We start from the raw sequence: 40,960 nt of genomic DNA on the forward strand, positions 1-40,960 counted from the left end.
TCAGCCGGGAGCCGGCGGGCCCGGCGTCGCCGGCGCGGCCTGCGTCCGATCTCTCCACCGCGGAAACGCATCCCGTCGCGCTCACTGCCATGAACACGCCGACATGACCACGCTGACGCTCGAGAACATCCACGTCCGTTATCCAGGCGCTGACGCCGAGGTCCTGAACGGCCTGTCGCTGACGCTGCCGCTGGGCGGTATCGCCTGTCTGCTCGGACCGTCGGGTTGCGGCAAGAGCACGGCGCTGCGCGCCATCGCCGGCTTCGAGCCGTTGAGGGAGGGTCGGGTCTTGCTCGACGACCGCGTGTTGTCCGGCCCTGGCGTCCACCTCGAGCCGGAGCACCGCGGCGTCGGTCTGCTGTTCCAGGAGATCGCCTTGTTCCCGCATCTGACGGCGGCCGCCAATGTCGGTTTCGGCCTGCGTCGCCGGACAGGTGCCGAGCGCGATCGCCGCGTGCGCGAGTTGCTGGCGCTGGTCGGCCTCGATGACCTGGGATCGCGCATGCCACACGAGCTGTCCGGCGGGCAGCAGCAGCGGGTGGCGCTCGCCCGCGCGCTGGCGCCGTCGCCGCGGTTGCTGATGCTCGACGAGCCGTTCTCCAACCTCGACGCGGCCACGCGGGACCGGCTCGTCGTCGAGGTGCGCGACATCCTGCGCTCGGCCGGCCAGACCGCGCTGATGGTCACGCACGATCCCGGAGAAGCCGAGGCCATGGGCGACTGGATCGGCGTGATGGCGGGCGGAAGGCTCGTGGAATGGCGACCGACACGGGTAGTGTCCTAGCGCATTCCAGTCATTGAAAGATCCGCTGGGAAGCGGAGCATCGCGGGCTTCTTCATGACGGAGCCTGTATGCGACGCGGAATTGCTGGTTGCCATGAATATTCGGTTGCCGGGGGCGAGGTGTGCCAGGCCTTTGTGCCCACGCCACTGCCGCCACGACCCTCCTTGATCCTCGACATCGATCTCGAGAGCCGTCTGGACGAGGCGAACCTCGCATTGGGCCGGCTGGACGGGATGTCGGTGCTGATGCCGGATACCTCCGTCCTGTTGTACAGCTACATCCGCAAGGAAGCGGTGCTGTCGTCGCGGATCGAGGGTACCCAGTCTTCGCTGGCGGACCTGATGTTGTACGAGGCGGATGGCGCGCCGGGCGTGCCCGTGGACGACGCGCGGGAGGTGTCCTGCTACGTGTCCGCTCTGGAGCATGGGATCGATCAACTGCGCCGAGGCATGCCGATCTGCACGCGACTGATGAACGAGATGCACCAGCGTCTGATGACGCACGGACGAGGCATGGGAAAGGCGCCGGGCGAGATCCGCCGCACGCAGAACTGGATCGGCGCACGATCGGCGCAGGAAGCCACCTTCGTGCCGCCGCCTGCTCACCGCGTCGCGCAGTGTCTGTCCGACCTGGAACGCTTCATCAACGACCAGCCTGAGCGCTATCCGGCGCTCAGGAAGGCCGCGTTGACGCATCTCCAATTCGAGACCATCCACCCCTACCTCGACGGCAATGGCCGGCTCGGTCGACTCCTCATTCCACTGATGTTCGTCGCCGACGGCGTCCTGCGCGAGCCCTTGCTGTTCCTGTCGCTCTACTTCAAGGCGAACCGGGGCGACTACTACGAGCTGCTCCAGCAGGTGCGCGAGCATGGCGACTGGGAGGAGTGGCTGTGGTTCTTTGCCGGTGGCGTGCAGGTTGCTTCGACGGAGGCGGTCAATCTGGCCGTGTCGATCATGCAGCTCTACACCGCAGACGGCGCGCGCATCCGGCGAGAGGCCAGTCGCAACGAGGACGCGCTGCGCGTGCACCACGCGCTGTTCAACCGGCCGGTCGCACGACGCGCGGACATCACCGCGTTTAACGAGCAGGATGCGGCATCGATCGATCGCGGCGTCGCGGTGCTGGTGGATCTCGGAATGATCCGCCGGCTATGCGGAACGGCCGGCGAGCCGATCTTCGTGTACACCGCCTATCTCGACCTGCTGAACCGCGAAGACCCATGAGCTTCTTCATCCGCCCCGCCGATCCTGCCGACATCGCCGCCTGCATCGAGCTGCGCGGCCGAACGCGCGAGAACGCCGTGCCTGCCGCCCGTCTGGCGGAGCTCGGCATCACCGAGGCGTCCTGGTCCGGCCAGGTCCGCGACGGCGAACTGCCGGGCTTCGTCGCCGAGTCCGGCGGCGTGCTGGCCGGCTACTGCTTCGGCGACGCCGGCAGCGGCGAGATCGTCGTGCTCGCGCTGCTGCCCGAGCACGAGGGCCACGGCCTCGGCCGTGCGCTGCTGGAGCGCACCGTCGCGCATCTGCGCGGGCTGGGGCATCGGCGCCTGTTCCTCGGCTGTTCGGACAATCCGGCGCATCGCTCGCACGGCTTCTACCGGCGGCTCGGCTGGCGCGCCACCGGCGAGCGCGACGGCCTCGGCGACGAGGTGTTGGAACTGCTGCCTGACTGAGCCCTCGAACCCAGCCCCGACGTCAGCCCCCGAACTGGGCGGCTTTCCCCTCGGTTTCTCTTGATGCGACCTTGATGCCGAACGGGCTACGCTTGGGCATCTCTGCCTGGGCGTTCCGGCATTCAAGAACAAGCGAGACATCCCATGCTCATCAACTGCGTCGCCTACCGCGACGGCCGCCGGCTGGCCGATATCCGGCCGGAAGACATCAGCGAGTACATCAAGCTGCCCGACTGCTTCGTCTGGGTCGCGTTGCGCGATGCGTCGACGGAAGAAGTCCTCGCGATGAAGGAGGAGTTCGACCTGCACGAACTCGCCGTCGAGGACGCGCTGCACGGGCAGCAGCGGCCCAAGGTCGAGGAGTACGGCGACACGCTGTTCGCCGTGATGCAGACGGTGCAGTTCACGCCGACCGACGAGCTCTGCACCGGCGAGGTGTCCATCTTCGTCGGCAACAACTTCGTGCTGTCGATCCGAAACCGCGTCGCGCAGAGCCTGCTGGGCGTACGCGCCCGCGCGGAGAAGGAGCCGCACATGCTCAAGCGCGGTCCCGGCTTCGTGATGTACGCGATCATGGACGCGGTGGTGGACCGCTACTTCCCGGTCATCGAGGCGCTGGAGACGGAGCTCGAGGCGATCGAGTCGCAGATCTTCGAGCCGGGCGTGACGCGCGAGAACATCCGGCGCGTGTACGAGCTCAAGCAGCGCGTGACGGTGGTCAAGCATGCGGTGTCGCCGTTGCTCGATGCCGTGGGCAAGCTGGTGCGTGGCCGCGTGCCGCCGGTCTGCGAGGACACCCGCGAGTACTTCCGCGATGTCTACGACCACCTGGAGCGCATGCAGTCCGCGCTGGACTCGCTTCGCGATACGGCGACCACCGTCATCCAGGTCCACCTGTCGATGGCGGCCATCGAGGACTCGGAGACGACCAAGCGTCTCGCGGCCTGGGCCGGGATCTTCGCGGCCGCGACGGCCTTCGCGGGCATCTGGGGCATGAACTTCGAAGTCATGCCAGAACTGAAGTGGCGCTTCGGGTATCCCGTGGCGCTCGGCGTCATCGCCGCGACGTGCGGCGTGCTGTTCTGGCGCTTCCGCAAGGCCGGTTGGCTATAGCCCCTCGCGCTACTGCGCTCGGTCTCTCTTACTCCCTCTCCCGCTTGCGGGAGAGGGCAGGGGTGAGGGCCAGCGGCGGTGGAAGTGAAGCGGACCTCTTGCGACTCAGATCAGTTCGGCGATCGCCTTGCCCATCTCCGTCGTGTTGGCCGTGCCGCCGAGGTCACCCGTGCGCGGCCCTGACGCCAGCGTCTTCTCGATCGCCTTCAGGATCGCGTCATGCGCGGCCTGCTCGCCGAGGAACTGCAGCATCAGTGCGCCCGACCAGATCATGGCGACCGGGTTGGCGATGTTCTTGCCGTAGATGTCCGGTGCCGAGCCGTGCACCGGCTCGAACAGCGACGGGAAGTTGCGCTCCGGATTCAGGTTGGCCGACGGCGCCAGGCCGATGGTGCCGGTCGTCGCCGGCCCCAGGTCCGACAGGATGTCGCCGAACAGGTTGGACGCGACCACCACGTCGAAGCGCCCCGGCTGCAGCACGAAGCGCGCGCTGAGGATGTCGATGTGCTGCTTGTCCACCGTGACCGACGGATACCCGGCGCCGACCGCGTCCGCGCGGCCGTCCCACCATGGCATCGAGATCGCGATCCCGTTGCTCTTGGTCGCCACCGTGAGGTGCTTGCGATCGCGGCTCTGCGCCAGCTCGAACGCGTACTTCAGCACCCGGTCCGCACCGAAGCGCGAGTACACCGACTCCTGGATCACGATTTCGCGATCCGTGCCCGCATACATCACACCGCCGAGGTTGGTGTACTCGCCCTCGGTGTTCTCGCGCACGACGAAGTAGTCGATCTCACCCGGCTTGCGGTTGGCCAGGGGGCAGGGCACGCCTTCGAAGAGCCGCACCGGACGCAGGTTGATGTACTGGTCGAATTCGCGGCGGAACTTCAGCAGCGAGCCCCACAGCGAGATGTGGTCCGGCACCGTCGCCGGCCAGCCGACCGCGCCGAAGAAGATCGCGTCCTGGTCTTCCAGCTGCGCCTTCCAGTCGTCCGGCATCATCTGGCCGGTCTCGGCGTAGTAGTCGCAGCTGGCCCACTCGATGTGGGTGAACTCGAACTGGATGCCGAAGCGCCTCGCGGCGGCGTCCAGCACGCGCAGCCCTTCGGGCATCACTTCCTTGCCGATGCCGTCGCCGGGGATGACGGCGATCTTGTACGTCTTGCTCATGGTCGTGCTTTCGATCGTGAATTCAACTGGAGTTCAGTAGGGCGAGCCGGTCGGCGCCGGTTGCGGCGGGGCCAGGTCGAAGTCTGCCGCAAGGCGCCGCGTGGCCTGTGCGAGCAGCGTGACGTCGATGCCCACGGCGACGAAGCTCGCGCCCAGCGACAGGTAGTGGCGGGCGAGCTTCGCGTCGCCGGTCAGCGTGCCGGCGGCCTTGCCGCTGGCGACGATGGTGCGGATCGCGTCGTCGATCGCCGCCTGGACTTCGGGATGCGTCGGGTTGCCGCGATGGCCCATCGACGCCGCCAGGTCCGCCGGCCCGATGAACACGCCGTCGACGCCGTCCACGGCGCAGATCGCCGCGAGGTTCTTCAGCGCCGTCGCGGTCTCTGCCTGGACGAGCACACACGCCTCGTCATCAGCCTCGTCGAGGTACTGGCGCCGCAGTCCCCAGCGCGACGCACGCGCCACTGCGGCGCCCACGCCGCGCACGCCCAGCGGCGGATACCGCGTCGCGGCGACCACCGCCGCCGCCTGCTCGGCGGTGTCGATCATCGGCACCAGCAACGTCTGCACGCCGATGTCCAGAAGCTTCTTGATTCCGTCCTTGTCCGCGTTGACCGCGCGCACCACCGGATGCGCCGGGTAGGGCGCCACCGCCTGCAGCTGCTGCAGCGTGCTGGTCAGCTCGTTGGGCGCATGTTCGCCGTCGATCAGCAGCCACTGGAAGCCGGCAGTCGCGCAGACCTCGGCGCTGTAGGCCTGGGCCATCGACAGCCACAAGCCGACCTGTGGCCGGCGTGCGGCCAGGCCCTGCTTGAAGGTGTTGGAGAAGTTCATGGACGTGCTCACGACAAGCCTCCCTGGCAAACGTACTTGATGTGGAGGTAGTCGTCGAGCCCGTGCGTGGAACCCTCGCGGCCGTAGCCGGATTCCTTGACGCCGCCGAAGGGCGCGGACTCGGCCGCGATCGCACCTTCGTTGAGGCCGACGATGCCGCTCTCCAGCGCGTCGGCGACGCGCCAGGCGCGGGCGATGTCCCGCGTGTAGAAGTAGGCCGCCAGACCGAAGGGCGTGTCGTTCGCGGCGACGACGACCTCGTCCTCGGACTCGAAGCGGAACACCGGCACGACGGGGCCGAAGGTTTCTTCGTGCCAGAGCAGCATCTCGGTCGTCGCGCCGGTCAGCACGGTCGGAGCGAAGTAGTTAGGGCCGGTCGCGATGTCGTTGCGCACGCGCTCGCCGCCGGTGATGACCAGGGCGCCGTGCTCGACGGCGTCGTCGACGTGGCGTTCGATCTTGTCGAGCGCGCGGGCGTTGATCATCGGACCGATCTGGGAGTCGGCGCGGCTGGCCGGCCCGACCTTCAAGGCGCCGACGCGCGCCGCGAGCTTCTCGACGAACAGGTCGTGGATGCCGGCCTGCGCGAACACGCGGTTGGGGCACACGCAGGTCTGGCCGCCGTTGCGGAACTTGGCCGCCATCAACCCTTCGACGGCCGCGTCGACATCGGCGTCGTCGAAGACGATGAAGGGCGCGTTGCCGCCGAGTTCCAGCGACAGCTTCTTCAGCGTCGAGGCCGATTCGCGCGCGAGGTGCTTGCCGACCGGCGTCGAGCCGGTGAAAGTGATCTTGCGGACCCGCGCATCGGCCAGCCAGACGTCGACGACCTCCGGCGTGCGCTCGCGCGAGGCGCACACGATGTTGAGCACGCCCGGCGGCAGGCCGGCTTCGACGGCCAGTTCCACCAGCGCGAGCGAGGTCAGCGGCGTGTCCTCGGCCGGCTTGGCGACGACGGTGCAGCCGGCGGCCAGCGCCGGCGCGATCTTGCGGGCGATCATCGCGGCGGGGAAGTTCCACGGCGTGATTGCGGCGACGACGCCGACCGGCTCGCGCAACGCCAGCATGCGTCGGCCCTGCACGGGCGCGGGGATCACCTCGCCGTTGGAACGCGTGGCCTCTTCGGCGAACCATTCGACGTAGCTGGCGGCATAGGCGACTTCGGCGCGGCCTTCCGCCAGCGGCTTGCCCTGCTCCTGCGAGATCAACGCGCCGAGGCGCTCCTGGTCGCGCAGGATCAGGTCGTTCCAGCGCTTGAGGATCGTCGCGCGCTGCTTGGCCGGCACCGTGCGCCAGCTGGCAAAGGCCGCGTGCGCGGCGTCGACCGCGGCAAGCGCGTCGTCCGCGCGGCTGTCCGGGACTTCGGTGATGAGGCTGTCGTCGGCGGGATCGACGACCGGGAAACGGTCGCGCGCGGCCGCGTCGCACCAGCGACCGGCGATGTGGTTCTGCGTCTGCATGGAGACCTCGGAATCAGGAAGGAGGGAAGGGCCTGGACGGCGATGCGTCGAGCAGGCGTCGCTCAGCTCACGATGCCCAGATGCCAGGGCACGAACTCGTGGTCGCCGAGGCCGAGGAGCTCGCTCTTCGTGAGCTCGCCCGAGGCTGAGCGCAGGATGTGCTCGAAGATCTGCTGTCCCATCTGCTCGATGGTCAGCGCGCCGTCGATGACCAGCCCGCAGTTGATGTCCATGTCCTCTTCGAGGCGCGTGAACATCGGCGTGTTGCTGGCCAGCTTGATCGTCGGCGCCGGCTTGGAGCCGAACATCGAGCCGCGCCCGGTGGTGAAGCAGATGAGGTTCGCGCCGCTGGCGATCTGGCCGGTGACCGCGACCGGGTCGTAGCCCGGCGAGTCCATGAACACGAAGCCCGACTGCTCGATGGGCTCGGCGTATTCGTAGACTTGCTGCAGCGGCGTCGTGCCGCCCTTCATCGCGGAGCCCAGCGACTTCTCGAAGATGTTGGCGAGCCCGCCGGCCTGGTTGCCGGGGCCGACGACGCCGTTGAACTGGCCGTTCTGGCCGCGGGTGTACTCCTCCCACCAGGCCAGGCGGTCGAGCAGCTTCTGGCCGACCTCGGGCGTGACCGCGCGGCGGGTGAGCATGTATTCGACGCCGTGGATCTCCGGCGTCTCAGACAGGATGGCGGTGCCGCCGTGGCGCACGAGGATGTCCATCGCCGCGCCCAGCGCCGGGTTGGCGCCGATGCCGGAGAACCCGTCCGAGCCGCCGCACTCCAGCCCGATCTTCAGGTGCGCTGCGCTGACCGGCTGCCGCGTCACGCGGTTGGCGATCGGCAGCATGGCCTCGACGGCGCGGATGCCGGCCTCGATGGTGGCGCGCGTGCCGCCGGTGTCCTGCATCACCAGCGTCTTCAGCGTTTCGCCGGGGACCAGGTGTTGCGATTCCATCAGGCCGGCGACCTGGTTGCGCTCGCAGCCGAGGCCGACGATCAGCGCGCCGCCCAGGTTGGGATGCTTCGCATACCCGGCGATCGTGCGGCGCAGCAGGTCGAAGTGGGGACTCGGCGACGACATGCCGCAGCCGGTCGTCTGCGCGAAGGCGACCACGCCGTCGACGTTGGGGAAGTCCTTCAGCCGCTCCGGCGTGAAGTGCTCGGCGATGCGGTTGATCGCCGTCGACGAACAGTTCACCGACGCGAGGATGCCGATGAAGTTGCGCGTCGCCACGCGGCCGTCGGCGCGCACGATGCCCATGAAGGTCGCGCGCTCGGACTCGGGCAGGTAGTCGACGGGTTTCACGTCGGCGCCGAAGGCCGGATCGCGGTCGAACTCGACCAGCGCGATGTTGTGCGCGTGGACGTAGTCGCCGGGCTCGATGTCGCGCGCGGCGACGCCGATCACGGCGTTGTACTTGCGGATCGGCTCACCCGCCGCGATGCGGCGCGCCGCGATCTTGTGGCCGGCCGGAACCTGCGCCTTCAGGCGCAGACCGAATTCCGGCAGCTCCTGGCCCAGCGTCAGCACCTGGCGTGCGATCAGCACGTTGTCGTCGCGATGCAGGCGCAGCAGCGGCGACGAGGTCGCCATCGCGGCCGACGCGGCGGCGACCGCGTCGGAGGTGGTGGCGCCTGCCGACGTCACCGGCTCGGTGGCGGTCCCGACGACGGTCCCAGTCGCGGTCATGCTCAGCCCTTCGCCAGCAGTTCGCGCAGCTTCAGGCGTTCGATCAGCTGCGTGTCCTTGCGGTAGGTGGCGGCGATGTACTTCTCGTAGTCGGGCTGGTCGAGGTACATCACCGGCGAGTCGATGCGGTCGCAGGTGGCGATGAAATCGGGATCCGCGGCCGCCTTGCGGAAGGCGTCGCGCAGCTTGGCGACGACCGCCGGGTCCATGCCCTTGGGCGCGCCGATGCCGTTGGGCGCGTCGACGACCAGGTCGTAGCCGGCTTCCTTGAGCGTGGGCACGTTGGCAAAGTCCTTGGTGCGCGTCGCGCCCCAGGTGACCAGCAGCCGCAGCTTGCCGGACTTGACGTGCGGCGCCCACGAGGTGGAGTCCGCCACCGCGTCCACCTGGCCGCCCAGCAGGTCCTGCAGCGCCGGGGCGCCGCCCTTGTACGGGATGTGGTTGAGCTGGATGCCGGCGAGCAGGTTGAACTCCTCCATGCCGACGTGGGTGGCGCCGCCGATGCCGGCGCTACCGTAATTGATCATCCCGGGCTTGGCCTTCGCGGCGGCGACGAACTCCGCCAGCGTCTTCCACGGCGAGTCGGCGCGCACCACCAGCCCGAAGGTCTGGCCGTTGACGCGGGCAAGGTAGGTGAAGTCCTTGAGCGGATCCAGCTGCACGGTGCGCAGCTGCGCGAAGCGGGTCACCGAGATCGGCACCTGGCCGATCGTGTAGCCGTCGGGCTTGGAGGTCGACAGCACCTTGGTGCCCAGCATGCCCGAGGCGCCGGCGCGGTTCTCGATGATGATGGTCTGGCCCAGGACCTTGCCCGCGGCCATGCACAGCGAGCGCATCGTCACGTCGGCGGTGCCGCCGGCGGGCCAGGGGCAGATGAAGGTGATGGCGCGCTCGGACGGATAGGCGGCGGCGTTGGCCATGCGCGGCAGCGCGAGGGCGCTGGCGCCGAGGCCGGCGGCGCCGGCGAGCAGGACGCGGCGGCGGTCCATGCGGATGGTCATGTCTTGTCTCCTGGCTCAGGATCGATGCTCGCACCGATCGGGATCGTGGGCTGGGGCCTCGTTGGGCTCTGGGCGCTTGGCCCGTCGCCGCGAGGTCTCTGTGCGATGCATTGTGGTCATCCGCTCCATGCGACTCAATTGAAGAACCGGACTGTCTTCATGTCATGAGCGGAATGAAGCGTCGCCAAGCTCCTAAGATCGACCCATGAGCCAGATCGATCGCGTCCTCCGTTCCAACCTGAAGCTGCGGCATCTGCAGATGCTGGTGGCGCTCGACCAGTTCCGCCATCTTGGCCGGGCCTCGGAGTTCCTGTCGCAGACGCAGCCGGCGGTGTCCAAGTCGCTGGCCGAGGTCGAGCGCATGTTCGGCCTGGACCTGTTCACGCGCTCCACGCGCGGCACCGAGCCCACGCCCTTCGGCGAGGCGGTGGTGCGTTTCGCGCGCTCGGTGCTGTCGGACTTCGCGCGCACGCGCGACGAGATCGATGCCGTAGCCAGCGGCGCGGCGGGGCGGGTGAGCGTGGGCGCGATGGTGGTGGCGACGCCGGGCCTGGTGGCCGGCGCGGTCGAGCGGCTCAAGCGCCATTCGTCGCTGACGACGGTCCACATCGAGGAGGGCGACCTGACGCGCCTGCTGCCGCGGCTGCGGGTGGGCGAGCTCGACGTGATCGTGGCGCGGCTGGAGCCGGGCTACGCGGCGCCGGACCTGGCGACCGAGCCCCTGGTCGAGGAGGCGATGCGCATCGTCGTGCGGCCGGACCATCCGCTGGCGACGGCCCGCAAGTCGAAGCGGGCGCCGTGGGCCGAGCTGGCCCGCATGCCGTGGGTGATGCCGCCGCCGTGGGCCTCGTCGCGGATCAAGCTGAACCAGATGTTCTATTCACAGCAGCTGGATCCGCCGAGCGACATCGTCGAGAGCGCGTCCTTCCTGGTCACGCTGACCTTCCTGCGTCAGCGCGGCGCGGCAGCCTTCGTGGCCGACAACGTGGCGCGTTACCTCGCGAAGGAAGGGCTGGCGAAGGCGCTGCCGATCGAGGTGCCGATCGAGCTGCCGCCCGTGGGCCTGCTGACGATGCGCGCCCGCCGCCAGTCGCCGGCGGCGGAACAGTTCATGGCCTGCTGCCGGGAGGCGGCCGGCGCTCACCAGCCTCAGCGCCTGTCTCATCGCCAGCCTCAACGCCAGCCCAAGGCGGCGTCGCGGAAGCTGTCCAGGGCCAGTTCGTAGTTCATCTCGCCGAGCAGGCCGACCAGCCGGTCGCGGTCATTGTTCCAGGCGTCGACGACATGGCGCCAGGCCGGCGCGAGGGAGCGCGGCTCCGCCTCGTCGTCGGGGATCTCGGCCTCGATGGAAGCCGGCGGCAGGTCCGAGGGCAGCATCAGCCGCGACGGCATGGCGGGCCGGTCGGCGTCCTCGTCGTACAGCGTGTCGGCGTCGCCGGCGTCGGTGCCGGGATCGATGCGCCAGCGGCCGTCGTCCTGCACGCTGATGCGCGGCCGCAGCCACGGTTCATGGGCGCGCGGGTTGAGCAGGTGGCAGGTCCGGTGCCGCGCGTCGACCACCAGCAGGCTCAGCACCGAGCCCCGGCCGTTGGCGAGCTCCTCGACGTAGTCGGGATGCTCCGTCGGACCGTCGACGTCGACGACGAAGTAGCGGTCGTCGATCCATTCGCCCGAACCGTTGATCGAGCAGCCGAAGTTCAGCTCCTGCGGATAGGGCAGCAGACGGCCGTCCAGCCAGAGCGCCGCGCCATAGGGCATCTCGAAGACGCGGTCGGCGTCAGGGTACTCAGGCGCTCGTCCGTCCTCCCACCAGACGACGGCCCGGTGCAGCCGACCGGGCGCGTCCGCAATGCGAAAGCCGGCGGTCCGCCATTCGGGCCAGGAACTCCAGACGCGGGACTCGACGCGCTCGTCCAGTCCCATCGCGCGCAGGTCGCGGGTGCTGGCGTGCTGCAACAGATGCTGTGCGAAGTGCCGCCACATGGCCGGGCCCAGCGCCCGGGCGATGGGCTCGGCGTCGCGCAGCCAGTCCAGCAGCAGCGGCACGACGGGCGCCTGCCGGGACCACAGCGCATGCGTGGCGATGGACCGCGCCCAGCGACGCTCGAGCGCGCGTTCGCCCGGTGCGTCGGGCGTGGAGGACGCGTTCGACGCGGTCGGAGGGGAGGCGGGGTCGAGGCTTCCGTCGGACGAGGTCAGTCCGAAAGGCGTGGGAGGCATCCCGACCGGCGACGGCGGGATGGGGGAAGGCGGCAGGTGGTACAGCGGCATCAGGTGGGGCGCACCGGGGTGAGGGAGGCGGTGGCGCCCCATCGGGGCAGATGGGAGTCCCGGGGTCGGGTGAGTCCGTCGCCGTCGTCGGGGACGCTCGAACGCGGGGTGCGGGGCCGGGTCTTGCTCGGGGGTGCCGGCATCGGGAAAAGCTGCCGTGCCGTGAGGGAACGGCGTCGGCACAAGGAGCGACGGGTGTCCCTCTCTTGGGGGAAAGGCGTGACGAGCGCCGTGCCCCGGTGTCACGATGCTGGGAATCGTGGGGAGGGAACCACCATGGCTGATACCGCGCCGGACGAGCGCGATCCACTCGGCGCACGCCGTGCACGCGTGCGGACGTGGGAGCGGAAAAGCCTTCCTGCCCAGGCGCCGTCGCGACCGCGCCAGCGAACCGCCGTCGTCACGGTGCACGGCGTCGCCGATCAGGCGCCGGGGGACACCGTCCGCACGCTGGCCGCGCTCCTGACCACGAGACCCCCGGACGGCGTGCGCTACAGCGAAGCGGCCTCGGACTGCCTGATGCTGCAGGTGCCGCCGCTGGAGGGCAGCGTGCCGGCGACGCCCGATCCCCACGAGACCCCGCCCGCCATGAAGGCGCTGCGCCAGTCGCTGCGCTCCGACTTCCAGCGGCCGGGGTGGCTGGACAAGGCCGCGCGAGGCGAGCATCACGGCGAACTCCGGGCGCAGGTGGCCACCTATGAAGCCTCGGTCCGGACGACGCCGGCGGTGCCGGCGCGACGCGAGGAGCAGCCGGCGGGCCGCTCGGAGGATCGGTCGGAGGTCCGCTCGAAGGTCCGCTCGGATGATCGGCCCGACCAGGGGATCGCCTTCACCGACTACCTGCTGTTCAAGGCGCAGCGGGGCGGCACGCCGGCGGAACCCTATGAGTGCCGGCGCATCTGGCTGACCCGCACCGACGCGAACGCGGCGGACGAACCGGCGCGGCGCATCGACTTCCACGAGATGTACTGGGCCGACCTGTCGCGCCTGTCCAGCGCGCTGCCGCCCATCCTCACGGAGCTGTTCACCATCCTGTTCCGGCTGTCCAAGCTCGCCCGTGACACGATCGACCAGGCGCGCAAGGGCGCCGAGGTCGCGCGGGCGCCGGCGGCGGCGCAGCGGGGCTGGAGACGCCTGTCGCGTCTGCAGACGGCGCTGGACTGGTCCTTCGCGCACCTGCTGTCCAACCTGTTCCTGCAATCGGTGCTGACCGGGCTCTTCATCGTGCTGATGTCGGTGCTCAACGGCGGTGCGCCCGCGGGATCGGGCGGCGGTGGATCGACGGCGAACTCCGCCAAGCTGGTGCTGGCCGTTGCGGGGCCGGTGCTGGCCGCGTGGTGGCTGGCCTATCGATGGGTGAGGTCCTGGCCCGCGCGGGTCGTGCTGGTGCTGGAGGCGGCGCTGGCCGGCGCCGTCCTGTACCTCGGTTACGCCACGCCGTGGGTGCTCGGACTGGCGGTGCTGGTCCTGCTCGCCGTGCTCTGCGATGCCGGGCTGCGCCTGGCCGACCGGCGCTTCGTGTCGACGCGCCAGGTGGGGCTGGTGTTCCTCGCCGCGAGCTACGCCATCATCGCCGCGACCATGTGGGACGCGCCGTCGGTGTTCCCGCCGGCGCAGGATCCGCCGGGCTACGCCGCGGTGCCGTCCGGGCCGCTCGCGCCGGAGGACGACGTCTGGGTCTGGTGGACCAAGGCCGCGCTGCGCGCCTTCGAGGTGTCGCTGCTGGGCAGCTACGTCTGGTGGGGCGTCGCCGCCTTCCTGCTGCTGTTCTGGATCTTCCGGGGTGTGCGGCAGGCCGGGCTGGGGCCCGAGGCCCGCGCCAGCGTCACGACCGCCCGGCTCGGGCTGTTCGTGTCGATGACCTCGTTCACCGCGGTCGGCATGGTGATCTGGGCGACCTCGCACCAGGTGCTCGAGAACGCGGCCGGCAAATGGGGCTACCACCCCTGGCTGTTCGAGCTCCAGCAGGAGGTGGCGGCCGACTTCTGGGGCTTCCAGCTCTTGCTGGAACCGCTGAGCGCTCGCGTGCTGCCGGCGGAGAGCTTCCTGACGCTGCGCTACGTCTACAGCACGGCGAGCTTCTGCGCCGTGGCGGTGCTGCTGTTCGCGCTGATCCTCTACATCCTGTCGATGCTCGTGCCCAGCGTGATGGCGGAACTGAAGCGGGATGTGGGCAGCGCGAGCGACCTGGGCCGCTGGTTGACCGGCGGCTACGAGCGGCTGGAGGACTTCGTGTCGCTGGTGGCGCTGGTCAGCGCCGTGATCGGCATCGTCATCGGGCTGCTGCTGCTGGCGGAGGCGACGCAGCTGATCGCGCCGTTCTTCATCGCGGAACTGAAGCTGCTGCTGATCATCGGCGGCCTGCAGTCGCAGACGATGCTCGCGCCCTTCGTCACCGGGTCGGTGTCGGCGCTGGGGGCGCTGTCGCTGTTGGGGCGCACGCTGTCCAAGTACGCGCCGTGGCTGCGCGCGCCGCTGGACGCGATGCTGGACATCGACAACTACCTGCGCGAGTTTCCGCGCGGCGCGATCCCGCGCGCGCGCATCTTCGCCCGCTACGTCGCGCTGCTGGAGCACCTGAAGGAGGAAGGGGCGACGCGCGTGGTCATCGTCTCGCACAGCCAGGGCACGGTCATCACGGCCGATCTGCTGCGTTACCTGGCCTACCGCGGCCGGCGCGATGACGCCAGCCGCGCGGCGGTGCTCGGCCGATGGCTGGAGGAGATCGAAGTCCACCTGTTCACCGCCGGCAGCCCGCTGCGCCAGCTCTATGCGGCGCGCTTCCCCGACCTGTATCGCTGGGTGCTGGACGGACCGGAGATCCGTGACCTCGGCGTCGACCGGTGGACCAACGTGTTCACGGCAGGCGACTACGTGGGGCGGTGGATCTGGCAGCCGGCGCCGGAGGGCGTGCAACGCGGGGCGGCCTTCTACGAACCGGGCGCCGTCGCGCTCGATGACCCGCCGCGCAAGGAACTCTGCATCGGCGGCGGTGCGCACACGCACTATTTCGATGCGGACCCCGACAACGACGAGGTTGCGCGCTGCATCGACGAGCTGATCGGGCGGCTCAACGCCGCCGACGCCACCACAACCACGCCCCGGTGACGCCCATGCCGAACAATGCCAGCCCGAGCACCCCGGTGATCACGCGGTTGGGCAGGCCGAACAGCTCGCCCGCGTGCAGCGGATAGATCCACGCGGTGGACCGTACCGCGAGGTCGAGATCGTCCCAGCGCTGCTGGCCGAGCACGCGGCCGTCGACCGGATGCGCCCAGATCGAGGACAGCCCGTTCGGATGCGGATCGCCCGCGAGCTTGAAGCGCAGGCGCACCGGCCGCGTGTCCGCGGCACCCAGCTGGACGAAGCCGAGCATCGCGCCCGGCCAGCGCATGCGGGCCTCGGCGACGACGAGGTCCAGCGGCACGCGCTCGCCCGTCGTCTTCTCGATCTTGGGCGGCTTGGGCGCGACGTCGCCGACCAGCGTGTTGAGCCAGCCGCCGATGGGCCGGTAGGCCATCCACGCGCCGCTCGCGACTGTCACGGCGATCATCAGGCCCAGTACCGCACCCGCGAAGCGGTGCAGGTCGAACAGGCTGCGCGTCGTTCCCTTGTCCAGCTTCAGCTTGAAGGCGTGTTTCCACTGCGCCGCATTCATCGGCCACCACAGGATCAGGCCGGTGAGCAGGAGCAGCAGATACGCCAGCGCCGTGAAGGCGAGCGTCGCCTTGCCGGTGTCGCCGAGCAGCAGCTCGCTGTGCAGCTCGAAGATGAAGTTGGCGACCCCTTCCGTCTCGCCGCGCCGGCCGAGCTCGACGACGCTGACCGGGTCCAGATAGACCGTGCCCGCCCAGCCCGGCGAGCGGACGGCCACGCGCAGCGATTCGCCGTCCTCGCGCGGCGGACGGATCGTCATCGTCGCCTTGGGGCCGAATTCATCGGCCACGCGGCGGCGCAGCGTCTCGAACGGCGTGCTCGACGCGACGACCGCCTGCGCCGCATCGTGCGCGGGCGCGCGGAAGAGTTCCGGATGCATCGCCTCGTCGAGCGGGCGCAGCACCGTCATCAGCGAGCCGAGCAGCGCCGCCGCGGCGAGCAGCATCCCCAGCGTCAGTCCCAACCAGCGGTGCAACCACATCCACACGCGGCGCGCGGTCATCAGAGCCATGGCTCGTTGCTCCCCGGGGCCGGCGATCAGAAATCGATCTTCGCGGTCAGGCGCACCGTGCGCGGCGCACCGACACCCAGCAGGTTGTTGCCGGCGGTGCTCCAGTAGTCCTTGTCGGTCAGGTTGTCGACGTTGGCCTGCAGGTTGACCGTCTTGTCCATGACGCGGAACTGGTAGCGCGCGCCGATCGAGAGCGTCTCATACGCATCGACCCAGCCCTGGTTGAGGTTGTTCACCGCGCGCTTGCCGAAGTGGTACACACCGGCGTTCAGCGACAGGCCCGGCACCATCGGCAGACGGTATTCGCCGAACAGGCTCAGCGTGTTCTTCGGCGTGTTCTCCGGCGACTGGCCCAGCTCGCCCGCGTTGGTGGTGCCGACCTTGGTGATCTCGGCGTCCAGCAGCAGCGCCGAGGCCACGATCGCGAAGTCGCGGCCGATCTCGCCGCTGGCGGAGAACTCCAGGCCGCGGTAACGCGCCTCGCCGCCGATCTGGTAGACGCGGTTGATGGTCGTCGTCAGCGCGCGGTCCGTCTGGAACACCGCGGTCTGCAGCAGCACCTCGCCCACGCGCGCCTTCACGCCCAGCTCGCGCTGCTTGCTGACGGCCGGGGACAGCACCTGGCCGGCGTTGTCCGCGGTCAGCGGCGCGGTGCCGGTCTCTTCCAGGCCGCGCAGCACGCTGCCGTAGACGCTCAGGTTCTTCATCGGCTTCCACATCACCGAGAAGTTGGGCGTCACCTTGTCGGCGCGGTACACGCTGACCGGCGCGGTGGGGCTGGTCGCTTCGCTGCGGTAGACGGTCTTGCGCACGCCGGCCAGGAACTGCCACTGCTCGCCGACGGAGACGCGGTCGAAGGCGTACAGGCCGCGGTCGTTGATCTCGGACGGGAAGCCGGCCTGGCGCAGCGTCGGGTTCAGCTGCGCGATGTCGACCGGCGCGTACAGGTTCTGCGGCGCGGTCGCCGTGCCGCTGGTCCAGCCGGCGGATTCGCGCTGGTTGTAGGTCGTGCCCAGGGTCAGTTCATGCCCCACGCCGAAGGTGTCGAAGCGGCCGATGGCCTCGACGCGGTGGTTGGTGTTGGTGTACTTCTGGCCCTTCAGCGTGTTGACGCTGGCCGTGCCCGCGCCGGTCTGCGGGTTGTAGTTGATGAAGGTCGTGTTGTTGCGGTCGCGTTCGGTCTGGGCACGGCCGGTCTCGACGCTCAGCACCCAGTCCTCGCTCAGCGCGAAGTCGCCGCGCAGCAGCACGTTGTTGGCCTGCGCGTCGTAGCGGGCCCATTCGGGCGCGAGGTTGGTCTTGTTGTCCGGCACGCGCGGCAGCGTGATCACGCCGTTCACCGCGGCGGGCAGCTGGATGCCGGCCTGTTCGCTGGTGTTCTTGCGGTAGTGCTCGACGTCGAGCTTGAAGTTGGCCCAGGAGGTCGCGCGCCAGTCGGCGGCCAGGGTCAGCACGTCGCGGTCGCCCTTGTAGCGGTCGATCCCAGTCTCTTCCTTGCTGGTCGCGGCGTTGACGCGGAGGCCCACGCTCTGCTCTTCACCGAAGCGCCGGCCGATGTCCATGTGGACCTTGGCGCCGCCGTGGTCGTTGACGGTGGTCGTCAGCGAGGTCACCGGCGTCGGGCCGGCGCGCTTGGTCACGAAGTTGACGATGCCCGACGGCGGCACCATGCCGTAGTACATCGACGACGCGCCCTTGAGCACCTCGACCTGCTCCTTGTTCTCGAGCGGGATGTCGATCAGGTTGACGACGGGCAGGTTGCCGTTGAGGCGGTAGTTGCTGCGGTTCTCGACAATGATCCCGCGGATGGAGAGGTTGTCGTAGGTGGAGCCGCTGACCTGTGAGCGGGTCACGCCGGCGGTGTTCTTCAGCGCGTCGAAGAGACCTTGCGCGGCCTGCGCGTCCAGCAGGTCGCGCGACATGACGTTGTTGGTCAGCGGCACGTCCAGCGGGTCCTGGTCGCGGAAGGCGCCGACACGCACGGTCGTCGGCGCGAAGGTCTTCTTGCGCACGCCGGTCACGACGACTTCGTCCAGCAGCCGCTTCTGGGTGCCGTCGCCAGCGGCGGTCGACGCACCCATCGAGGACTTCGCGTCGGCGGGCGCGGTCTGCGCCTGGACCGCAAGCGGCACCAGCAGCGCCAGGATGGACAGGGAAATCGGAGACAGGCGCGGCGCGGCGGCGCGGGAAGCGGTGTTGGACATGGTGTGGACCGGGACGGGGAGAAACAGGGAGACGGGGGAGAAACAGGGAGACGGGGAGATCAGAAATTCGGCGTAACGCGATACGTTATCAAATGCGAATGGTTCGCAATATTGTGGATGGGGCCTAGGGTGCGCAGGCCGCGCGAACCGCCCCGTTCGTAGGGGGATCGCGCAAAAACCGTGGCGAGGTCGCCACCCTTTTGGAGGTAGGCGGAGGTCGCGACCGGCGGAGGAACAGGTCCGATTGCTGCCAGACGGCGGCAGCAGCGCGGCCTAGGATCCGGCGTGTACCCACCGAGGAGGCCCGTCATGAGCACCCCGTCCACGACCGCCGATCACACCCCCGAGACCTTGGCCGAATCCCTGGCTGAGAAAGCCGCCGCGCTGCGCGCGTTGCATGAGCGCCCCGGTACCTTCGTGATCGCCAACGCGTGGGACATCGCCTCGGCGCGCATGCTGCAGGAGGCGGGCTTCGCCGCGCTGGCGACATCGAGCGCTGCGGCGGCCGAGGCCGTGGGTCGCCGCGACGGTCAACTCACGCGTGAAGAGACGCTGGCCCACGTCCGGCTGCTCGCGGGCGCCACGCCGCTGCCCTTGAGCGCCGACCTGGGCAACGGCTTCGGCCATCGGCCCGAGGACTGCGCGCTGACGATCCGCCTCGCGGCGGAGGCGGGCGCGGTCGGCGGCTCCATCGAGGATTCATCGAGCGAGGGCGGGGCACCGATCCTGGACTTCGATCTCGCCGTCGATCGTGTCGCCGCCGCGGTCGAGGCGGCGCGCGCGCTGCCGTTCCCGTTCCTGGTCACGGCGCGCTCGGAGAACTTCCTCCACGGCGTCAACGACCTCGACGACACGATCCGCCGTCTGCAGGCCTTCGAGCGCGCAGGCGCCGACGTGCTGTTCGCGCCGCTGCTGCCGGACCTCGACGCGGTGCGCCGGGTCTGCGCATCGGTGACGAAGCCGGTGAACTTCATGGCCGGCATCCCGGGGCGCTCGTTCACGGTGCGCGAACTCGGCGAGGCCGGCGTGAAGCGCGTCAGCCTGGCGATGTCGCTGTTCCGGCACGCGATGAAGGCCGCGCGCCTGGCCGCCGAAGAGATCCGGGACCACGGCAGCTTCGGCTATCTCGATCAGCGCTGAAGTCCCCGGGACACGCACGGGACCAGAGAGGGAACGACACTTGCTCGCTGCGGCGCGCCGTTCCCCTTTTCTCCTGGAGTTCCCCGTGAAGAAGACCTTGCTCGCCACCGCGCTCGCGGTGCTCGCCCTGTCCGTCCATGCGCAGAGCGCCCCCGGCTCGGCACCTGTCTCCGCACCTGCCTACGGCGCGCGCCTGGAAGGCTTCGACTACCCGCATTCGCAGCAGCGCTTCAAGCTGACCACGCAGCGGCAGGCGCTGGAGATGGTCTACATGGACGTCGCGCCGACGGGCCAGCCCAACGGCCGGACCGCGGTGCTGCTGCACGGCAAGAACTTCTGCGGCGCGACCTGGGAGCAGACGATCAGCGTGCTCACCAGCGCGGGCTACCGCGTCATCGCGCCGGACCAGATCGGCTTCTGCGCCTCGAGCAAGCCGACCGGCTACCAGTTCAGCCTCAACCAGCTCGCGGCCAACACGCAGGCGCTGCTGCAGTCGCTGGGCATCGCGAAGGCGACGGTCATCGGCCACTCGATGGGCGGCATGCTCGCGATGCGCTTCGCGCTCGCGTATCCAACGCAGGTGGAGCAACTGGTCGTCGTCAATCCGCTCGGCCTCGAGGACTGGCAAGCCGCCGGCGTGCCGTATGCGTCGATCGACCAGCTCTACGCTCAGGAACTCAAGACGACCGCGGAGACCATCAAGGCCTACCAGCTGCGCTTCTATTACAACGGCCAGTGGAAGCCGGAATACGACCGCTGGGTGCGCATGTCCGCCGGCCAGTACGCGGGACCCGGCCGCGAGCAGGTCGCGTGGAACCAGGCACAGACGTCCGAGATGATCTTCACGCAGCCGGTGGTGCAGGAGCTGCCGCGGCTGCAGGTGCGCACGCTGCTGATGATCGGCGGCAAGGACCGCACCGCGCCCGGCGCGGTCCGTGCGCCCAAGGAGATCGCGGAGAAGCTCGGCGATTACGCGACGCTGGGCCGCTCGACGGCGAAGATGATTCCCGGCGCGTCGCTGATCGAGTTCCCGGCGCTCGGTCATTCGCCGCAGGTCGAGTCGCCGAAGGAATTCCACGAGGCGCTGCTCAAGGGCTTGAGCGCGCGGTGAGCACGACGAAGGGGACGAGAGATCGGCGCGTCGATTGTCTTCGACGTTCAGCCTACCGGTAGATTGCTTTGCACCGTCTTCAACGCCGGCGCATGCGCCTTCTTCCGGAACAGCTGCGCCGGCCGGTGGCTGCCGCCGCTGGTGAAGGCGCCGGGGATCTCCTCGATCACGTCGAGCTCGTCGATGCGACGGCGGAAGCCGCGCTTGTCGAGCTCGGCGCCCAGCACCTGCTCATAGGTGCGCTGCAGCTCGCCGAGCGTGAACTCGGCCGGCATCAGGTGCACCGGCAGCGACGAGTACAGCGTCTTCGATCGCACGCGCTCGACCGCCGTCTTCAGGATCTGCGCATGGTCGAAAGGCAGGGAGCGCAGACTGTCGACGGCCGCCCAGCGGAAGCGCTCGCCCTGCGCAGCGCCGGATCCGGCGGAGACTTCCACGTCCGTCGGCACCACCGCGTAATAGCTGACCGACAGTGACCATCCGCGCGAATCGCGATGCATCCCCGAGAAGGTCCTGAGCTGCTCCAGATACGGCGACACCAGTCCGGCTTTCTCGCGCAGGATGCGGGCGGCCGCGTCGTCGGCGTCCTGGTCGGTATCCGTGTGCACCCAGCCGCCCGGCAGCGTCCACGCGCCGAGCGCCGGCGCCTTGTCCCGCTGCGCAAGACCGGCATGCAGTGCGCCCTCGCGCAGCGTCAGCAGGACGATGTCGACGGTGACGATGGGGCGTTCGAAGTCCACGGGCTTGTTCTTCTTAGTGCGGAAAGGCACGAATTATGAGCGGCAAGGAATCCGGACGTCAAACCGCCGCTTCGATCCGCCGCCTTGAGGTTCCTCATTGAACGGATCCTGGAATCAATCGCACACCGGGCTACAGCTCGTTGCATCCCTGGACGTCGCCCCACGATTCACTTAGTGCAAACAAGCACGAAGTTGGGTATGCTGGCGCCACGACATGACAAAGACGGAATCGGAGTTCTCATGACCACCTCACGCACCCAGCCCCTCCAACTGCTGATCGTCGACCCGCAGAACGACTTCTGTGACATCGACGGCGCAACGCTGCCGGTGACCGGCGCGGACGCGGACATGAAGCGCCTAGCCGCGCTGGTGGATCAGGCGGGCGGCGCGATCGCGGACATCGTCGTGACCTTGGACTCGCACCCGGTCTACGCGATCGAACGGCCGGCGTTCTGGCAACAGCCGGGTGGGGAAGGCGCGCCGCAACCGGTCGCGCCCTTCACGCAGATCAAGGCCGGGGACGTCCGCGCCGGGCGCTTCGCGCCGCGCGACGCCGCGCTGCGTGAGGAGGTCCTGAGTTACCTCGACGCCCTCGAGGCCAGCCCGAAGAAGTACATCCTGATGGTGTGGCCGACGCACTGCGTCGTTGGCACCTGGGGCCACAATGTGCATGGCGACCTCGCCGCCGCGCTGGGCCGCTGGGAAGCGACGCGGCTGCGCACGGTGGAGAAGGTCCTCAAGGGCCAGAACCCGATGACCGAGCAGTACAGCGCCGTGCGCGCCGAAGTGCCCATCGCCAACGATCCGCGCACGCAGACCAACCGCGCGCTGGTCGACCGCATCGTCGATTTCCCGGGACTGACCTTCATCGCCGGGGAAGCCAGCAGCCATTGCGTGGCGGCGACGGCGGAGGATCTCTTCGCCGAGATGAGCGCCGAGCGGCTCTCACGCATCGTGCTGATCGAGGATGCGATGAGCCCGGTCGGCGGATTCGAGTCCGGCGCGACGGCTTTCGTAGCCCGCGCCCGCGCGCTCGGCGTCCGGACGATGACCGCGGCGCAGGCGCTCGGCCTGCTGTCGGCTTGAGCGGAGCGATGTCATGAACGACACCTCCGACACGACCTTCGTCCCCGTCATCCGCTCGTTGCTGGAGACTGACCTCTACAAGTTCACGATGTGGCAGACGCTGCTGCACGCGTTCCCCGCCAACGACGCCGAGTACCGCTTCGTCTGCCGCAACACGCCGGCCTTCCCGTTGAGCGAGCTCAGCGACGCGGTCAACCGCGAGCTGGACCACCTCTGCACGCTGAGCTTCTGCGATGAGGAACTCGCCTACCTGGGCGGTCTGCGCTTCATGAAGTCGGACTTCATCGACTTCCTGCGCATCTTCCGCTTCCAGCGCCGGTTCATCGACGTGCGGCCGGGCGAGGGCACCGAGGCGGGCCAACTGCTCATCGTCGCGAAGGGCCCGCAGGTCCATGTGATGGCCTTCGAGATCTTCGTGCTCGCCATCGTGAACGAGCTGTACTTCCGACGCCTCTGCGCAGGTCGCGAGGCCGAGGTGCTGGCCGAAGGCCGCGCGCGGCTCGCTGCGAAGACGCAACGGCTGCGCGACTACGCGGCGGCCGTGCCGGCCACGCTCGGCGAAGACGCCTATCCCTTCGAGTTCTTCGACTTCGGCCTGCGCCGGCGCTTCTCCGGCGACTGGCACGACGAGGTCGTCGCGACGCTGAAGCGTGAGATCCCCTCGGTCTTCAAGGGCACGTCCAACGTCGAGCTGGCGCGTCGCCACGGCTTGATCCCCATCGGCACGATGGCGCACGAGTATCTGCAGACCTACCAGGCAGTGGGCGTGCAGCTGAGGCTCTCGCAGAAGGCCGCGCTGGAAGGCTGGGTGCAGGAGTACCGCGGCGACCTCGGCATCGCGCTCACCGACGTGATCGGCATGGATGCGTTCCTCGCCGATTTCGACCTGTACTTCGCGAAGCTGTTCGACGGCCTGCGGCACGACAGCGGCGATCCGGTGGTCTGGGGCGAGAAGGCGCTCGCGCACTACGCGGCGCTGCGCATCGATCCGTTCACCAAGCGACTGGTGTTCAGCGACGGGCTCAACTGCGACGAGGCCTTCCGCCTGCACACGCACTTCGCGCAGCGCGTGCCGGTGGGCTTCGGCATCGGGACCAACCTCAGCAACGACCTCGGACCGAAGCCGCTCAACATCGTCATGAAGCTGGTCCGGTGCAACGGACAGTCGGTCGCGAAGCTCTCCGATGCGCCTGGAAAGACGCTCTGCGATGACCAGACCTTCCTCGATTACCTGCGGCAGGTCTTCCGCGTCCGCAGCGCATGAATGAACGGAGCGACGTCATGCTCAAGATCACCCTGGCCCAGATCAACCCGACGATCGGCGACCTCGACGGCAACCTCGCGCTGCACCTCGACGCCGCGCGGCAGGCGCGTCACGACGGCGCGGACCTGGTCGTCTTCCCTGAACTCTCGCTGACCGGCTACTACCCGGCGGACCTGCTCGATGACGAGGACTTCCGCCAGCGCCTGGACCGCGCGATGACCGCGCTGCTCGCGGCGACGCGCGAGGTCGATTCCCTCTACTGGGTCGTCGGCGCGCCGACGCGCAACCCGGGCGCCGGCAAGGCCTTCCGCAACTCGCTGCTGGTGATCCGCGATGGCGAGGTGCTGCTGGACTATCACAAGCAGTTGCTGCCGACCTACAACGTCTTCGACGAACGCCGCCACTTCGAGCCCGGTCCGGACGTCGCCCGCGTGCTGCGCATCGGCGGCACGCAGGTCGGCTTCATGATCTGCGAGGACGGTTGGAACGACGACGGCAAGGACTACGCGGTCAATCCCTTCCAGCGGCTGGCCGACGCGGCGCCGGACCTGATCGTCTCGATCAACGCGAGCCCGAGCAACATCGGCAAGCGCGAGCAGCGCCACGCCGTGTTCCGCGCCGCGTGCTGGCGCCACCGCCTGCCGCTGGTGTTCGTGAATCAGATCGGCGGCCATGACCAACTGGTCTACGACGGCGCCTCCTTCGCGATCGAACCGGAGCCGGGCGTGGTCTTCGAGGCCGAACGCTTCGAATCGCACATCGTCACGCTGCGCTTCGAGACGGATCGCGGGCTCTTCTCTTCGCGTGACGGCGGTGCGCTTTCGCCACCGCCGGCGAGCGCGGGACTCGACACGATGGCGTTCTACCGCCGGCAGATCGTGCTCGGCCTGCGCGACTACGCGCGCCGCTGCGGCTTCGACCGCGTCGTCGTCGGATCGTCGGGCGGCATCGACTCCGCGTTGACCCTGGCGCTCGCGGTGGAGGCGCTCGGCGCGGACAAGGTCTCGGCGATCACGATGCCGTCGCGCTTCTCGTCGTCGGGCAGCGTCGACGATTCGAAGGCGCTTTGCGACGCGCTCGGCATCCCGCTCGACGCCTGCCCGATCGAGGACATCGTCCGCCAGGTCGGAGACACGATGGCGACGAGCACGCTGGCGCTGCGGCCGTCCGGCCTCGCGCTGGAGAACCTGCAGGCCCGTGTGCGCGGCACGCTGCTGATGACCGTCTCGAACGCGCAGGGCCACCTGCTGCTGACGACCGGCAACAAGAGCGAGATCGCCGTCGGTTACTGCACGCTCTACGGCGACACCAACGGCGGCCTGGGGCTGATCGGCGACCTCTACAAGACGGAGGTGTTCGCACTGAGCCGCCATATCAACGAGACGGCCGGACGCGAGATCATCCCGGCTGCGATCCTCGACAAACCACCGAGCGCCGAGCTCGCGCCCGATCAACGCGACACCGACAGCCTCCCGCCTTATGAAGTGCTGGACGAGGTGCTCAAGGTGCTGATCGAAGGCGAACGCCTCGCCGGCGACGAACGCACGGCGGCCGAGGCTGCGGTCGCGGCGCTGCGCGGAAGCGACGAAGGTCAGGCGCTGATCGCCCGGATCAAGGGCATGATCGCCCGCAACGAATACAAGCGCCGCCAGGCGCCGCCGATCGTGCGGCTGCGGGCGCGCGCCTTCGGCAGCGGCCGGCAGTTGCCGATCGCCGCGAAGCATTACTGATCACTGCACTGAGCATCGGAAGGACCTTCATGACTCGCAAGACCGTCGCCGTCGTGGTCGGCCGCTGGCAACTGGTGCACCTCGGACAGGAGGCGCTGTTCCAGGCGGCCTTCGGGCTCGCCGACGAGGTGATCGCGGTGCTGGGCTCCTCGTATAAGGCGCGCGATCCGCGCAACCCGTTCGTGCATGAGGAACGTCGGCAGATGCTGCTGGCCAACCTGACGCCGGAGCAGCAGCAACGCCTGCACGTGCTGCCGGTGCGCGACTACTTCGACGACAAGCGCTGGAACGCCGCCGTGACGATGGGCGTGCGCGCCATCGCCGGCGAGGAGGCGGACATCGTGCTGGTCGGCCACCAGAAGGACCACACGAGCTACTACCTCAACAACTTCCCGCGCTGGCGGCAGCAACTGGTGGAACGGCTCGCCGATGTCGACGCGACGGCGATGCGCCAGGTGTTCTTCGAGGCCGACGATCCGGACGCCGCGCTGACGGTGATGACGCCGTATGTGAGCGCGCCGGTCCGGGCCTGGCTGCAGGCCTGGAGCCGTCTGCCCGAGTACCGCAAGCGCAAGGCCGAGCACGCCGCCATCGCGAGTTATCGCAAGAAGTACACGGCGGTCGCCTACATGACGGGCGACGCGGTGGTGACGGTCGGCGACCACGTGCTGCTGGTGCGCCGCAAGGGACCGTTCGGCGAGGACCTCTGGGCGGTGCCCGGCGGTCACCTGGACCGCGGCGAGAAGCTGGTCGCCTGCGCGGTCCGCGAGCTGATCGAGGAGACGCAGTTCCCGCTGCTGCCGGCTTCCATCCTGGCGGCGCTGCACGGCGTCGAGACTTTCGAGGATCCGTTGCGCAGCGCGCGCGGCCGCCTGATCACGATGGCGCATCACTTCAAGTTCGGCGAGATGGGCACGCTGCCCGAGGTCATCGGCAGCGACGACGTCAAGGAAGCGCGCTGGTTCCACCGCGACGAGCTGCCGGCGATGGAGTCGCAGATGTTCGAGGACCACTTCGTGATCCTCGACCATTTCCTGAACATCATCGAAGGTTGATCCTCGACCCGGTCGATGTCCGGGCAGGGTGATCGAATCAGTCCGACGTCCGACTACAGCGGCAAGCCGACGTAGTTCTCGGCGAGCGCCCGCTGCGCGGCTTCGGAGCCGAGCACATAGTCCAGTTCGGCGGCCTGGAGCTTCGCCTGGAACGCGGGCTCCTGATCGAAGTTGTGCATCAGGCTGGTCAACCACCACGAGAAGCGCTCCGCCTTCCACACACGGGCGAGGCAGCGCGCGGAGTAGTGGTCCAGACCGGCGTCGCTGCGTTCGCGGTAGTGCTCGATCAATGCCTGCGACAGGTAGCGGACGTCGGACGCCGCGAGGTTGAGTCCCTTCGCGCCGGTCGGCGGCACGATGTGCGCCGCATCGCCCGCGAGGAACAGCCGGCCGAAGCGCATCGGCTCCGCCACGAAGCTGCGCAGCGGCGCCACGCTCTTCTCCAGCGAGGGTCCGGTGATCAGCGACTCCGCGGCCTCGCGGTCGAGTCGCGCTCGCAGTTCATCCCAGAAGCGCGCATCGCTCCAGTCCTCGACGCGTTCGGTCGCCGGTACCTGCAGGTAATAGCGGCTGCGCGTCGCCGACCGCATGCTGCACAGGCTGAAACCGCGCGCATGGCGGCTGTAGATCAGCTCCTCGGAGACGGGCGGCGTGTCGCTCAGAAGGCCGAGCCAGCCGAAGGGATAGACCTTCTCATAGAGCTGGATGGCGCTCGCGGGAACGCTGGCGCGGCACACGCCGTGGAAGCCGTCGCAGCCGGCGATGAAGTCGGCGCTGATCTCGACCCGCTCGCCATGGACAGTGCACTGCGCGCGCGGCGTTGCGCTGTCGAATCCTTCGATCCGGACCTCGGACGCTTCGTACAGCGTGGTCAGTCCCGCAGCGGCACGAGCGGCCATCAGGTCGCGCGTGACCTCGGTCTGCCCGTAGACCAGCACCGTGCGTCCGCCGGTGAGCGCGCGCAGGTCGATGCGATGGCGCACGCCGTCGACCGCGAGTTCGAAGCCGTCGTGCACCAATCCCTCCGCGTGCATCCGGGCGCCGACGCCGGCCTCGTCCATCAGATCGGCCGTGCCCTGTTCGAGCACGCCGGCGCGGATGCGCGACAGCACGTGCTCGCCGCTCTGTCGTTCGACGATGACGGTGTCAATCCCGACGCGGTGCAGCAGCTGGCCGAGCAGCAGCCCCGCCGGTCCGGCACCGACGATGAGCACCTGGGTGCGTAAGGTCTTCATGGCGTGGAGCCTACGGATCGACGGCCCGACGGTGAATGGACGACTCCGACACGGGCTTGCACAATCCGAACCCATGGCTGTCGATCACGCGCTTCGTCGTTCCTCCCGCCGCCGCGGTTCAACGCCGGTGTATTCCCTCTACGGCGAGGATGGCCGTTCCCCGGCGCTGGACGGCCTGCATTTGGAGTCGATCGCCGACCGCAGCCGCTTGCACAATTGGGAAATCCAGCCGCATCGCCACGGCGCGCTGGTGCAGCTGCTGCTGATCGAACGCGGCCGCGTCACTGTCCGCATGGACGAGGAAGAGCGCGTCCTGCGCGCCCCGGCGCTGGTCTGGGTGCCGGCGCTGGCGGTGCACGGCTTCCGCTTCGCGCCGGAGACGGAAGGGCTGGTCGTCACGCTGGATCAGAGCCGGCTGCGCGAGCTGCTCGATCATCTGCCTGAACTGCTGGACAGCCTGTCCGAGCCGCGGCTGGTCGCGCTGGACCGCGGCGCGACGGTGACCCGCGCGTTGTTCGCCGTCGGCCACGGCCTGCGGGAAGACTACGCGGGGGCCGGCGCGTGGCGCGCTCCGGCGCTGGACCACGCGGTGGCGCTGCTGGCGACGCAAGCGGCGCGCTTCGGCGCCTCGGACGGAGCGCAACAGGCCCACGCCCACACGGCCGGCGACGGGCGCGCGCTGCAACACCTGACCCGCTACCGCGAACAGGTCGAGCGCCACTACCGCCGCCAACCGCCGGTGGCGGAACTGGCCGAGCCGTTGGGCATCACTCCCACGCAGCTGAACCGGCTGTGCCGCCGGCATCTGCAGTGCTCCGCCCTCGCAGTGCTGCACCAGCGCGTGCTCCTCGAAGCCAAGCGCGAGCTCGGCTACACCAACCTGATGGTGCGGCAGATCGCCGACGGACTCGGTTTCGCCGACCCGGCGTACTTCACGCGCTTCTTCCTGCGGCACACGGGGCGGTCGCCGAGCGCGTGGCGGGAGGGCGAATCCTCCTCGGGGTGAGTCAGGCTTGCCGGGAGAGCCGGCGGAGCGCCTGCGGCGATTGCGCATAAACACGGACGAAGGCGCGACGCATCCGGTCCGGATCGATGAAACCCGTGTCCTTCGCGATCACGTCGATGGGCACGCTGCTGGACTCGACCATCAGCCGTGCCGCCTCCAGCCGCAGCCGCTCGACGGCCTTGGCCGGCGTCAGCCCCGTCTCATCGGTGAAGGCGCGGCTGAACTGGCGCGGGCTCAGATGCACGATCCGCGAGAGCGCCTCCACCGACAGCTCCTTCGCGAGGTTGGCCTTCGCATAGGCCAGCGCCTTGTGGATGCGGTCGGTGCGCGGCGTCATCTCCAGCAGCGCCGAATGTTGCGATTGCCCGCCCATCCGGCGGTGCGACACGACCAGCTTCTTCGCGGTGAGCTTGGCGATCTCCGGTCCGACGTCGTCCTCGATGAAGGCCAGCGCCAGGTCGATGCAGGCCGTCGCGCCAGCGGAGGTCCAGAGTCCGTTGTCGTGGACGAAGATCTTGTCGTCCATCAGCTTCACCGCCGGGTGCTCGTGCTTCATCTTGAGCGCGTGGAACCAGTGCGTTGTCGCGCGACGTCCGTCGAGCAGCCCGGCCCCCGCGAGGTTGAAGGCGCCGCTGCACGGTCCGCCGATGCGCCGCGTCCGGCCCGCGGAGAAACGCAGGAAGTCCAGCAGCGCCGGCGGTCCCACCGTGGCGTCGTTGTCGCCCACCACGAGCAGCGTGTCGAAGCGCGTGTCGTCGAAGGGCACGGTGCTCACCTCGACGCCCGCGGAGGTCCGTACCGGGCCGCCATTCGCCGACATCAACGTGAGATGGAAGTGCGGCTTGTTGAACGACTGGTTGGCGTACTCGAACGCAGTCGCCATCGCCAGGTTGATGAGCTGGAACTCGGGATAGAGCGCCATGCCGACGCGGATCACGAGGGGCTCCCGGTCGACAGGGAGGCCGGCCCCGAGGTCTGGGTGGAGGTCGATGTCGACGTGGGCGTCGCCGCCGCCGTCGTCGTCGTCGTCGCGGCGATACGCCGTCCCGCCAGTTCGGACGCGGCGATCGCCACCACCAGGAACAGCACCGCGAACAGCGGCAGCTGATGTCCGCCGAACGCGTGGATGCCGAAGGCGCCCAGCATGCCGGCCAGCGTCACGCCCAGGTAGGTCGCCGCGGTGTTGAGGCCGAGCACCACCGGCGCGATGGTGGGCGCGATGCCGACCAGCCGGTACTGCTGCGGGCCCATGATGCCCCAGCCGGTGATGCCCCAGATTGCGATGGCGACGACGGAGGACCAGAGATGCGCGCTCGCCCAGGGCAGCAGCGCCATGTCCAGCGCCAGGACCGACAGCATCGTCAGCAGCACCGGCCGCGGGCCGAAGCGGTCCAGCAGGCGCGACAGGACGACGTTGGTCACCGTCCCGCCCGAGCCCCACAGCACCAGCAGCGCGCCGAAGAGCGCCGCGCTGGTCAGCACGCGGTCGAACACCACCGAGAAGTAGGTGTAGATCACGAAGTTCGCGGCCATGGCGAACAGCGTGGTCGCCAGCGTCAGGCCGACCCGTGCGTCCTTGAGCGGCGCCACGCGCGCGGCCAGGCTCACCCTGGTCGGCAGCGGGATGTCGCGCAGCATCGTCGCGATGCCGCCGGCCGCAGCGAGGCCGACGAAGGACACGAAGAACATCGTCCAACGCCAGTCGCCCAGGCCGCCGATCACCGTGCCGATGGGCGCGCCCAGCGCGGTGGCCGCGGTCAGTCCCGCCACGATGATGGTGAGCGCCTTGCCGCGCTGTTCCGGGCCGACGATCATCGCGCCCGTGCCGGTGGCGGTCGGCGCGTACATCGCCGCGCCGAGGCCGGCGAAGGCGCGCGACACCAGCGCCAGCGCGAAGGTCGGCGCGAAGGCGGTCGCCAGGTTGGCGATCACGAAGATGCCCAGCCCCCACAGCATCAGCTGCTTGCGAGGCACCGACGCCGCCACGGCCGCGATCGTCGGCGAGAGCAGGGCGTAGGCGATCGCATAGACCGTGGTGAGCTGACCGGCCAGGCCGACTTCCACGTTGAACTCCCGGGCGATCTCCGGCAGCACGCCGGCGATCACGAAGCTGTCGGTGCCCAGGGCAAACATGCCCAGGGCCAGGATCAAGAGGCGCTTGTCCATCGCGGTGTCTCCTTCACGCCCCGGCGCACCGGGCTGCTGGTTAGATGATCGAGATTCACTAAACGAGCGAATGCTAGGAGACACCTTTCTGGGAGTCAATACTTAGATGATGCCTTTACACTAAACCGTGTTTTGGCTAGCATGGGTCAACTACCGAGGAACCGACATGAAGAAGTCGAAGGCAGAGACTGCGGAGACGCGCAAACGCATCGTCGAAGTCGCCGCGAAGGCATTCCGCCGGCAGGGCATCGACGGCACCGGCGTGGCGGAGATCATGGCGGCCGCCGGGCTGACGCACGGCGGCTTCTATCGCCACTTCAGCTCCAAGGAACAGCTCGTCACGGAGGCCATGTCGGCCAGCGCGAAGAACCTGCTGCTGGACTCCAACGTCGCGGCGGAGCAGGGCGCGCAGGCGCTGATGGATGTGTTCCAGGACTATGTGACCCAGGACTACCGCGATGCGCGCGAGGACGGCTGCCCGTTGGCCGCCAACGGCAGCGAGCTGGCGCGCGCGGACGAGACCACGCGGCACAACGCGACGGACAGCTTCCGCAAGATCGTCGCCAACATCGCGCCCTATCTGCGCGTGCATGAGGGCGAGGACGGCACCGACACCGCGCTGAGCCTGCTGACCAACATGGTGGGCGCGCTGACCATCGCGCGCATCGTCGACGACCCGGCGCTGTCGGACCGCATCCTCGCGACCACGCGGCGGCGCATCGCGCGGCTGATCGACGTCGACGTGCCGTTGCAGCAGAAGGAAGCCGATCCCGCATGAGCCGCTTCAGCCGCCTGAACCTCTTGAGACAGGCGGCGATGGACGCAACGACAAACAGGAGCCGAGGCTCCTGTTTCTTCTGATGCGCCTGAAGCGCTGGGCGCGCTCGGTGCGCCCCGCGCGCCGCGAACCGCGGCGCCGGCTCAAGCAGCCGGGAACAACTGCTGCACCTGCCCGAACTGCTTGGCGCCGGCGAGCAGCGGCTCGGACTCTCCCGTCTCCAGGAAGGACTTCGCGGCGAACTCCGCCGCGCCCCAGGCGAGCTGCGGGATCGCCGAGCCCGCGCTGAGCCGCCGCACGCCGAGCCTGGCCAGGGTGGCCGCCGGCGCCAGGTCGGGCCAGGCCATCACGTTCAGCGGCAACGCGACGCGGCGGGCGATCTCCTCGATGTCGACCTCGTCGCGTGCGCCCGGCACGAAGAGGCCGTCGGCGCCAGCCGCCGCGTACTGCAGGCCGCGCCGGATCGTTTCCTCCACCTGCAGCGACGGTTCGACCAGGTCGGCCAGGATCACGTCGGTGCGCGCGTTGATGAAGAGGTCCGCACCAGCGACCGCGAGCATCTCGCGGATGGCGCGGATCTTCGCCGCCAGCAGCGCGGGGTCGTCCGGGCCGTCCTCGATGTTGATGCCGGCGACGCCGAGGCTGACCAGCCGCGCCACCGTTCGAGCGACCTGTTCCGGGTCGTCGGCATAGCCGTTCTCGATGTCGATCGAGACGGGGCCCTTCGCGACGCGCACGATGCGTTGCGCCACGCCCAGGGCCTCTTCCACCGGCAACGAGCGGCCGTCGCGATAACCGAGCGCCCATGCCACGCCCGCGCTGGTGGTGGCGATCGCGGACGCGCCCGCCTGCTCGAACAGCCGGGCGGACACCGCGTCCCACGCGTTGGGCAGGCGCAGGACGCCCGGACCTTGGTGCAGACGACGGAATGCGGAAACGTGTGTCATGTCAGTGCTCCAGTGGCTTGAGGGTCAATGGCTTGAGGATCAATGGCTTGAGGTTCACCGGGTGGTCGCGGAGGCAGGACCTGCAGCGGTCGTGGCGGTTGTCGATGCGTCCGTCGCGGCCACTGTCGTGGCCGGCGACCAGCCGCCGCCCAGCGCGCGGTAGACGCCGACCGCCGCGCGGGCCGCGTTGGCCTTGCTCGATGCCAGTTCGTCGCGGGCGTTGAGCAGCTGACGGTCGGCATCCAGCACGTCGGTCAAGGTGATGGAGCCACTGCGATAGGCCTGCTCGGACAGGTCGCGCGACTTCACCAGTGCATCGACCTGCTCCTGCACCTGGTTCAGGCGCAGCTGCGTCTGGACGAGGACCGTCAACGAGTCCTCCACGTCCTGCGCGGCCTTCAGCACCGACTGCCGGTAGAGCGCGAGCGCCTCGGCGTTGCCGCCCTTGGCCTGCGCCACTTCCGCGTCGACCTTGCCGAAGTCGAACAGACGCCAGCGCAGACCCGCCTGCGCGGCGGGCTGGAAGGCGGCGGAGGTGAACAGCTTGCCGGCCTTCGCGCTCTCGAAGCCGAGCACGGCGGAGAGCGAGAACTTCGGGTAGTAGTTCGAGACGGCCGCGCCGATGCGCTCGCTGGACGCGGCGAGCCGGCGCTCGGCCGCGATGATGTCGGGCCGACGACGCAGCATTTCCGACGGCTCGCTGTCCGCGGGGACCGGCGGAATGGACGGGATGTCGCGCTCCTTCCCGAGCTGCTGCGCATAGGTGCCGGGCTGCACACCCATCAGCACGTCGAGCCGGTTGAGCTGCTGCTCCAAGCCGATCGTCAGCGGCGGCACGCTGGTCCGGGCCTGCTTCAGCAGCGCATCGGCCTGCGCGACTTCACGGCCGGTCGCGGCGCCGGCGGCGTAGCGGTCGCGGACCAGTCGCAGCAGGTGCTCGTCGTCGTCGATCTGATGCTGGGCCACCGCCAGCCGCGCCTGGTAGCTGCGGATCTGCAGGTAGGCATCCGCGGCGTCGGCGGCCACGATGACGCGCGTGCCGAAGTGATCGGCCTCGGCGGCCTGCGCCTCCGCCTTGAAGGCGTCGGCCGTGCGCCGCAGTCCGCCGAAGAGATCCAGCTCCCAACTTGCCGCCGGCCCGGCCGAGTAGTCATGGATGCCGCGCGAATAACCGGGCAGCGAGGACGCCGCCGCGCCGCTCGGGCTGCGGAGGCTCTGGCGCTGGTAGCTCGCCGACGCGTCGAGCGCGCCGGACGGCAGCAGGTCCGCACCAGCGCTCGCGGCGGCCGCCCGGGCCTGCTGCACCCGGGCGATGGACGCGGCCAGATCGAGGTTCTGATCCAGCGCGCGCTGCACGACCTCGGCCAGCATGGGATCGTTGAAGCCCGTCCACCATTGGTCGAGCGAGGCGCGCGCCGCGGCGCCGGCTGCATCCGCGACCCCGGCGGCGGCGAGTCTGTTGTGGAACGGCGCCAGGTCGCTCCTCGGCGTGCTGTAGTCGGGACCGACCGCGCAGGCGGCGAGCACGGCGCTGAACACGGCGGTGAGGACCGCGCCCTTGGAGACGAGTGTCAGGTGGCGGATCATGTCTTGCTCCTCGATCCGATCTTGCGGACGAAGGTGTAGAAGCTGGGGGTGAACAGCAGGCCGAAGATCAGCACGCCGACCATGCCCGCGAAGACCGCGGTGCCCAGCGACTGGCGCATCTCGGCGCCGGCCCCGGTGGCCACGACCAGCGGGAACACCCCCAGGATGAAGGCGAAGGACGTCATCAGGATCGGACGCAGACGCGTGCGGGCGGCGGAGGTTGCGGCCTCTTCCGGCGTATCGCCTTCCTGGTCCTGCTTCTGGCGGGCGAACTCCACGATCAGGATCGCGTTCTTCGCCGCCAGGCCCACAAGGACAACGAATCCGATCTGGGCCAGGATGTCGATCGGCATGCCGCGGATGTCCAGCCCGATCGCCGAGGCCAGCAGGCACATCGGCACGATCAGCACGATCGCCAGCGGCAGCTTCCAGCTCTCGTACTGGGCGGCCAGCACAAGGAACACGAACACCGCCGAGGCCGCGAAGATCAGGATCGTCGGGATGCCCTGCTTCTTCTGCTGGTGCGACAGCTCGGTCCACTCGATCGCGAAGCCGGGCGGCAGGACCTCCTTGGCCAGCGCTTCCATCCGCGCCATCGCCGTGCCCGAGGACACGTCAGGGGCGGCGGAACCGAGCACGTCGGCCGCCGGGAACAGGTTGTGGCGCGGCTGGCGGTACGGCGTCGTCTTGTACTTGAAGGTCGCGACCGAGCCGATGGGCACCATGTCGCCGGTGGCGTTGCGGACCTTCAGGCGCGCGATGTCCTCGGGCGTGCGACGGAACTGCTCATCCGCCTGGGCGACGACCTGGTAGGTGCGGCTCAGGTAGTTGAAGTCGCTCACGTACTGCGAGCCCAGGTAGAGCTGCAGCGTCGAGAACACGTCCGTGGGCGTGAGACCGACCTTCTGCGCCTTCTCGCGGTCGATGTCGGCGTAGACCGACGGCGCACCCGCGTTGTACAGCGTGAACACGCCGGCGAAATGCGGGTCCTGGTTGGCGGCGGTGACCAGCTTGTTGGTCGCGTCCGCCAGTTCCTGCGCGGTGTGGTCGCCGCGGTCCTGCACCATCAGCTTGAAGCCGCCGGCCGCGCCCAGACCCTGCACGGCGGGCGGGTTCACCACGATCACCACCGCGTCCTTGATGCCGGCCAGCGCCGCGCGCACCCGCGGCAGCATGACCGCGGCGTTGACGCCCTTGACGTGCTCGCCGTAGAGCGAGGGCAGCGAATAGAACACCGTGCCGACGTTGGGCGCGATGGTGTTGGTGGTGACGTCCAGGCCGGACACCGGCGAGTTGTGCTTGACGCCCGGCACCTTCAGCACGATGTCGTTGACCTTGCGCAGGACTTCATCGGTGCGCTGCAGGCTGGAGCCCGGCGGCAGGATCACGACCACGGCCTGGTAGCCGATGTCCTGCTCGGGGATGAAGCCCGAGGGCATGCGCGACATGTGGAAGCCGGTGACGCCGATCAGCACGAGGTAGATCACGCCGATGACGGTAGTGGCACGGACCAGTCGGGCGGTGAGCTGGCCGTACTTCGTCGACATCCACTCGAAGCCGATGTTGAAGCGCGCGAAGCCGGCGCGCACCAGGCGGCCCAGGCCTCGCGGCTTGGCGTCATGGTCGTGCGGCTTGAGCAGCACCGCGCACAGCGCCGGGCTCAGCGTCAGCGAGACGGCGGCGGAGATGATGGTCGACGCGGCGATCGTGACCGCAAACTGCGTGAAGAACAGGCCCGAGATGCCGCTGATGAAGGCCGAGGGCACGAACACCGCGCACAGCGTCATCGCGATGGCGATCAGCGCGGTGGAGACCTCGTCCATGGTGCGGTGCGCCGCCTCGCGGGGGCTCATGCCCATGGCCATGTTGCGCTCGACGTTCTCGACCACCACGATGGCGTCGTCCACGACGATGCCCACCGCCAGGATCAACCCGAACATCGACAGGTTGTTGATCGAGATCCCCAGCACATGCAGCACCGCGAAGGTCCCGATCAGCGAGATCGGGATGGCCACCACCGGGATGATGGTCGCGCGCCAGGTCTGCAGGAAGGCGTAGACCACGCCGACCACCAGCAGGATCGCGATGAACACCGTCAGGATGACTTCGTGGATCGACTGGCTGACGAAGGTCGTCGGGTCGTAGATCTTCATGTAGTCCATCCCGGACGGGAAGGTCTTCTTGAGCTCGGCCATCTTGTCCCAGATGGCGTTCTCGGTCTCGACGACGTTGGCCCCCGGCGTGGCGATCGGGAACCACGGCGACGACGGGTAACGGTCGGCGTAGGCGATGGAGCCGTAGTCCAGCGAGCCCAGCTCCACGCGGCCGATGTCGCGGATGCGGGTCACGCGGCCCTTCACGTCGGACTTGACGATGACGTCGCCGAACTGCTCCGGCGTGGTCAGCCGCCCCAACGTCTCGACGTTGATCTCGTAGGCGGCGGTGGTCTTCACCGGCGGCGCATTCAGCACGCCGGCCGAGACCTGCGCGTTCTGTGCGCGCAGCGCGGCCAGGATCTCGTTGGCGCTGATGTTGTCCGCGGCGGCCTTGTCCGGATCGATCCAGATGCGCATCGCGTATTCGCGGTTGCCGAACAGCTGGAAGTCGGCCACGCCCGGCAGACGCGCGATCTCGTCGCGGATCTTGAGCATGTAGTTGGACATGTACTCGACGCTGCGCGAGCCGTCGGGCGAGTACGGGTGCACGCCCAGCAGCAGCGAGTTGATGGTCTTCTTGACCTGCACGCCCTGGGCCTGCACCTCCTGCGGCAGCCGTGACAGCGAGTCGTTGACGCGGTTGCGCGTGAGCATCAGCCCGGTGTTGGCGTCGGTGCCCAGCTTGAAGACGACCGTGATCGTCAACTGGCCGTTGCCGGTGGACTGGCTGCTGATGTAGTCCATGCCCTCGACGCCGTTGATCGCCTGTTCAAGCGGCGTGGCGACGGTGCGGGCGACGACCTCGGCGGAGGCGCCGGGATAACGGGTCTGGACGGAGACGGTGGGCGGGACGATGTCGGGGTACTGGGCGACCGGCAGGAATACCAGCGCGGCCAGGCCGAACACCACGATGAAGATGTTGAGCACCGCGGCGAAGCGCGGGTGCTCGATGAAGAAGTGTGAGAGCTTCACAGCGGGGCTCCTGGATGTCCGTGGGCGGACTTATTTCTGGCTGAGGTGCTGGGAGCCGTCTTGACCCTGGCCTTGGCCCTGGCCGGCCTTGGCCTGCGCCGGCGCGGTGTCGTCGACGATGGGCTGCTGCTTGGGCGAGACCTTGGTGCCAGGTCGTGTCACCGGCACGCCTTCGACGACCACGCTGTCCGTCGTGGCGAGGCCGGCGCGGATCACGCGCAGCGAGCCGCGCAGTTCGCCGATCTGCACGGTCTTCGGTTCGACCGTGCCGTCCTTGCCCACCGTCAGCACGAAGTGGCTGGACTGGTCCGGCAGCACGGAGGCATCGGGCACCAGCAGCACCGGCTGCGGCTTGGAGGTGGACAGCCGCACGCGGGCGAAGCCGCCCGGCGTGAGGTGCAGATCCTTGTTGGACACGACCGCGCGGGCGTGGATGGTGCCGCGGGACCGGTCCAGCGCGTTGTCGATGAAGTTGAGCGTGCCGTCGCGGCCGAAGTCGGCGGAGTCGCCCAGCGACACGGCGACCCGGTCGCCGCCCAGCGGCTGCTCGCCGCGGCCGCGGGCGTAGGCGGTGTAATCGGCCTCGCTCATGTCGAAGTTCAGGTAGATCGGATCGAGCGACACCAGCGTGGTCAGCAGCGTGGTGGGGCTGGTGCCGCCGCGGCTGCCGGCCACGAGGTTGCCGATGGAGACCTGGTGATCGCCGATGCGGCCGGTGAAGGGCGCCACGACGCGCGTCTGCGCCAGATCGAAGCGCGCGTCGCGCACCTGCGCCTGCGCGCCGTCGACGGCGGCCGCGGCGGCGAGCTTGTCGGCGTGGCGCTGCTCGACGTTCTCGGCGGAACCGGCGTCGGTGGCCTTCAGCGTCTCCGCCCGCGTCAGCTGGCGGGTGGCGAGGTCCAGGCGGGCGTTGGCGGCAGCCAGCAGGGCCTGCGCCTGGCTGAGCTTGATCTCGTACGGCTCGGGATCGATGACGAACAGCAGATCGCCCTTGTGCACCAGGTCGCCGTCCTTGAAGTGGATCTGCGCCAGCGTGCCGCCGACCTGCGCGCGCAGCTCGACGCGGTTGACCGCCGCGTACTGTCCCAGCAGCGTGAGCTGCGAATCCACTGCACGCTGCAAGGGCGCGCTCACGCCGACGACCGGCAGCGGCGCCGGCGCGGCATTGGCTTGCGTGTCGGGCGTGTAGCCGACGGCGATCATGGCTGCGGCGGCGACCACGGCCAGACCGAGGCCCCCGGCCCACAACCGGAAGGACGAGGTGGACGCACGGGAGGCGGTGGTCAGGCCGCGGTCTTGAGCTTGTTCAGTCATGGCGATTCTCATTTAGATGATGTTTGTTCACTAACGAAGCGAATGCTAAGGGTCATCATCTAAAGAGTCAACGAATAGATGATGTGTGTTTACTAAAAAGAGAGGGGCGGCCCGAATGGGTCGCCCCTCAAAGCGCCTCCGCGGACTGCTTTGCCACAGCGCGGAGGGCCGTCGACCGGGGAGAGCCCGGTCGAAGCGACGACGGGCGGTGTGCGACGACGGACGCGTGGGCGCCGTCGGACCGGGCTCAGGCCTTCAGCGAGGCGAGGCCGCTCATGCCGATGCCGTCGATCAGCTGGGCCTGGATCGGCTTGACGACGGTGTTGACATCGGAGGCGCCGAACGGGTTGCCGACGACCACGCGATCCGGTCGCTGACCGGCGGGCGTCTCGACCAGCTTCAGCAGCGCTTGCGCGACGTCGTGCGGGTTGGGCGCGTCGGTGCCGCTGAAGACGCTGCCCAGGAAGGCGACGAAGGCCTTCGGCACGTTGGCGACGTCGCCGTAGGCCGGCTCGCGGGCGCTGTCCGCCGGGTGGAGGTGCGTCGAGTACAGGTTGGTCGGATACGCGCTGGGCTGGACCAGCACGACGTCGACGCCGAGCTGCGAGAGCTCGTAGCGGTAGGACTCGGTCATCGCCTCGACCGCATGCTTGGTTGCGCCGTACAGGCCGACGAAGGGGATGGTCACGCGGCCCAGGATGGAGCCGATGTTGACGATCAGGCCGGCGCGGGCCTGGCGCATCGCGGGCAGCACGGCGCGCGTCGTGCGCTGCAGGCCGAAGACGTTCACGTCGAACATCTCGCGGGTCTGCTCGGTGGTGATGGTCTCCGAGATGCCCTGGATCATCAGCCCCGCGTTGTTGATCAGCACGTCCAGCGTGCCGCCGGTCTTGGCGAGCACCGACTGGAACGCCGCCTCCACGCTGGCGTCCTGCTTGACGTCGAGCTCGACGACCTCGATGCCTTGGGCGCGCAGTTCCTGCGCGACCTGCGCGTGGCGGCCGGCGATGTCGCGCATGGTGGCGAACACGCGGTGGCCGGCGGCGGCCAGCGTGAGGGCGGCGTCCTTGCCGAAACCGTTGGACGTGCCGGTGATCAGGATGGTCTTCTTCATGGTCTGCTTTGGCGAAATGGGGATGACCGGAGTCGGCCGCGGGCGGCCGATGCGGATCGGAGGGATTCGCGTCGGGTCAGTCCATGAGGCCCGTCCCCGCGCTGGCGGTGATCGAGCACCGCTGGTTCAGGATGTTGGGCACCTGGGCGGGAGTCGTAGAGGAGCAAACAGCCGTAGATCCGGCGTTTCCGGACATGCGGTACGGACCGCGCAAAGAAAAAGCGGGCCAGGCCCGCTTTTGGTGGATCACAGGGGCACGCCCTGGGGTCAGGTCTGAAGTCCGGCCTGATGTCAGAGCCCCAGCTCGGTCAGTCCCGGGTGGTCGTCCGGACGACGGCCCAGCGGCCAATGGAACTTGCGGTCCTCGGCCTTGATCGGCTGGTCGTTGATGCTGGCGTGGCGGTGCGTCATCAGGCCCTGGGCGTCGAACTCCCAGTTCTCGTTGCCGTGGCTGCGGAACCAGTTGCCGGCGTCGTCATGCCACTCGTAGACGAAACGCACGGCGATGCGGTTGCCTTCATGGGCCCACAGCTCCTTGATCAGGCGGTAGTCCAGCTCGCGCGTCCACTTGCGCTCCAGCAGCGCCTGGGCCTGGTCGCGACCTTGGGGGAACTCGGCGCGGTTGCGCCACTTGGTATCCGGGCTGTAGGCCAGCACGATGCGCGCCGGGTCGCGGCTGTTCCAGCCGTCCTCGGCCAGGCGGATCTTCTGGATGGCGGTCTCGCGGGTGAACGGAGGCAGGGGAGGGCGGGTGTCCATGGTCGAGGTCCTTTCGTCGAAGGCGGGCAGGTCGGTAGAGAGCGGGCTGCCGATCGACCAGCGGAGGGGGAAGTCGATCGGCTCATGTAGACAGATCTGTCTACGTGGGTCGGATTCTGGCGGATGTAGACAGGTCTGTCTACAATGACCGGATGGACGACACCAACGGCAGCGTGGACATCGGCGAGCTGCCCGCCCGCGAGCGCATCCTGCGCACCGCCCACGACCTGTTCTATGCCGAGGGCATCCGCGCCACCGGCATCGACCGCGTGATCGCGGCGTCGGGCGTCACGAAGGTCACCTTCTACCGGCACTTCCCGAGCAAGAACGACCTGATCCTGGCCTACCTCGAGCTGCGGCACGGGCGCTGGATGGACTGGTTCAACGGCGCGCTCGAACGTCACGGCGCCGCAGGGAAGGGCGCGGGTGGGCGGG

Annotated in this window: 33 protein-coding genes; 15 read left to right on the plus strand and 18 right to left on the minus strand. The window is 68.9% G+C overall.

The genetic code is table 11. The features are described 5' to 3' along the window. The first annotated feature begins 103 nt into the window (after positions 1-103). The 4 genes from VF536_RS13965 to corA all read left to right on the plus strand — a co-directional run bounded on the left by VF536_RS13965 (position 104) and on the right by corA (position 3,572). A complete protein-coding gene (locus VF536_RS13965) occupies positions 104-784 on the plus strand; it encodes an ABC transporter ATP-binding protein (protein WP_331615460.1) in 681 nt (226 codons plus the stop codon). A 164-nt stretch (positions 785-948) separates the two neighbouring features. Next, entirely contained in the window at positions 949-2,010 is a 1,062-nt protein-coding gene (locus VF536_RS13970; protein ID WP_331615461.1) for a Fic family protein, read from the plus strand. Continuing rightward, a complete protein-coding gene (locus VF536_RS13975; protein ID WP_331615462.1) occupies positions 2,007-2,459 on the plus strand; it encodes a GNAT family N-acetyltransferase in 453 nt (150 codons plus the stop codon). The genes VF536_RS13970 and VF536_RS13975 overlap by 4 nt, the downstream gene beginning before the upstream one ends. 144 nt (positions 2,460-2,603) lie before the next feature. Then, on the plus strand, positions 2,604-3,572 hold the full coding sequence (gene corA, locus VF536_RS13980; protein WP_331615463.1) for a magnesium/cobalt transporter CorA: 969 nt from the start codon (positions 2,604-2,606) through the stop codon (positions 3,570-3,572). Between the two features lie 105 nt (positions 3,573-3,677). Here corA and VF536_RS13985 read toward each other — a convergent pair whose 3' ends face one another. From VF536_RS13985 to VF536_RS14005, 5 genes are all read right to left on the minus strand, one after another. Further along, positions 3,678-4,742 carry a tartrate dehydrogenase gene (locus VF536_RS13985; protein WP_331615464.1) on the minus strand — a complete coding sequence of 355 codons (1,065 nt, stop codon included), beginning with the start codon at positions 4,740-4,742 and terminating at the stop codon, positions 3,678-3,680. 33 nt (positions 4,743-4,775) lie between these two features. Then, positions 4,776-5,576 carry a 4-hydroxy-2-oxoheptanedioate aldolase gene (gene hpaI, locus VF536_RS13990; protein WP_331615492.1) on the minus strand — a complete coding sequence of 267 codons (801 nt, stop codon included), beginning with the start codon at positions 5,574-5,576 and terminating at the stop codon, positions 4,776-4,778. Positions 5,577-5,584: 8 nt separating this feature from the next. Next, entirely contained in the window at positions 5,585-7,036 is a 1,452-nt protein-coding gene (locus VF536_RS13995) for an NAD-dependent succinate-semialdehyde dehydrogenase (protein WP_331615466.1), read from the minus strand. 62 nt (positions 7,037-7,098) lie between these two features. Further along, a complete protein-coding gene (locus tag VF536_RS14000) occupies positions 7,099-8,625 on the minus strand; it encodes an altronate dehydratase family protein (protein WP_331615493.1) in 1,527 nt (508 codons plus the stop codon). Between the two features lie 98 nt (positions 8,626-8,723). Continuing rightward, positions 8,724-9,722 carry a tripartite tricarboxylate transporter substrate binding protein gene (locus tag VF536_RS14005; protein WP_331615467.1) on the minus strand — a complete coding sequence of 333 codons (999 nt, stop codon included), beginning with the start codon at positions 9,720-9,722 and terminating at the stop codon, positions 8,724-8,726. Between the two features lie 205 nt (positions 9,723-9,927). Between VF536_RS14005 and VF536_RS14010 the strand changes: the two genes are divergently transcribed. Further along, positions 9,928-10,947 carry a LysR substrate-binding domain-containing protein gene (locus VF536_RS14010; protein ID WP_331615468.1) on the plus strand — a complete coding sequence of 340 codons (1,020 nt, stop codon included), beginning with the start codon at positions 9,928-9,930 and terminating at the stop codon, positions 10,945-10,947. On the opposite strand, the gene VF536_RS14015 is transcribed toward VF536_RS14010, so the two are convergent. After that, the gene (locus VF536_RS14015; RefSeq protein WP_331615469.1) at positions 10,896-11,993 is read right to left on the minus strand and encodes a hypothetical protein; all 1,098 of its coding nucleotides are present in this window, start codon (positions 11,991-11,993) and stop codon (positions 10,896-10,898) included. The genes VF536_RS14010 and VF536_RS14015 overlap by 52 nt on opposite strands. A gap of 276 nt (positions 11,994-12,269) precedes the next feature. Here VF536_RS14015 and VF536_RS14020 point away from each other — a divergent pair, with 276 nt between their 5' ends. Continuing rightward, positions 12,270-15,101: a hypothetical protein gene (locus VF536_RS14020; RefSeq protein ID WP_331615470.1), complete on the plus strand. Its 2,832-nt coding sequence runs from the start codon at positions 12,270-12,272 to the stop codon at positions 15,099-15,101. Here VF536_RS14020 and VF536_RS14025 read toward each other — a convergent pair. Continuing rightward, positions 15,064-16,161: a PepSY-associated TM helix domain-containing protein gene (locus tag VF536_RS14025; RefSeq protein ID WP_331615471.1), complete on the minus strand. Its 1,098-nt coding sequence runs from the start codon at positions 16,159-16,161 to the stop codon at positions 15,064-15,066. The genes VF536_RS14020 and VF536_RS14025 overlap by 38 nt on opposite strands. 26 nt (positions 16,162-16,187) lie before the next feature. Next, positions 16,188-18,365 carry a TonB-dependent siderophore receptor gene (locus tag VF536_RS14030; protein WP_331615472.1) on the minus strand — a complete coding sequence of 726 codons (2,178 nt, stop codon included), beginning with the start codon at positions 18,363-18,365 and terminating at the stop codon, positions 16,188-16,190. Between the two features lie 309 nt (positions 18,366-18,674). Here VF536_RS14030 and VF536_RS14035 point away from each other — a divergent pair, with 309 nt between their 5' ends. Continuing rightward, on the plus strand, positions 18,675-19,505 hold the full coding sequence (locus VF536_RS14035; protein WP_331615473.1) for an isocitrate lyase/phosphoenolpyruvate mutase family protein: 831 nt from the start codon (positions 18,675-18,677) through the stop codon (positions 19,503-19,505). Positions 19,506-19,590: 85 nt separating this feature from the next. Next, positions 19,591-20,616 carry an alpha/beta fold hydrolase gene (locus tag VF536_RS14040; RefSeq protein ID WP_414710372.1) on the plus strand — a complete coding sequence of 342 codons (1,026 nt, stop codon included), beginning with the start codon at positions 19,591-19,593 and terminating at the stop codon, positions 20,614-20,616. Positions 20,617-20,663: 47 nt separating this feature from the next. On the opposite strand, the gene VF536_RS14045 is transcribed toward VF536_RS14040, so the two are convergent. Next, on the minus strand, positions 20,664-21,356 hold the full coding sequence (locus tag VF536_RS14045; RefSeq protein WP_331615474.1) for an NUDIX hydrolase: 693 nt from the start codon (positions 21,354-21,356) through the stop codon (positions 20,664-20,666). Between the two features lie 240 nt (positions 21,357-21,596). Between VF536_RS14045 and VF536_RS14050 the strand changes: the two genes are divergently transcribed. The 4 genes from VF536_RS14050 to VF536_RS14065 are packed head-to-tail and all read left to right on the plus strand — an operon-like array spanning position 21,597 to position 26,491. Further along, positions 21,597-22,442 carry a cysteine hydrolase gene (locus VF536_RS14050; protein WP_331615475.1) on the plus strand — a complete coding sequence of 282 codons (846 nt, stop codon included), beginning with the start codon at positions 21,597-21,599 and terminating at the stop codon, positions 22,440-22,442. A 13-nt stretch (positions 22,443-22,455) separates the two neighbouring features. After that, positions 22,456-23,706 carry a nicotinate phosphoribosyltransferase gene (gene pncB, locus VF536_RS14055; RefSeq protein WP_331615477.1) on the plus strand — a complete coding sequence of 417 codons (1,251 nt, stop codon included), beginning with the start codon at positions 22,456-22,458 and terminating at the stop codon, positions 23,704-23,706. 17 nt (positions 23,707-23,723) lie between these two features. Then, entirely contained in the window at positions 23,724-25,436 is a 1,713-nt protein-coding gene (locus tag VF536_RS14060; RefSeq protein ID WP_331615478.1) for an NAD+ synthase, read from the plus strand. A gap of 29 nt (positions 25,437-25,465) precedes the next feature. After that, the gene (locus VF536_RS14065) at positions 25,466-26,491 is read left to right on the plus strand and encodes an NUDIX domain-containing protein (protein WP_331615479.1); all 1,026 of its coding nucleotides are present in this window, start codon (positions 25,466-25,468) and stop codon (positions 26,489-26,491) included. 53 nt (positions 26,492-26,544) lie between these two features. Here the strand turns inward: VF536_RS14065 and pobA are convergent, their stop codons facing one another. Beyond that, positions 26,545-27,726 carry a 4-hydroxybenzoate 3-monooxygenase gene (gene pobA, locus VF536_RS14070; RefSeq protein ID WP_331615480.1) on the minus strand — a complete coding sequence of 394 codons (1,182 nt, stop codon included), beginning with the start codon at positions 27,724-27,726 and terminating at the stop codon, positions 26,545-26,547. 73 nt (positions 27,727-27,799) lie between these two features. Here pobA and VF536_RS14075 point away from each other — a divergent pair, with 73 nt between their 5' ends. Beyond that, the gene (locus tag VF536_RS14075; protein WP_331615481.1) at positions 27,800-28,732 is read left to right on the plus strand and encodes a helix-turn-helix domain-containing protein; all 933 of its coding nucleotides are present in this window, start codon (positions 27,800-27,802) and stop codon (positions 28,730-28,732) included. 1 nt (position 28,733) lies between these two features. On the opposite strand, the gene VF536_RS14080 is transcribed toward VF536_RS14075, so the two are convergent. Beyond that, positions 28,734-29,669, minus strand: coding sequence for a GlxA family transcriptional regulator (locus VF536_RS14080; protein ID WP_331615482.1), 936 nt, complete (start codon positions 29,667-29,669; stop codon positions 28,734-28,736). Then, complete coding sequence (locus tag VF536_RS14085; protein WP_331615483.1) at positions 29,666-30,898, minus strand: MFS transporter; 1,233 nt, start codon at positions 30,896-30,898, stop codon at positions 29,666-29,668. Before VF536_RS14085 ends, VF536_RS14080 begins: the two co-directional genes overlap by 4 nt. Before the next feature lie 166 nt (positions 30,899-31,064). Between VF536_RS14085 and VF536_RS14090 the strand changes: the two genes are divergently transcribed. Next, positions 31,065-31,676, plus strand: a complete 612-nt coding sequence (locus VF536_RS14090; protein WP_331615484.1) for a TetR/AcrR family transcriptional regulator — start codon at positions 31,065-31,067, stop codon at positions 31,674-31,676. A gap of 143 nt (positions 31,677-31,819) precedes the next feature. Here the strand turns inward: VF536_RS14090 and VF536_RS14095 are convergent, their stop codons facing one another. The 6 genes from VF536_RS14095 to VF536_RS14120 all read right to left on the minus strand — a co-directional run bounded on the left by VF536_RS14095 (position 31,820) and on the right by VF536_RS14120 (position 40,525). Then, positions 31,820-32,623: an isocitrate lyase/phosphoenolpyruvate mutase family protein gene (locus VF536_RS14095; RefSeq protein ID WP_331615485.1), complete on the minus strand. Its 804-nt coding sequence runs from the start codon at positions 32,621-32,623 to the stop codon at positions 31,820-31,822. Between the two features lie 54 nt (positions 32,624-32,677). Continuing rightward, positions 32,678-34,210 carry an efflux transporter outer membrane subunit gene (locus tag VF536_RS14100; RefSeq protein ID WP_331615486.1) on the minus strand — a complete coding sequence of 511 codons (1,533 nt, stop codon included), beginning with the start codon at positions 34,208-34,210 and terminating at the stop codon, positions 32,678-32,680. Further along, positions 34,207-37,338 carry an efflux RND transporter permease subunit gene (locus VF536_RS14105; protein WP_331615487.1) on the minus strand — a complete coding sequence of 1,044 codons (3,132 nt, stop codon included), beginning with the start codon at positions 37,336-37,338 and terminating at the stop codon, positions 34,207-34,209. Before VF536_RS14105 ends, VF536_RS14100 begins: the two co-directional genes overlap by 4 nt. A 30-nt stretch (positions 37,339-37,368) precedes the next feature. Next, entirely contained in the window at positions 37,369-38,652 is a 1,284-nt protein-coding gene (locus tag VF536_RS14110) for an efflux RND transporter periplasmic adaptor subunit (protein ID WP_331615488.1), read from the minus strand. 247 nt (positions 38,653-38,899) lie between these two features. Next, a complete protein-coding gene (locus VF536_RS14115) occupies positions 38,900-39,766 on the minus strand; it encodes an SDR family oxidoreductase (RefSeq protein WP_331615489.1) in 867 nt (288 codons plus the stop codon). Between the two features lie 291 nt (positions 39,767-40,057). Further along, entirely contained in the window at positions 40,058-40,525 is a 468-nt protein-coding gene (locus VF536_RS14120) for a nuclear transport factor 2 family protein (RefSeq protein ID WP_331615490.1), read from the minus strand. 152 nt (positions 40,526-40,677) lie between these two features. On the opposite strand from VF536_RS14120, the gene VF536_RS14125 reads away from it, so the two are divergent. Further along, the coding region (locus VF536_RS14125; RefSeq protein ID WP_331615491.1) for a helix-turn-helix domain-containing protein at positions 40,678-40,960 on the plus strand (283 nt) is incomplete at its 3' end.

The sequence above is a fragment of the Roseateles sp. genome, assembly GCF_036486225.1.
In the GTDB taxonomy this organism is placed as follows: Bacteria; Pseudomonadota; Gammaproteobacteria; order Burkholderiales; family Burkholderiaceae_C; genus Roseateles.

What these genes read in the sequence shown, in the direction of transcription:
- VF536_RS13965 (WP_331615460.1), top strand. Translation starts at nt 104, where the DNA reads ATGACCACGCTGACGCTCGAGAACATCCACGTCCGTTATCCAGGCGCT.
- VF536_RS13975 (WP_331615462.1), top strand. Translation starts at nt 2,007, where the DNA reads ATGAGCTTCTTCATCCGCCCCGCCGATCCTGCCGACATCGCCGCCTGC.
- corA (WP_331615463.1), top strand. Translation starts at nt 2,604, where the DNA reads ATGCTCATCAACTGCGTCGCCTACCGCGACGGCCGCCGGCTGGCCGAT.
- VF536_RS13985 (WP_331615464.1), bottom strand. Translation starts at nt 4,742, where the DNA reads ATGAGCAAGACGTACAAGATCGCCGTCATCCCCGGCGACGGCATCGGC.
- hpaI (WP_331615492.1), bottom strand. Translation starts at nt 5,576, where the DNA reads ATGAACTTCTCCAACACCTTCAAGCAGGGCCTGGCCGCACGCCGGCCA.
- VF536_RS13995 (WP_331615466.1), bottom strand. Translation starts at nt 7,036, where the DNA reads ATGCAGACGCAGAACCACATCGCCGGTCGCTGGTGCGACGCGGCCGCG.
- VF536_RS14000 (WP_331615493.1), bottom strand. Translation starts at nt 8,625, where the DNA reads ATGGCGACCTCGTCGCCGCTGCTGCGCCTGCATCGCGACGACAACGTG.
- VF536_RS14005 (WP_331615467.1), bottom strand. Translation starts at nt 9,722, where the DNA reads ATGACCATCCGCATGGACCGCCGCCGCGTCCTGCTCGCCGGCGCCGCC.
- VF536_RS14010 (WP_331615468.1), top strand. Translation starts at nt 9,928, where the DNA reads ATGAGCCAGATCGATCGCGTCCTCCGTTCCAACCTGAAGCTGCGGCAT.
- VF536_RS14015 (WP_331615469.1), bottom strand. Translation starts at nt 11,993, where the DNA reads ATGCCGCTGTACCACCTGCCGCCTTCCCCCATCCCGCCGTCGCCGGTC.
- VF536_RS14020 (WP_331615470.1), top strand. Translation starts at nt 12,270, where the DNA reads ATGGCTGATACCGCGCCGGACGAGCGCGATCCACTCGGCGCACGCCGT.
- VF536_RS14025 (WP_331615471.1), bottom strand. Translation starts at nt 16,161, where the DNA reads ATGGCTCTGATGACCGCGCGCCGCGTGTGGATGTGGTTGCACCGCTGG.
- VF536_RS14030 (WP_331615472.1), bottom strand. Translation starts at nt 18,365, where the DNA reads ATGTCCAACACCGCTTCCCGCGCCGCCGCGCCGCGCCTGTCTCCGATT.
- VF536_RS14035 (WP_331615473.1), top strand. Translation starts at nt 18,675, where the DNA reads ATGAGCACCCCGTCCACGACCGCCGATCACACCCCCGAGACCTTGGCC.
- VF536_RS14050 (WP_331615475.1), top strand. Translation starts at nt 21,597, where the DNA reads ATGACCACCTCACGCACCCAGCCCCTCCAACTGCTGATCGTCGACCCG.
- pncB (WP_331615477.1), top strand. Translation starts at nt 22,456, where the DNA reads ATGAACGACACCTCCGACACGACCTTCGTCCCCGTCATCCGCTCGTTG.
- VF536_RS14060 (WP_331615478.1), top strand. Translation starts at nt 23,724, where the DNA reads ATGCTCAAGATCACCCTGGCCCAGATCAACCCGACGATCGGCGACCTC.
- VF536_RS14065 (WP_331615479.1), top strand. Translation starts at nt 25,466, where the DNA reads ATGACTCGCAAGACCGTCGCCGTCGTGGTCGGCCGCTGGCAACTGGTG.
- pobA (WP_331615480.1), bottom strand. Translation starts at nt 27,726, where the DNA reads ATGAAGACCTTACGCACCCAGGTGCTCATCGTCGGTGCCGGACCGGCG.
- VF536_RS14075 (WP_331615481.1), top strand. Translation starts at nt 27,800, where the DNA reads ATGGCTGTCGATCACGCGCTTCGTCGTTCCTCCCGCCGCCGCGGTTCA.
- VF536_RS14085 (WP_331615483.1), bottom strand. Translation starts at nt 30,898, where the DNA reads ATGGACAAGCGCCTCTTGATCCTGGCCCTGGGCATGTTTGCCCTGGGC.
- VF536_RS14090 (WP_331615484.1), top strand. Translation starts at nt 31,065, where the DNA reads ATGAAGAAGTCGAAGGCAGAGACTGCGGAGACGCGCAAACGCATCGTC.
- VF536_RS14095 (WP_331615485.1), bottom strand. Translation starts at nt 32,623, where the DNA reads ATGACACACGTTTCCGCATTCCGTCGTCTGCACCAAGGTCCGGGCGTC.
- VF536_RS14100 (WP_331615486.1), bottom strand. Translation starts at nt 34,210, where the DNA reads ATGATCCGCCACCTGACACTCGTCTCCAAGGGCGCGGTCCTCACCGCC.
- VF536_RS14110 (WP_331615488.1), bottom strand. Translation starts at nt 38,652, where the DNA reads ATGACTGAACAAGCTCAAGACCGCGGCCTGACCACCGCCTCCCGTGCG.
- VF536_RS14115 (WP_331615489.1), bottom strand. Translation starts at nt 39,766, where the DNA reads ATGAAGAAGACCATCCTGATCACCGGCACGTCCAACGGTTTCGGCAAG.
- VF536_RS14120 (WP_331615490.1), bottom strand. Translation starts at nt 40,525, where the DNA reads ATGGACACCCGCCCTCCCCTGCCTCCGTTCACCCGCGAGACCGCCATC.